We start from the raw sequence: 56,383 nt of genomic DNA, 5'->3' as shown, positions 1-56,383 counted from the left end.
GCACGCCAGCTCAGCATGGAACAGCTGCACAAGCTGGCCGAGGTCATCGGTGAGGTCATCGAACAGAAGAAGGACGAGGAAGTCCAGCGCCAGGAAGAGGAAGCCGAGAAGGCCAGGAAGCTCGCCGAGATTCGCGAACAGATCAACGAAGCCGGCCTTTCCCTGGATGACCTGGTGACCGAACAGCCTACCCGCAAGCGCGGTCGGCCGCCGAAGAACGGCAGCAAGTCATGAGCCGATTTCTGCCGCGCCTTTTTCTCGAGGCGCGGTGTTGATGCAGGAAATTTTGTGGGAGCCGTCGGTTCGATGCCTCGACTTGCACGGCGATGCGGCTCTTCAGCTTTTTCGCGGTGCCAGCACCGCTCCCACAAGAAAAGTGCTTCCGCGATAGCCCATCGCCGCCAGAGTTCCTGTGGGAGTCGTCGGTTCGACGCCTCGACTTGCAGGTCGATGATGTGTCATCTGCACTTTGCGGTGCCAGCAACTCTTCCACCATCCGCTGACGTTACCCTCCCCGCGTCTCCGCTTCCACGGCGAGGATCTGCAGGTGGACTTCGGGGACGCGGTGAAGATGATCGGCCAGCCAGCCAAGCAGCCGGGGCTGCAGCGCCAGACGCAATTCCGCCAGGGAATCCACCTCGATCTCATCCAGGCAGTCGTCGAGCCAGTCGGCGAAATCGGTCTCGTCCATGGGGCTCGCCTGGCTTGAGTCAAGCATCAGTCGGCCGATCCGCGTCCAGCCCAAGTCGGTGGCAGCCACCGAGAGGGCGAGATACAGGCTGCCATGGCGAGAGCGATGCCCTCCGTCGCCGCCGCCGAGACCCGGCAGGGCGGCGACCGCATCCTGGCTGACGATATGCGGTTGTTGGGGGTGGCGCGCCGTGAGGGAGAGCCCGTCGGCATCCAGGCGAATCAGGTCGCCGTTGGTCGGCATCACCGGGGCCTGAATGCCGAGCGAGGCCGCCAGTGATTGGTGGGCCTGTTGGTGGCGGGCCTCGCCGTGCACTGGCAGCAGGTGGCGCGGCTTCACCCAGCCGTAGAAGGTGGCGAGTTCCTCTTGAGCCGGGTGGCCCGAGGCGTGCAGTTCGGGATGATTGTCCTCATCGAAGAGGCTGACGCCGAAGCGACGGAGCCCGGCCTTCAGTCGCTCGATCAGCCGCTCGTTGCCGGGAATCGCCTTGGCCGAGAAGATCACCGTGTCGCCGGTCATCAGCTCGAAGTGGGGATGGCGACCCCGGGAGAGGCGCGACAGCGCTGCCCGGGGCTCGCCCTGACTGCCCGTGGCGATCACCAGTACCTCCTCGGGGGGCAGGTAGCCGAGATCGGCGACCGGAACCAGCGGCGGCAGGTCATCCATGTAGCCCAGCTGACGTGCCACGCCCACCATGCGCTCCATGGAGCGCCCCATCAGGCTGACACGACGCCCGCAGCGCCGGGCCGCGCGGCCGATGGCCAGCACGCGGGCCAGGTTGCTGGCGAAGCAGCTGACCACCACGCGGCCCTCGCATTGGGCGATGGTGCGGGTCAGGGCCTCGGCGACCTCGCCTTCGCTGCGCGAATGGCCGGGCAGCGGGGCGTTGGTGGAGTCGCCCACCACCAGGTCCACCGGGGCGATGGCGCGGAAGGTGGTGGCCGAGATCGGCGGGCCGATCAGCGGCTCGGGGTCGAGCTTCCAGTCACCGGTGTGCAGCACCCGGTGCTCGCCCGCAGCGATCAGCAGCGCGCAGCTCTCGGGAATCGAGTGGGTCAGCGGCAGGAAGCGCAGGGTGAAGGGGCCGGTCTCCAGCGCCTCGCCGGGCTCGATGACCCGGATGGCATCGGTGGCGAGCCCGCGTTCGACGAACTTGGCCCGCAGCAGTCCCGCCGCCAGCGGCGTGGCGTGGATCGGACAGCCCCATTTCGGCCATAGCCAGGCGGCGGCGCCGATATGGTCCTCGTGACCGTGGGTGATGATCAGCGCCCGCGGCCGGATCGACAATCTGTCGAGGGTGGAGAGGTCGGGGACCTGGAGAGGATTGTCCGGCAGGTCCTGGCGGATCATCATGCCGCAGTCCACGGCGATCCAGTCGTCCTGGCCGTCCCTCTCGCCGAAGCCATAGAGGCTGAGGTTCATGCCGATCTCGCCACAGCCCCCCAGCGGCAGGAAATGCAGAGGCGGGCGGCGGCGAGGACGGATCTGAACGCGGGGCTGTGGCATCGAGGAAGCGTGGGCCTGAAAACGTGTACGAACACTATACGGGATGGCCGCCGCGCCTCACAACGCGACCATCCGGCGCAGGCGTGTCCTAGCGGCCGGCGAGGGCTACCGGAAAATGCCTACTTGGGGACGTCCAGGGCGACTTGGGTGGCCAGCACCTGGCGCAGGAAGTCCCGCGTGCGGGGATCCTGGGGTGAGCGGAAGAGCTGGTCGGGCGGGCCCTGCTCGACGATGCGCCCGCCCTCCATGAAGATCACCCGGTCTGCCACGTCCCGGGCGAAGCTCATCTCGTGGGTCACCACCAGCATGGTCTGGCGCTCGGCGGCGAGCTTCTTCATCAGGCCGAGCACCTCCTCGACCCACTCCGGGTCCAGCGACGAGGTCGGCTCGTCGAAGAGGATCACCTCGGCCTGGGCCGCCATGGCGCGGCCGATGCCGACCCGCTGCTGCTGGCCGCCGGAGAGCGAGGCGGGGTAGGCGTCGGCCTTGTCGGCGAGGCCAATGCGCTCGAGGATCTCCCGGGCCCGCGCATGGGCGCGCTCCTTGGGCCAGCGGTTGACGACGATCAGCCCCTCGGCGATGTTCTGAAGCGCCGTCTTGTTGGCGAACAGCGCATAGTTCTGGAAGACGAAGGCGGTGCGCCGCCTCGCCGTCAGGATATCGGCGCGGGTCGCGCGCGTGACGTCCACCTCCAGATCGCCGATGGTCAGCCGGCCGGCATCCGGGCGCTCGAGGAAGTTCAGGCAGCGCAGCAGGGTCGACTTGCCGGTCCCCGAGGGACCGATGATGACGACGATCTCGCCCTGCTCGATGGCGAGATCGATGCCGTCGAGCACCGCCTGGCCGCCGAAACGCTTGATGAGTCCCTCTACCTTGATCATCGGCGATATGCCTCGTTGAGCCGGGTTTCCAGGCGCCGCTGGACCCAGGCCAGCAGCTCGACGATCACCCAGTAGAAGATCGCCACGGTGATGAAGGCCTCGAAGTAGAGGAAGCTGCCGGCCGCCTCCTTCTGGGTCGCGCCCATCAGCTCGGTGACCCCGAGAGTGAAGGCCAGCGAGGTCGCCTTGATCATGTCGATGAAGTAGTTCATCAGCGTGGGCACCGCGACCCGGGTGGCCTGGGGCAGCACGATGCGGCGCATCAGCTGGCCGTTGGTCATGCCGATGGAGAGTGCCGCCTCCGTCTGGCTGCGATCGACCCCGACGATGGCGGCGCGGATGGACTCCGCCATGTAGGCCGAGAAGTGCAGGGTCAGGCCCATGATGGTCGCGGTCACGCCGTTGATCTGGGTCAGGAACGCCAGCAGCTGGGGCAGGCCGTAGTAGAACAGGAACAGCTGCACCAGCAGCGGCGTGCCGCGAAAGAAGGAGATGAACAGCAGGGTGGCGGCGTTCAGGCCCGGGATGCGCAGCACGCGAATCACCGCCAGGCCGCAGGCCAGGATCAGGGCCAGCGCCATGCCCACGGCGGCCATCTGCAGCGTCAGCGGCAGGTAGCGCAGCAGGACGGGCACCAGCCCCAGCATGTAGTCGAGATCGAGCACGGACATGGCGGCGGCTCAGCCCCTCACGGGGTGGTGATGTCGGTGCCGAACCACTGCTCCGAGATCGCGCGCAGCTCGCCGGACTCGCGCAGAGTGGCGAGCGCGGCATCGACCCGATCGCGCAGTTCGCGATCCGTTTCCGTGTCGCGGAACGGCAGGGCGTTGCGAATCTCTGAGAAGGGCTGGCCGGCGAGTGCCAGGGGCAGCGGCTTCTCCTTGATGACCTGGCTGGCGCTGACGCGATCCATGACGAAGGCATCGACGCGCCCCAGGGCGGTGTCCTGCTCGATGTTGCTCTCGTAGGTGCGGATCTCGATCTCGTCGGCGTAGGGCAGCTCGTTGAGCAGCTGCTCGTAGTTGGAGCCCAGGTTGACGGCGACCGTCTTGCCCTTCAGGTCCTCGACGCCTTCGATCGTCTCGTTGCCGGCCTTCACCACCACCTGGGCGCCGTCATAGACGTAGGGCTCGGTGAAGGCGTACTTGGCCTCCCGCTCCTCGGTGATGGTGATCTGGTTGGCGATGGTGTCGATGCGACCCGACTCGAGCATGCCGAACAGGCCCGAGAAGTTCGCCGTGACGAACTCGACCTCCACGCCCATCTCCTCGGCCACGGCCGTGAGCACGTCCACCTCGAAGCCCTGGAGCTTGTCCTGCTCGACGAAGGTGAAGGGGAAGTAGCCGCCGGACATGCCGACCTTGATGGCGTGATCGTCGGCCTGAGCCAGGCCGGCGGCGCCGATCAGGCCGGCAGTCAGGACTGCCAGGGTGGGGCGGGCAACGCGCTTAAACATGTGAGGGCTCCTGAACATTCGCTGAAGGAGAAGGTCCGTCACGGGGTCGTGACGTTGATGGGCGCTCACACTAAAGAATAAGAAAGCGTTTTTCCAATAGCCTGTGGTTATGAATACTCGACGCGGCTTACCATTGGCGCTGCCAGCGGCTCTCGATGGTGTCGAGCTCCGCCGGCCCGTAGAGGGCCCGCGGCTGGCCGCTGTAATGGGCCCACAGCTGGTCGCCGGCATCGAAGTGCCACCACTCGCTCGGCAGGTTGGTGAAGCCCTGCTCGCGCATGATCCCCACCAGGCGGCGGCGGTTGTCCCGCGCCCGGCGCTGGCGGGCATCGGGGCGATCGAGTGTCTCCAGCGCGGCGGTGTGCGAGGCCGGCACGGCCTCATCGAACAGGGTGCCCATGTCCAGCACCAGGCCGTCGGCATCGCACAGCGTCACATCCACAGCGCCGCCGGTGAGGTGCGGGCTCGGCGCGCTCGCCTCGCGACTGGGCACGGAGACGAACTCCCGGGTGCGCGCCAGCAGGGCCTCTTCGTCAAGCATGGGATGATGGGAGCGGATCGCCTCCTGCAGGGTGTCGAACAGGTACTGCTGCACCCGCCAGGGACGCCAGCCGTCGAGCACCACCAGCCCGAGGCCTGCGGGCAGCGAGCGGGCCACGGCGAGCAGTCGGCGGTAGACCCCCTCGCGGACGTAGCATTCGTTGATCGCGCCGGGCACGTCCTGCCTGGCATAGATCGGGAAGGTCTTGATGCGCGATGGCGCCAGGCTCAGGGGCACCAGCGGTTCGTCGCTGCCGACGATGGGGATACGACTGACCACGGACCAGTCGGGCTCGGCCTGAAGGGCGATGGGGGATGAGAACGAACGGTTCAAGAGAGCCTCCATGGCGTGATCGACCCTTTCCAGACAGGGTAGGGGGAGAAGAGTAGCGGGGCACGCGTGGTGCCGTCGCTGTCTCTTTAGCAGCGGCGCTTGTCGAGGCCTCTCATCGTCCTCAGATATCGTCCCATCGAAACGCCCGGGCGTGCCCGAACCCCCTGTTTTGGCTACACTGTTGCATCCAGTCACAGCCGCAACGCGGGATCATTCGATGTCACACTATTACCGCCTGGTGGTTTCCTGTCCTGACCGTCTGGGCATCGTCGCCAGGGTCTCCAACTTCATCGCCGGGCATGGCGGTTCGATCACCGAGGCGAGCCAGCACTCCGACCTGGAGGGCGGTCGCTTCTTCATGCGCTACGAGATCCTGGCCGACTCGGTGGGCATGCCGCCGGAGGCGCTGCGCGAGGCGTTCGCGCCGATCGCCGAGGAGTTCGACATGACCTGGGCGCTCACCGATACCCGCCAGCGGCGACGTGTGGTGCTGATGGTGTCGCGGGAGACCCACTGCCTGGTGGACCTGCTCTACCGCTGGACGGCGGGCGAGCTCGACTGCGACATCGCCGGCGTGATCTCCAATCACGAGGATATGCGCGGCCTCGTCGAGTGGCACGGCATTCCCTACCACCATGTGCCGGTCAAGGCCGACGACAAGCCGTCAGCCTTCGCCGAGGTCGAGCGGCTGGTCGAGGAGGCGCGGGCCGACTGCGTGGTGCTGGCCCGCTACATGCAGATCATGCCGCCGGCGCTCTGCGAAAGCTTCCAGGGTCGCATGATCAACATCCACCACAGCTTCCTGCCGTCGTTCGCCGGCGCACGGCCTTACCATCAGGCGCATCAGCGCGGCGTGAAGCTGATCGGCGCCACCTGCCACTACGTTACCGAGGAGCTCGATGCCGGTCCGATCATCGAGCAGGACATCCACCGGGTCAGCCACTGCCATACGCCCGCTGACCTGGTGCGCTTCGGCCGCGACGTGGAGAAGGCGGTGCTGGCCCGCGGCCTGCGCTGGCATCTGGAGGATCGTGTGCTCATTCACGGCAACAAGACCGTGGTCTTCGCGTGACGGCAAGGCTGAATATCGCGAGGTGAACGGCGTGAACCAAAGGGAGTCGAGATGACGATTGCCGAACCGGTGCTCGCCCCCTGGCTATTGTGGTTATGTGGGGCCATCGCCCTGGCCGTGGTCGGCCTGGCGCTCGGTCGGCGGCCCTGGGTGGCGCTGATCGAGGATAGCGCCCTGCAGCACCGCTGGCTGGCCGCGACCGTCATGGTGATGCTGCTCTGGCAGCTTCGCGCCCAGGCCGTGGATTGGCTGACCCTGCACCTGATGTTCACCGCGCTGCTGACCCTGATCTTCAAGGCGCCGCTGGCGCTTCTGTCGATCACCGCCATCAACGTCGCCATGGTGCTGCTGGGGCGCATCGACTGGCCGCTGCTCGGCGTCAACGTGCTGATCACCGGGGTGGTGCCGGCGCTGGTGATGGGCATCGTCTGGCGGCTGGTCGACCGTCGCCTGCCCGATAACCTGATGGTCTTCCTGTTCGTCTGCGCCTTCTTCGGCTCCGCGCTCGCGACCTTGGCCGCCGGCCTTACTGCCGTGGGTCTGATGGCCGTGGGAGCCTCCGATGCCGAGGCACTGCGCCAGGCGCTGGAGTACGCCCGTTTCCTGCCGCTGCTGATGCCCTCCGAGGCCTTCATCACCGGCATGCTGATGAGCATCCTGCTGGTCTACCACCCCGGCTGGGTCGCCACCTTCAACGACCACCGCTATATCGATACGAAATAGTCGCGGCCATTAGCTCATGCAGAGCTAGCCACTTCGACGCGCCTTGATTGGCGCCATGTCAAGGGCTGCATCTTGTCATTCTGACCGCCCAACCGCTGTACGGATAATCTCGTCGGTTGTCTCACGTGACGTGATGGGCTTCCGATCGAGGGAAATGCCCGGGAAGAAGTCGTTGCCTCCATCGCGGCTAGCGCTGGCAATCTGTTTCAGCTCGAGGATATAGGGGTAACATTCCTGGAGGCTACGTCCATGCACACACCCCAGCATGTGATAACTTTCATGAACTGCTACGTCTGATGGACTCTGAAACAACTGATTGAAGGTGACCGCTTTTCCCACCACGTAGCCTCGAGTGTGGGTGTTGGTCTCGACGGCACCGAGGATTTCAGGTGCAAACCAGGAGACGAGGAAGTCACCGACGTTGCGTCCCACCACGGCCATCAGCCGGTCACAAGGGGGTTCAAGAGGCCGAAGCGCGACATCTTCAATGATGCCGTTCATCAAGAACGCTGGTCGCTCCCACTGTCTCACCCAGGGGATTTCCACTTCCAGATCGAAGATGGAGAGTTCATCGCTCATCTCCTTGAACAGGTCTCTGGCGCTCTTTTCGGTTATTCCCTCGTCGACGAGCAAGCACACTCTTAGTGTTTCTTCCGGTCCGAAGTCCAGGGCCTGCAGGGCATCCGTATCATGCTTTCCTACCGTCACGCAGGCTGAGGTGAACATTGCCAGCAGGAGGGGGAGGAGTCTTGCCATCTTGATGCGCTTCATGCCGACACCTCACCAGCTGGAGGGGTAGGGTGATGGCCGGCGGGGTCGTATCGATCCACCAAGCGTCCGCACTTGCCATGCCACTCCTTCAATAAAGCCGGTAACTCAATGTTAAACAAGCGCGGTCTATCGAGGTCTAGAGCGGCAGCGAGAGCTGCTGTCTCGCATCTTCCGGCAGCAGGCGCACGCCGACGCCGAGCAGGCGCACCGGGCGGCTGGCGCGGGCCCAGGCCTGTTCCAGCAATCGGGCGTAACTATCGGGCGCTGGTGATAGCCCGCGGCTCTCCAGGGTGGTCAGGCTGAAGTCGTCGAAGCGCACCTTGACGAAGAGCCCGGCCAGGGGAGGGTGGCCGTGACGCTCCAGGCGGCCCTTGAGCCGCTCGCAGAGCGGCACGAGGGCGTCTCGGGCGCTGGCCAGGTCCGGTAGGTCGCGGTCGAAGGTGGTCTCCACGCTCACCGACTTGCGTTCGCGCTCGACCCGCACAGGTCGCTCGTCGATGCCTCGGGCGAGCTCGAAGAGCCGGCGGCCGAACTTGCCGAACTCGTCGAGCAGCCGCTCGATGGGCAGCTCGCGGAGCTGCGCACAGGTGGTGATTCCCATGGCATCGAGCCTGGCGCCGGTGGCCGGCCCCACGCCGTGAAGCTTCTTGACGGGGAGCTCACGGACGAAGGCGTCGACTCGCTCCGGCGGGATCACCGTTAGCCCGTCGGGCTTCTCCCAGTCGCTGGCGATCTTGGCCAGGAACTTGGAGGAGGCCGCGCCGACCGAGACGGTGATGCCGGTGCGCCGGCAGCACTCCTCCTTGATCCAGCGGGCCATCCAGGTGGCGCTGCCGCGAAAACCCTCAACTGCGGTGACGTCGAGGAAGGCCTCGTCCAGCGACAGCGGCTCGACCAGCGGAGTGAGCTCGCGGAAGACCGCCTGGATCTGCGCCGAGACCTCGCGATACTTCTCGAAGTGGCCGGGCAGCAGGGTGAGGTGGGGGCAGAGGCGCAGCGCACGGGCGGTGGGCATCGCCGAGTGGATGCCGTATTCCCGGGCGGGGTAGTTGCAGGTGGCGATCACCCCGCGCCGCTCCCGCGAGCCGCCGATGGCCAGCGGAATGTCTCGCAGGCTCGGGTCGTCGCGCATCTCCACCGCCGCGAAGAAGCAGTCACAGTCGACGTGGAGGATCTTGCGCAGTTCGCTCATGGGATCAAGACGGCATGTTCTGAAGCGAGGCGAGCGAAGGCCAGACAAGGCAAAAATCAGCGAAAAAGCGGAGTCTACAAATCAGTAAATGAGCATTTTAAGCTGATTTTTAACGCAGTATGGCGAGCGCAGCCCGCTTCAGGGTCAGCCGAGCGCCTGGCCGTTACCGCCACGGATGACGCCGACGCCCACGCCTTCGATCTCGAGCGGGTCGTGACGCAGGTCCACCTCGATGGGGGCGAAGTCGGGGTTCTCGGCTGCCAGGGTGACCACGTGCCCCTGGCGGTGGAAGCGCTTGACGGTCACCTCGTCCTCGAGACGTGCCACCACGATCTGACCGTCGCGGATGCGCTCGGTGCGATGCACCGCCAGCAGGTCGCCCTCGAGGATGCCGACGTCCTTCATGGAGAGGCCGCGCACCCGCAGCAGGTAGTCGGCACGGGGGGTGAAGTACTCCGGGGGGAGCGGGCAGTAGCGATCGATGTGCTCGGCGGCCAGTATCGGGCTGCCGGCGGCGACCTCACCGATGATCGGCAGGCCCTGGGCGGGCTCTTCGGGGGGCTGCTCGCCGAGCGCCTCGGGCTCCTGAGCCGGCAGGCGAATGCCCCGGGAGGTGCCGCGAATCACCCGGATCGCGCCCTTGCGTTCCAGGGCGCGCAGATGCTCCTCGGCGGCGTTGGCCGACTTGAAGCCTAGTGCCCGAGAGATCTCCGCACGAGTCGGCGGGTAACCCAGCTCGTTCATGGTCTTGACGATGAAATCGAGCACGTTCTGTTGCCGAGCGGTAAGGGAGCGGCTCATGGGGCCTCCGGGGTCTGTAACCGTGGGGACGATGCCATCGTCACGTGTCTGGTCAAGTATACAGCATGTCTTTCCATCCAGTAAAAGCATGTCAGGCGGACTTTCTTCCAATGACGATACACCCCGCCTACCACGAAGAGGCACCACGTTAGCAGTGGCGTTTCAAACGCCTCGACCTTGGCGGCATTGAGCCATCTCATTGGCTGTCATACACTCGCGTTACATTCAAACAATCGTTTCCAATCACGTGGAGCCGCCCATGGCCCAGCAGCCCGACACCGTCACGCGTATCCTCGACACCGCCGAGGTGCTGTTCGCCGAGCGTGGCTTCGCCGAGACCTCGCTGCGCAACATCACCAGCAAGGCCAAGGTCAATCTCGCCGCGGTGAACTATCACTTCGGTTCCAAGAAGTCGCTGATCCAGGCGGTGTTCGCCCGCTATCTTGACCCCTTTACCGAGCGCTTCCACACCGCCCTCGACGAGCTCGAGGCGCGCCACGCGGGCGGCGTCATTCCGCTGGAGGAACTGCTCGAGACCATGGCGCGCTGCGTGCTGGAGGTGCCGGCGGAGCGCAACAGCCTGAAGGTGTTCATGCGCCTGCTGGGACTCGCCTACAGCCAGGCGCAGGGGCATCTGCGGCGCTATATCCAGGAGGAGTACGGCAGCGCCTTTACGCGCTTCACCGAGCTGGTACGCCTGGCGACGCCGGAGCTGCCCGACGCCGAGCGCTTCTGGCGGCTGCACTTCATGCTCGGCACGGTGATCTTCACGCTCTCGGGGCTCGATGCCCTGCGCGACATCGCCGAGCAGGACTACGGCGAGCACGTCGGCGTGCGCGACCTGGTGCGTCGCCTGCGCCCGGTGGTGGTGGCGGCGATGAACGCGCCGCTGCCCGAGTCTTTCCCGCCTCAGCGAGAGGCCGGCTGATGCGGACCCCGCTGCTCACCGAACTGCCGCCGGAAGCCGGCGTGTGGCTGGAGATCGATACCGCGGCCCAGCGCCTGGTCGTATGGCGAGGGCGCGAGCGGCAGTGGGCGTGCGAGGTGTCCACCGGAGCCAACGGCACCGGGGAGGAGGAGGGCAGCGGCGCGACACCGCTGGGCTGGCACACCATTCGCTCGGCCATCGGCGCGGGCCAGCCGCCGGGCACCGTCTACCGCGGGCGTCGGCCCACCGGCGAGATCTACACCGAGGCGCTGGCGGCCGCGCATCCGGGGCGCGATTGGATCCTCACCCGCATCCTCTGGCTCGGCGGGCTGGAGCCCGGGCGCAACCGCGGCGGAAACGTCGACTCCCAGCGGCGCTACATCTACCTGCACGGCACGCCGCCGAGTGAGCCGATGGGCGTGGCCCGCTCCCACGGCTGTGTTCGTGTACGCGACGATGATCTGCTGGCGCTCTTCGAGATTGCCGTGCCGGGCACGCCGGTCTGGCTTCACGATTGAGAGTCAGGCTGCAAGCAATCAAGCAGCCAAGCAAAACCTCCAGCAGGCTACCCTGCTGGAGGTTTTGCTTTGTTTCCATCGTGGTGTGCGAATACCACTCCACTCGGCGCTTAGATCACGCTGCCCAGCTCGAAGATCGGCAGGTACATCGAGATCACCAGACCGCCGACCAGCACGCCGAGGATGACGATGATGAAGGGTTCGAGCAGCGAGGTCAGGGTGTCGACCTTGTTGTCGACCTCTTCCTCGTAGTAGTCCGCCACCCGGTTAAGCATGGCGTCAAGCGACCCCGCCTCCTCGCCGATGCCCACCATCTGCACCGCCAGCGGCGGGAACTGCTCGGTGAGGCGCATGGCGAAGTGCAGCTGCTGGCCGGTGGCTACGTCCTCGCGGATCTGGGCGATGGCGCGCTCGTAGACCATGTTGCCCGCCGCGCCTTCGGCGGTTTCCAGCGCCTCCACCAGCGGCACGCCGGCGCCGAAGGTGGTGGCCAGGGTGCGCGAGTAGCGAGCTACCGCGGACTTGTCGAGGATGTCGCCGATCACCGGGATGCGCAGCGATAGCTTGTGCATGCGGAAGCGAAACGCCTCGGACCGCTTCATGCCGCCGCGCAGCAGGAAGATGAAGGCCGCGAATCCGAACACGCCCCACCACCAGTACTGCTGGGCGAACTCCGACATCGCGATGGTCATGCGCGTCATGGCGGGCAGTTCGGCGCCGAAGCCGCTGAAGAGGCTCTCGAACTGCGGCACCACCTTGATCAGCAGCAGCGCGGTGACGGCGATGGCGACCACGATGACCGCGGCCGGATACCATAGCGCCTTCTTGACGCGCCCCTTGAGCGACTCGACCTTCTCCTTGTAGGTCGCCACCCGTTCCAGCATGTGATCCAGCGAGCCCGACTGCTCACCCGCCTCCACCATGTTGGCGAACAGCCGATCGAAGTGTTCGGGATGGCGCCTGAGCGCCTCGGAGAAACTTGCCCCGGCCGATACCTCGTTCATCAGCTCCTGGACGAGCGCGCTCATCGCCGGCTTCTTGAGGCTCTCCGCCACCACCTGGAAGGCCTGCAGCACCGGCACGCCGGCGCGTATCATGGTGGCCATCTGACGGGCGAAGAGCATGATGTCTCGCGGCTTGATCTTGCCCATGCCGCCGCCGAAGCCGCTCTTGCGACGGACCTGCTTGACGATGATGTTCTGCCCTGCGAGGACTCGTTCCACCTCGGCCCGCTTGGGGGCGATGATCTCGCCGGCCACCTTGCGGCCGCTGGGTCCCTTGCCCGTCCACCGCCAGCGATAAAGCTTGACCTTCTGACCCTTGCGCATGGGTTGTGTCGCCATGTTCATCGTGTCGTCCCTGCGTCGCGTTATCGTTATGTCAGTCTTTCGTCACCCGGTTTACCTCGGCGAGGCTAGTCAGCCCCTGCATCACCTTGAGGATGCCGCTGCGGCGCAGGTCAGGATAGCCCTCCTGGCGCGCCTGGGCATCGAAGTCCCGCGAGTTGCCCTGGGTCATGATCAGGTGACTCATGGCGTCACTGATCGGCACCACCTCGTAGATGCCGACCCGGCCCTTGAAGCCCTGGGTGCAGTGCTGGCAGCCCACCGGCTCGTAGATGGTGGCGCTGGCCACCTCGTCTTCGGTGAAGCCCTGGCTGAGCAGCGCCTCGCGGGGAATCTCCGCCGGTTGCTTGCAGCGCTGGCAGAGTCGGCGCGCCAGGCGCTGGGCGATGATCAGGCTCACGGAGCTCGCGATATTGAACGGCGCCACGCCCATGTTGGCGAGGCGGGTCAGCGTCTCCGCCGCCGAGTTGGTGTGCACGGTGGAGAGCACCAGGTGGCCGGTCTGGGAGGCCTTGACGGCGATTTCGGCGGTTTCCAGGTCGCGGATCTCGCCCACCATCACCACGTCCGGGTCCTGGCGCAGGAAGGCGCGCAGGGCGCTGGCGAAGGTCAGGCCGATCTTGGGTAGCACGTTGACCTGATTGACGCCCGGCACCTTGATCTCCACGGGGTCCTCGGCGGTGCAGATGTTGCGCTCCACCTGGTTGAGGATGTTGATGCCGGTGTAGAGCGAGACCGTCTTGCCGCTGCCGGTGGGGCCGGTGACGAGTATCATGCCCTGGGGCGCGTCGAGCACGCTCTCGTACATGGCGCGCTGCTCGGGGGTGAAGCCGAGCTGCTCGATGCCCAGCTGGGCCGAGCCGGGGTCGAGGATGCGCAGCACCACCTTCTCGCCGTAGACCGTGGGCAGGGAGTTGACGCGAAAGTCGATGGAACGGGTGGTGGAGAGCTTGAGTTTGATGGCGCCGTCCTGGGGCAGACGCCGCTCCGAGATATCCAGCCGCGACATCACCTTGAGGCGCGCCGAGATGCGAGAGCGCATGGCGAAGGGCGGATGGGCCACGTCGTGAAGGATGCCGTCGATGCGAAAGCGCACCCGGTAGCTGGTCTCGTAGGGCTCGAAGTGGATGTCCGAGGCGCCGCGGTTGATGGCATCCAGCAGGATCTTGTTGACGAACTTGACGATGGGTGCGTCGTCGCCGGCGGCGGCCACCGCGGCCTGCTCGTCCGAGGCGTCGACCACGCCTTCGTCATAGGCGAGCTCGCCCACGGCGTCGTCGACGTTGGCGAGATCATCGAGCATGCTCCGTTCACTGCTCGCCAGGTAGCTTTCCAGCACCGGGCGAAGCTGATCCACCGGTGCCAGCACGCCCTCCAGCGTGAGGCCGGTGGCGAACTGCAGCTCGTCGAGCAGGGCGAGGGTGGAAGGGTAGGGCACCGCGACCGTGAGGCGATGACCGTGGCGCACCAGTGGCAGCACCCCCAATCGGCGCAGGATCTTGTCCGGGTAGTCCTTGGCCGGTGGCAGGCTCTCCAGGCGCAGGGCGTCGAGGTCGATGATCGGCAGCCCATACTCCCAGGCGGCAGTCAGCGTGGCCTTGCGCGCCGGCACCATGCCCGCCTCGATCAGGTGCTCGAGCAGCGACAGCTCTGCCTCGCGGGCCTCTGCCTCAGCGCGCACCGCCGCCGCCTCGCCCAGCAGGCCATCGGCGACCAGCCGGCGCGCGAGACCGCGGAGCCCGCTGCGCTGGGTGGCTCCATGCAGCGGCGAAGGGGCGGCTTCCGGCGGGCTTGATGGGCGTTCGGGGGATGGGGGGCGGTAGTCGTTCATGGCGCCTCATGGTGTCACTGGAAAGGGCATCAGGAGTTCGTTGGTTGAGATGATTCTAGCCCCTGTGGCCACCCCCCGCCCAGCGCCACATCATGCCTCCTCCGCTTTTCGCTCATCTTTTGGCTCATGCGTAGGACTGAATTTTCTGATGTTCACTCACCGCTGGGATACACTGCCGCTTGCAGGGTTGCGGTGCGTAAATTAATGTAACTCTTAGCAGGCAGCATGACGCCTGATGATACCGGTGGCTAGTAGCAAGGCTAAGACGCCTTGGCTAGACACCTCACGTGAAACCCGCACGGGCCGGATCGCTTCCAGGCGCAGGCCACGGCGGAAAGGAGCAAGGGGAAGGGTCATGAAACGACAGGGCATGCAGAAGTATGTGAAGACCGGGCAGGGCGGCTTTACCCTGATCGAATTGATGATCGTGGTGGCGATCATCGGGATCCTGGCGGCGATTGCAATTCCGAGGTATCAGGATTATGTGACCAGATCTCATGTTTCAGAAGGGCTTAACCTTGCATCGTCAGCAAAAATTGCTGTAGCTGAATTTTACGATTCAAATGGTGGGACATTTCCTGCTGGAGCAGACGATGCCGCTAGGAATGCTGCAGCAGGATTAGCAGCACCTACTGAGATTACCGGTAATGCTGTCACTTCTGTAGGCATTTCGTCTGATGCCGGTGTGATCACAATTTTGTATGAAACTCCGGGTCCTAATGGCCAAAATATCACAATGGTTCCAACAGATGAAAATGGCTCCTTGTCATGGGATTGCACGGGAGGCGATGTGCCAGACACTGCACGCCCCTCGAACTGCAGGTAGCTATCGAGGCTAATCGGGGACAGACCCCCATTTCCAACCTAGCCTGAACCAACCAGGGTTAATCGGGGACAGACCCCCATTTCCCTCCTAGCCTGAATCAACCAGCGGCCGGCAGAGATGCCGGCCGCTGGCGTTGTTATTTTCCCCTCCTTTACTCCACATCTTCTGGCGGTCGCCGGGGCTTTCGCCCCGGGGTACCGCGCACGGTGCGTCGGCCAAGCAGCTCGGCAACCTGCTGCTGAAAGCGGGGCGTGCCCAGTACCAGGCCGCTATTCGTGACTTGGCGGACCTCATCGATTAGATTCTCTGCCAGTTGCCGACGAAAATGCTCAGGGTAGTGATCTTACCCAGCCATCGAGGACGCCCATGACACTGGATCGCGACACCATCGAACGGCTGATCGCCGGTGTGGAAGCCGCAGGGCAAGAGGTGATCGCGATCTACCGCCGGGGCTTCGCCGTCGAGCACAAGGCCGACCAGAGCCCGCTGACTGAGGCGGACATGACCGCCCATCACACCTTGTTAGCGCTGCTGGAGCGCGAGGCGCCGGGTATTCCCGTGCTCTCCGAAGAATCCGGCGAGATCCCCTGGGCGATCCGCCGGGCATGGTCGCGTTACTGGCTGGTCGATCCGCTGGACGGTACGCGTGAGTTCATCGCCGGCAACGGCGAGTTCACCCTCAATGTGGCGCTGATCGAAGAAGGCGTGCCGGTGTTCGGGATGGTGCATGCCCCGGCGCTGCCCGAGGGGGCGGTGACTTGGTGGGGTCAGGCCGGGCAGGGCGCGTTCCGGCGCGAGGCGTCGGGCCCAGAGGAGAGGCCCATCCGAGTGCGTGAGCTGCCCGATCCCGTGCGTGAGCCCTGGCGGTTGGTGGGGAGCCGCCGTGAGGGCAAGGGCGCCTTTGCGGCCTTCTGCCAGGGGCTGCCGGCCCACGCCACTCAGTCGATCGGCAGCTCGTTGAAGTTCTGCCTGATCGCCGAGGGCAAGGCCGATCTCTATCCGCGGCTGGCGCCTACCCATGAGTGGGACACCGCCGCGGCCCAGGCCATTGTTACCGCCGCCGGCGGCCAGGTGCTGGAGGCGAAGACGCTCGCGCCTTTGCGCTGCAACCAGCACGATAGCCTGCTCAATCCCGACTTCATCGCCTGCGGTCACCGCGATCCGCGCTGGGAGCGGGCGCTGATCGTGGCGCTCAGTAGCGATTCCGAGCGCCGCGAATGAGCAGGGGAAGCAGGGGAGGGTGAGATGGCTCTCGCTTACATCGTCTGGCCTACACTGGGGCATGAGAGAGTCGGCAAGGAGGCCACTTCGAATGCAGTCATCATTAACCTACTCGCCACGGGTTGTTCATCACGGCGCTGCAGAGGGCGTGACCGGCAGCTGCCACCGTTTGCAGATCAGCGACGATCGCGCCCTGCTGGTCGACTGCGGTCTCTTCCAGGGCCAGGACGCCGACCATCTCGATAGCCTCGAGCAGCACCGGGTACGCTTCCCGGTCGACGATGTCCTGGCGCTGGTGGTCACTCATGTTCACATCGACCATATCGGCCGGCTGCCCTATCTGCTGGCCGCGGGGTACGAGGGGCCGCTCCTCTGCTCGGTGCCCTCCGCGCGGCTGCTGCCGCTGGTGATCGAGGATGCCCTGAAGATCGGCTTCACTCGAGACCGGGCGTTGATCGAGGGCTTCCTGGCCGAGGTGGAGAAGCGCCTGCTGCCGCTGGACTACCGGCAGTGGCACACCGTCATCGACGACGACCGCCACCGGGTGCGCGTCAAGCTCCAGCGCGCCGGGCATATCCTCGGCTCGGCCTATGTGGAGGTCGATACGCGTGACCATTCGACCGGCGAGAGCCACCGCACCGTGTTCTCCGGCGACCTGGGCGCGCCCTATGCGCCGCTGCTGCCGGCGCCGAGCTCGCCGTATCGCGCCGACACTCTGGTGATCGAGAGCACCTACGGCGATCGTCGCCACGAGGGGCGGCAGGCTCGTCGGGAGCGGCTGAAGGCTGCTATCGACCGGGCCCTCGAGAACGCCGGCAGCGTGGTGATTCCCGCCTTCAGCATCGGCCGCACCCAGGAGCTGCTCTACGAGCTCGAGGGGCTGATCCACGGTGCTCGCGATGCGCGCTGGAAAGAACTCGAGATCATCGTCGACTCGCCCCTGGCTGCGCGCTTCACCGAGGTCTATCGCCAACTCAGGCCCTGGTGGGACGCCGAGGCGCACCGGCGACTGCGCGGCGGCCGTCATCCATTGAGCTTCGAGAATCTCTATACCGTGCAGAGCCATGCCGAGCACGAGCAGACGGTGGACTACCTGGTGCGCAGCCATCGCCCGGCGGTGGTGATTGCCGCCAGCGGCATGGTCACCGGCGGGCGGGTGGTCAACTACCTGAAGCGCATGCTGGATGATCCGCGCCACGCCGTGGTGTTCATCGGCTATCAGGGCGCCGGTACCCCAGGGCGCGACATTCAGCGCTACGGGCCGCGCGGCGGCTGGGTGACCCTCGACGGCAAACGCATCGATATTCGCGCCCATATCGAGACCGTGGGAGGCTACTCCGCCCACGCCGATCAGCAGAACCTGCTCGATTTCATCCGCCGCATGCGCCACCCGCCGCGCCATGTGCGTCTCGTGCACGGCGAACGCGACGCTCAGCTCGCCTTCAAGGCGAGTATTGAGCAGTGGGCGAGGGAGAGTGGTCGGCAGGTCGAGGTGAGCCTGGGGGCTGATCATCAAGTGGACTGAGGGGAGGTCGGGACCGAGGCGGCTAAGCCGGGTGTGCCGCTCGCAGTGGGCGCAGGTGACCATGGCCATGTCGTGGTCGAGGGCTTCGATCGTGAATTCCTGCCAGTGGTTGGTCCGGGCGATCTCGATGGTGCCGCAGGCGCAGGACAGGATGCGCCGGCCCTGGGGGTCGACGTCGAGCGTGATGGGTCGCATGGGTAATCCCTTCCTGGAATTACCCCATGGTACGCCGAGGCGGCGTGTTGGCTCGTGCGAGAACGCAGCCGCGTGAGGTAAGCGATAACGTCGGTTGTGCTAAGGCGGACCTAGTCCCAGCTGTTTTCGTAGTCCTCCCAGTAGCTTCCGAGGTCGCGCTCCTCGGTGAGGTCGTAGAGCTGGTAGCGACGATTGAGGCGCGCGCCACCGTCGCGGGTGAGGGGCTGCCAGGCGATGCTGGCGCGGTTGCGGCTGGAGCGGACGAAGAAGGCGTCCATGGGAATGGAGAGGTAGAGCGCCTTGTCGAAACTGCCCTCGCCGAAGTCGTCGCCGGCATCGGTGAAGGTGGCCCAGGCGCCGACGCGCACGCCGTTGTCGAACTCGCGTGACAGATCCAGGGTGGTGCCGAGGTCGCCGGCGAGGTAGCGCCCCACGCTGACCTTGGCCAGCACGTCCTCGATGCCGGTCTCCAGATAGGCGCTGAGGTGACCGGTCCAGGTGTCGTAGTCGCGTAGGCCGAACTGCTGGTCGAACTCGCGTTGGCGCACCCAGTTGAGGTCCGCCCCCAAGGCCAGCGGGCTGTTGAAGGGGCGGTAGAGCAGCTCGCCTCCCGCGCCGGCATACATCATCTCCAGCAGGCCGCCGTAGCCCATGGCGTACCAGTCATCGCCGAGCTGGGCGGTCCGGGTGTACTGCAGGTTGCTGATGCCTGCGTCGGCCTCGGCCAGGTAGTCGCCGATCAAGGTGCGCACCCGCGGCAGGTCGGAATCGGCGATGTAGTCGTACTCGTCAAGGTTGTCGGCGAGAGTGGCGGTCAGGCTGCCTGAGAACCAGCCATTGGGGTCGGTCGCATATTCCGCTGATGCATAGGCCGAGAGGCGGTAGAGGTAGCCGTCCGGGCCACCGAAGTTCTGCTCGATGGCGGGGCCAACCGACCAGCTGAAGCGCTGTGGCTCGGCCTGGTAGAGCAGCTCCCCGCCGGGCTCATGTAGGTTGGCGTGGGCATAGAGGCCGTAGCGATGGTCATGTGATTGCTCGCTGGAGGCAGTCGCGGCGGTGAAGGTCGACCGGTCGTGCACATCCTCGCGCAGGGCGAGCCCGCGGTTCTGCCAGCGGTAGCGGAAGGTCGCTACTGACTCGTCGGCATTGGCGGCGAGGATGCGACCGGCGCGTGCCTCGCTCTTGGCCAGGTTGCGAAAGGTAGTAGGTTCGCCGGTCACGGTCAGGTCATCACCCTGTTGGCGAATCTCGCGTACGCGGATGCCGGCGTTGCCTCGCAGGGCGGCGGCCACCGCCTGCCAGTCCTGTTCCGTCGGGGCATTCAGCGGCCGAGGCGGGGGATCGCGCTTTACCTGGGCGAGCCCCGCCAGATTGGTCGAGAAGCTCACCCCGGCCATGGCGGTATTACCGCGCTGCCAACCGGTACGCAGCTCGATTTTGTCGGTGAGCCGGTAGCGGGCCCCGAGATTGACACGCGAATCCTGGTCCTGGACGTTCTCCTGGGGCTCATTGGCGTAATCGTTGCCCTCGACTTCCAGCTGGAGCACCAGCGGCTCCCAGGGAGTCTGGTACTCCACGCCGCCAAAGACCGCCATGGGGCCGCGGAACAGCTGGTCCAGGGCGAATTCACCACCTTGATCGCCGCCGGCATCGTCCGGACGGTCGTCGAAACGCTCGTCGAGCCAGCCCAGTGGTGAGCCCACGTCGCCGGCGTTGCCCAGGTAGCCCCAGCCCAGTCCCAGGGTGACATCGAAGTCGTTCCAGCGTTTGCTGGCCACCAGGTACTCCGCCCCGAACTGACTGGTGCCGCCTGCATCCCGCAACCCGACAGCCAGCTCGGGCCAATAGCGGCTCTCTTCGTGCAGGCGCAGCTTGGCGTCGATGCCCTTGTCGAGGTAGTCACGCTCCCCGGCGATGTTCGGCCCGTAGCGGCGGTTCTCGACCGAGACATAGCGAAAGCCCGCCTCCAGCCAGTCGGTGGGCTGCACGAACACCGAATAGCGACGATAGGGGGCGGTGCGGCTCCAGTTCGCCGCGAAGTGGCCCGGCTCGCCCATGCGCGCGGTGGGCGTCTGCATCAGGCCGACGCCACCGAAGTCGCTCTGGCCGGTGCCGAGGCCAGAGCCGAGCGCGGGCGCTGCCGCGACGGTAAGAGGAAGAAAAGTAGAAAGGAGAAAGTAGAAAGTGGGCTGCCGCATCGTGCTTCCTTGTGTGCCTTTTCCCTTGCTCAACATCTAAAGCCCCTTTGTACTTTCATCGTTCTTGCTTTCTACTTTCCTCTTTCTACTCATTCCCTTGCCCCCAAAGCACGCAATCATCACCCGGCAGGCGGGTGCCGAGCCAGGCGGCGAGTTCGCGGTTGATCACCTCGCCCTCGCGGGTTCCACCGAGTCCACGTTCGGGTAGCTGGACGACGACACGGGCGCCGGGGGGGAGGGGTGCATCTTGATGGTTCCAGGCGGCGATGCCGAGCTCGTGCTGCTCGCCCAGGGGCGTGATCATCACGGCGGTATCGATATCGCGGACGGCACCATCGGGCAGGGCGGCGAAGGCATCATCCAGCGTCATTCCGGGCTGCCACGCCAGCCGCTTGACGCCATCCCGTGTCCAGGCTTCGATCCAAGGCGGCGGCGCACAGGTGCCCAGCAGGGTGATGGCCGCCATCGCGGGATTTTGTCGCAGGTCGCTGGCCAGTTCTGGTAGCCCCAGCGCTTCTGGCGAACGGGCGGGGAGTGCGTCTTGCGCTTCCAGCGCCTGCGCCCAGCCCGCCAGGCCACTGGCGCTTTGACGGTCCCCGTGGGCGGTCACTACTGCCGCCAGGCCTTCCAGTTCGGCCACTAGACGAGTCTGGCGAGCTTCAAGTCTGGCGCCATCGCTGGCGCGCAGCGCATAGCTATAGGCCCAGTCGAAGGGCGGCTGGCCATTGGCTTGACGCTCTTCTTGCCATGCCAGCCAGGCCTCCACCAGGGTGGGCGGCTCCGTGGCGGGCTGGGCCTGAGCAACAAGAGGCAGGCTGGCCAGCAGGGCAGCCAGTAACGCGAATCTGTGCATGAAAGAGGGTGCCTTGCGTATTACCACCAGTGACGAGCGACCTGCCACTGCATTGTCGGAGCGCCGGGCCAGGGCGTTTCTCTCACCGCCCAGAGACGGCGAGTGGCCGGGTCGCGCCAGAAGGTCGAGGTCGTCGTCTCGCCGCTGGCCCAGTCAAGAGACGCCTCGCAGCGCTCCAGTGCCCGGCTGCCCAGGGGAAGCTCGACCGTTTCGATACCTGCGCAGTGCATCTCGCCCTTGGCCTCGCCGCGATGTACTTGCTTCTCGCGATCCTGCCAGTGGCGCACCAGCGTGTAGGCGTAGGGGGTTTCCTGGCGCCAGGGATAGGATTCACCGTGCCGGGGCTGATCATGCAGGGGCGTGCCATAGCGTGTGCCCAGCAGGTCCTCCGCCAGGCCAGCGGTGGCGTGCAGGCCGCCATCGTCAAGCTCGAGCACGCCGCCTTCGCGCGAGGGCCAGTAGCTGACACTCCCCGCCCGGGCGCCCATCACCAGCAGGCCCTGCACATCGCCCAGGCGTGCCGAAAGCGAGGCATAGGGGATCGAGGCGGCCCGTGCGCCGGCTTTCTCGCTCGTGGGGATCAGGGCCTGCAGCGAATCTCCCAGTGGGGTGGTACCTGAACTGGAGCAGCCGACCAGTAGCGCCGGCCACAAGCACAACAAGACCGCCCGCAGGCGGCCTCGAGGATGACCTGTGCGTAGACGTTCTCGCATGATCAGTTGGTGCCGGTAGTCCCCGTGGTGCCGGAGCTGCCACCATCATCACCGCCGCCGACGGCGCTGACGCCGACGCCCACGGCCACGGCGCCGGCGACGGCCAGGCCGGTGAGGGCCGCGGTGGAAAGGCCGGTGGCGGCGGCCAGTCCGGCCAGGCCGCCGGAGGTGGCGGCACCACCCGCAGCTACTCCGGTTGCGGAGGCCGCGCCAGTACCGGCCCCGGCACTCGCCCCGGCGCCCGTGGCGGTTTCCGCCTGGGCCAGTGCCAACGGGGACGCCAGCATGCCCATGATGGCGATCGATGCAGCAGTCTTGTTGAACATCCTGTCTCTCCTTTCGCTCAGCGAGCCTTACGTCATGGTTTTCAAATCTGACGAGTCAGTGGGCCACATAGTAGGACCTGAAGACGAGGATGTCTTGGCAGAAGATTAAAAAATTCGCATGTCTTCAACCAATCGTAAGCGACTGCCCGTATGGTCTGTAAGAGATATCGTACAAATGGTTTGGGCCGGGCACCCTCCGGTAGATATTTATCGCCGGGGCCTGTAATGTCCTCTCGCGTTTTCAGCCGTGTTTTTCAACATCGACAGTCAGTTGCGCGTTGTCACGCAACGCCGGGCCTCGGGGATGCGCCATGACACCTCGGGGCGGTAGCGTGCTCAAACGCCATGGTCACCTCCTTTACAGGCTCTTCCCCATGCGCGATTCCAGACCCATCAAGCTGCTGCTGGCTTTGAGCGGTGCCATCCTGATGTCCGGTTGCGCCTTCGCTCCGGGCAGCCATTTTCAAGCTCACACCGAGAGCGCACCTATCGACGACCTCGTCGATATCGAGCCCATCACCTTGGGGTTGATCAACGCCCAGCGCCCGGCGCCGGATGCCGACAGCGTACGCGAGGCCAGCGAAGCGCAGCGTAGAGCGATCCGGGGCTACGATTACCGTATTGGCAAGGGCGACGTGCTGAGCGTCATCGTCTACGACCACCCCGAGCTGACGATCCCCTCCGGGGGCGAGCGTAGTGCCGAGGAAGCCGGCAATACCGTCCATCAGGACGGCACCATCTTCTACCCCTTTATTGGCCGCATCGAGGTGGAGGGCAGGACCGTGATGGAAGTCCGCGACGAGATCGCGCAGCGTCTCGACCCCTTCATCGCCGAGCCCCAGGTCGAGGTGAAGATCGCCGCCTTCAATTCTCAGCGCGTCGTCGTCTCTGGCGAGGTCGGCGAGCCGGGGCGGCTCCCGATCACGAATGTCCCCATGACCGTGCTGGATGCGCTCAGCCTCACCGGAGGCCTGACACAGCAGGCCAACTGGCATGGCGTGCAGCTCACGCGGGATGGCAAGACGCGTACGCTATCGCTCTACGCCATGCTCAACGAGGGCGAGCTCAGCCAGGACCTGCTGCTGCGAGATGGCGATGTGCTGCACGTGCCGGACCTGGGCAGCCAGAAGGTCTTCGTGATGGGAGAGGTGGGCGAGCCCCAGGCCCTGCCCATGGGTCGCTCTCGCATGAGCCTGACCGAGGCGCTCAGCCGCGCCGGTAGTTTCAATGAGGCCCAGGCCGACGCCAGCGGCATCTTCGTGTTCCGCCGCGAGCCGCAACGCAGCGACAAGCTGGCGACCGTCTACCAACTGGATGCCCGCAACGCCGCCGCCATGGTGCTTGGCACCGAGTTCCAGCTCGAGCCCACCGACGTCGTCTACGTCACCACCACGCCGCTGGGCCGCTGGAATCGTGTGATCGGCCAACTGCTGCCCACGGTGACTGCCGTCTATCAGGTCACCCGTGCGGCGAATGATGCCAACGACCTGCGGAATGATATCTGATGTTCCAACGTATTCTGGTGGTCTGCACCGGTAATATCTGCCGCAGCCCAGTCGCCGCCGCCATGCTGGCCGCGGCCCTTCCCGGCAGGCACGTCGAATCCGCCGGCCTGGGCGCCCTCGTCGGCCATGGCGTGGAGCCTACCGCCGGGCAGCTCGCCGAAACCGATGGCCTGTCTACTGACGACCACCAGGCTCGCCAGCTCACTGAAGAGATGCTCCAAGCCGCCGATCTTATCCTTGTGATGAGTGAAGGACAGCGCCACGCCGTTGCCGATCTCGCCCCGGAGGCGCTGGGCAAGACCATGCTGATCGGCAAATGGCTGGACGGCGGCAAGGGACAAGAGATCCCCGACCCCTATCGCAAGAGCCGGGAAGTGTTTGAGCATGTGCATGAGCTGCTGAAGGAAGCGACGGGGGAGTGGGTGAAGCGGCTTTAGCGGCTCGAAGGAGCAAGGGATCAAGGAGGCAAGGGGTCAAGGGGTCAAGGGGTGCCCCGGTCCTGGTTTCCTTGCCCTTTTATATCTTGCTCCCTTGCTCCTTTCATCAAGGCATACAGCATGCGAGACAGCTCGCGGGTCTCCTCGGCCCATTGCTTGCCTTGCTCTTTTCCGATGTAGCCAATCTCCATGCCGATATAGATCTGCGTCCGAAGCTCACCGCATGAACCCTTGGCATAGCTCAGGAAACGTGACTTTTCCTTCATGCTGTCACGCTCGTAGCCCTCAGCGATGTTGCTGGCTATCGAAAGTGATGAGCGTGTGATCTGGTCTCGAAATCCAAAATCACGAGATCCCTGGAATGAACGATAAATATCAGCACAGAGCCTGGCAGCGCGCTTCCAGGCGTTTAAGTCTTCAAATTTCATCTTGAACACCGGTCAGTCCCTGAGCTTTCAAAGTAGCAGTATGCTCGCTGTCTTGACCCCTTGCGCCCTTGCCCCCTTGACCTCTCTCGAAGTGCACCCATGACTGAACACACTCAGAACCCTTCCCGCACCACCGCGCCAGCGGATGATGAGATAGACCTCGGTCGCCTCTTTGGCCTGCTGCTCGACCACAAGTGGCTGATCATCGGCATCACAGCGCTCTTTTCGGTGATCGGCGTCGCTTATGCCCTGCAGGCCACGCCAATCTACCGAGCCGACGCGCTGGTGCAGGTCGAGGATAACGCGGGGATGAGCAATCCCCTGGAAGACGTGAGAGCCATGCTGGGCGAGCAGCCGAGCACTGATGCGCAGCTGGGTATCCTGCGCTCGCGCATGGTGCTCGGTCGCGCGGTGGATCAGGAGCGGCTCGACGTGGTGCTCGCGCCGAACCGTTTCCCGATCATCGGTGATTTCCTGGTGCGCCGGGGCGTCGAGCGCCCCGGCTTCTCCGAGAGCAGCGTCTGGGCGGGTGAGGCGATCAATATCGGTGACTTCCAGGTCGATGCCCCGCTGGTAGGCGAGGTATTCACGCTGACGACTGGTGCCGGGGGGCAGTACCGCCTCAGCCTGGAGGGCGAAACGTTGGGAAAGGGCGAGATCGGTCAGGACAGCTCCTTCCTGAACGGCCAGGTCACTCTTCGGGTGGCCGAGATCATGGCGGCTCCGGGCGCCGAGTTTACCCTGGTCAAGCGTTCTCGCCTGGCCGCCATCAATGACCTGCGTTCCCGGTTCAGCGTCAGCCAGCAGGGTAGCGACAGCGGCCTGCTCGATCTGGCGCTGACCGATCCCGATGCTCGCCGGGCGGTACGTACCCTGGATGCCATCAGCGAGATCTATCTGACCCAGAACATCCAGCGCCAGAGCGCCGAGGCCGAGCAGAGCCTGGACTTCCTGGAGGCGCAGGAGCCGGAGATTCGCGAACAGCTTCGGGGGGCGGAGGAGGCCCTGAACGCCTACCGCACCGAGCGGGACAGCGTGGACCTCTCCCTGGAGACCCAGTCGATCCTGGAGCGGCTGGTCAATCTCGAGGCCAAGCTCAACGAGCTGGAGTTCACCGAGGCCGAGATCTCCCGGCGCTTCTCCCCTGAGCACCCGACCTATTCGGCCCTGCTGGACAAGAAGCAGCAACTGGTCAAGGAGCGCGAGCGCCTGAACCAGCGGATCGAGAGCCTGCCGGAGACCCAGCAGCAGGTGCTGCGCCGTACCCGCGACGTGGAGCTCAACCAGGAGATCTACCTCCAGCTGCGCAACAAGATCCAGGAGATGAAAATCGCCAAGGCCAGCACCGTGGGCAACGTGCGCATTCTCGACGAGGCCGTGGTGCAGCCTGAACCGGTGGCGCCGAAGAAGCCGCTCATCGTGGTGTTGGCGACCCTGCTGGGTTGCATGGTCTCGGTGGGCCTGGTGCTGGTGCATGGCCTGATGCGCCGCGGCGTGGAGTCACCCGAGCAGATTGAGGAAATCGGCCTTCCCGTCTATGCCAGCGTGCCGCTCTCTGATGAGCAGCAGAAGCTGATCAAGCGCGTGAAGCACCGCCGCGAGCGACAGGGTCATGATGTCGTGAGCGGCATCCTGGCCGCGAGGGCACCGGCCGACACCTCCATCGAGGCACTGCGTGGCCTGCGCACTAGCCTGCATTTCGCCATGCTGGAAGCTGGCGACAACCGCCTGATGATTACCGGGCCGAGCCCCGGCATCGGCAAGAGCTTTGTATCAGCCAACCTGGCCACCATATGTGCTCAGGGCGGCCAGCGGGTGCTCGTGGTGGACGCCGACATGCGCAAGGGCCATCTGCACCATGCTTTCCAGGGTCGCAGCGAAAGCGGTCTCTCCGAGCTGCTCTCCGGCAAGGCGGATTGGGAAGGGGTGGTACGCGCCAGCGGTATCGAGAATCTCAGCTATGTGGCGCGCGGCACGGCTCCGCCCAACCCCGCCGAGCTGTTGATGAATGCGGACTTCACGGCCTTCCTTGAACGGGCCAGCCGAGAGTTCGACCTTGTGATCGTTGACACCCCGCCGGTGCTGGCGGTGACCGATGCCGCCCTGGTCGGCAAGCAGTGTGGTACCAGCCTGATGGTCGCCCGTTTCCAGCTGAACCCGGCCAAGGAGCTGCAGGTCGCCACTCGGCGCCTCGAGACTGCCGGCGTCACGCTCAAGGGGGCCATCCTCAACGCCATGGAGCGCAAGGCCGCCACGCGCTACGGCTATGGGTACTACAACTACGCTTACCGCTAGCCCTCAAGACCCGATCAACCGGGGCATTGCTGCATGAGTATCGTCACCTACCGGAGACAGGCCACCCTGCTGGCGCCTACGCTTCCTGCTTCCTCCTTCCCATGGCGCTAGAGTCGCGTTTCGCGCTGGCGTACAATCCTTCCCCCGTAAACGATACTTTACCGCGCGCGTCGGACGGTCTCTCTCGGCGGGACGCGCACTGCATGCAGGGTTCGAGGACATGCCCGGGATAACCTCCGGGCGGTAGCGTGCCCGCTACATGGCTGAAGGAAGCTCCGAGAATGAACAACTCACCAGACGGGCCGGCATCCCGTTACGCCAGCGATGATGAAATCTCCCTGGTGGATCTCGCCAAGATCCTGATCAAGCGCTGGAAGCTGATGGCGGTGACCTTTCTGGTCATCGTGCTGGGTGCCTTGGCCTACGCGCTGATGATGGAACGTACCTATGAGTATGTCTCCCTCTATCAGGTGGCCGAGCAGGCACCTACTGATAACCTGGAAAATGGCGCCCTCGAACCGCCCGCCACGATCGTGGCCAAGACCAGCAATCTCTACCTGGGTGCCGTAACACGCCAGATCCTGGATCAGGAAGAAATGGAATCCTTGCCATTCGAGACCTCCGTCAGTAATCCGGAAGACACCCTGCTGGTGAAGCTGGCATCGCAAGCGGCCGAAGCCAATGCTCCTGTGGTCGAATCCCTGCATGGCCAGGTGCTGGAGCATATCAAGACAGACCAGCAGGCCCTAATCGAGCGCCGACGCGAGGCCATGCAGCGCCAACTCGAAAGCGCGAATCGCTCGCTGGAGCTTGCCAAGGAATCCACGAGCCCCTCTGCGGCGGAGCTCGTGGCAAGTTACTCCCAGCGCGTTTCGGATATCCACGATCGCTTGGCGCAGTTGCAAGAAGGGGAGGTCGTGCAGACTGCCGTGAAGAGTCTCAAGCCATCGGGAACCAGCCGAAGCCTGGTGATGGCGCTGGCTATTGTGCTCGGTGCCATGCTGGCCGTGATGGTCGCGTTCTTTATGCAGTTCGCCATCGCGGTACGGGACAGCTTTATAGAAGAGGGGTAAGTGTGACCTTGAGCAATTCTGGGTCCACTTCTTCGCGCTGATACGTGATGTTATGATAACCGCCTGCTTATCGGTTCTGGTCAATAGAATCAGTAGGTTATGGATTGCGCCTCACAGATATGTGGGGCTTTTTTGTAAAAATGTGGCTATGTTTTCGAAATGCTAAAGTCCACAAAAATGTGGTTTTTCTCGGTTTATCTTGCCCAGCAACAGTGGACATCCCGTTAAGGCAGTACACTGAACGAGGTGTCCCATGGCAAAGCGAGCTATTCCGGTGAAGATGCAGCGCGCCCGTTACTCCGATGCCTACCGCGAGGAGGCTCGCTGACCGCGCAGGTGCCGCTGCCCGTGGATTAGGTCTACAGCCCAGCCAGCTCTACCAATAGCGGAGCAAGGCTCTGCAGCAAGAAAGCACCTCAATTTGCGAACAAGACTTGGCCGACGAGAATGCCCGGCTCAAAAGACAGTTAGCCGAGAAGTCGGAAGAGCTTAAAATGAAACCAACAAGCATTTTGTTCTTCACCGATCTTAACGGAAGAGCATCATTATAGACCTATAGCTAGTCCTTCAGGTGGGAGTTGAGTTCTTCCAGAGTGGCGTAATGGAAGCGGCGAATCGTAACTTCCTTAATCGTTCGCTCCATGCTCGAGACCTGCCCACTGGCCCAATGATGGGATGGCTGACTGAGGTGTTGCTCAATACTGTGTCGATGATATAACAAGTCGAACCGATGCGGTTTATGGACTTCTGTTACTGGACGCTTTGCTAATTGTGCAGTGTTATCTGTCAGTGCGGCATGAACCTGATATTGCAGTTGTCTAAGTGCATCATTAATGATGCAGATCCCTGGCAAAGTCACCAAGCCTTTTGGCACCAGTCAAGTTTGTATACTCCGTGACCTAAAAAAGTCGACCATTCAATTTTTAGGATACACGATTCGTTTGTACTGAAAGATGAGATAAGCGCCAGTTTAAGCCGTTAAAAATTAATAGGAGCTTCATGGTATGAAAAATTTTCATCTTACGATGATAGCGCCTAAGGTTGAAAGAGTGTTTGCTAAAGCATCTAGTGGCGCAGTTGGTAATGTTTTTAAAGGAATGGCCACCCTTGCAATTGGAAGTAGTGTTGCCAAGTTAATTGGTATAGCTTCCATCCCTATTCTGACAAGAATATATAGTCCCGAGGATTTTGGGGTTTTATCTGTTTTTACTGCTTTGGTAATGATGTTATATCCTGTGGTGACGATGCGGTATGTGCTAGCTATTCCTCTGCCACGATATAATGGCATAGCATTTAATATTCTTTTTCTTTCAGTAGTTATAATGGTCGGGAATACTGCGATAATTAGCTTGCTGCTGTGGATGTTTGGCGATCAAGTTCTACCTTTTTTCTCAATGGCTACTCTTTCCTCTTGGTGGTGGTTGATCTCACTAGGTATACTGGCAGCAGCAACATTTGAGATATTAACTTTGTGGGCTACTCGTGAACGCGATTACCGAATTATTGCAAAGACTAATATTTGGCAAAGTGTAGTAAGTACTGCGGCAAAGATATCGCTTGGCTTGGTTTTAATTAACTCAGGAGGGCTGTTGATTGGCCAAGTTGCTTCCTATGGAGTGGGGGTAGGCTCTATTTTTAGGAGATTTCAAGGAAGTTTTAATAATAATTGGCGACAGTTAAGTTTTTCTCGAATACAGAAAGTGGCGTGGAGGTATCTCGAATTTCCAATTTTTCGTGTTCCTTCTCAGTTTTTAATGGTCTTTGCTACACAGTCCCCACTCCTTTTCATGGCAGCACTGTATGATGCAAGTGCTACTGGACAGTTAAGTTTAGCATTGACAGCCATAGGTATACCAATTCAACTTTTTGGCCATACTGTAGCCAAATCGTTCTACGCTGAAGCTGCAAGTTTAGGAAATAAGAAGCCCCATGAAATCCGAAAAATGGCTAATTCAGTGGTGGTAAGGCTGGCTTTCTTCTCAATCCCTCCCGCTTTGTTTTTGTTTTTTTCTGCTCCATATTTGTTTGAATTGTTTTTTGGAGAAAAGTGGGAGTTGGCTGGCGAATATACTTCAATTCTCGCCATTTATTTAGTTTTCCAGTTTGTTCAGGCGCCTGCAGCTTATATATTTTATATTTTTGATGGACAGAAGCAGTTACTATACTTGAGCGCGCAGCGAGCCCTTCTTCTTATGGCATGCTTTGGGTTTTCATATGTCATGGGACTGGCTGCAGAGGAAACTATATGGATGTATTCATTAGTTTTATCAGCACATTATATTCTAAGTATTTATTACTCACTTCGGTTTATACCGAATTAAATTGATGCCAGAGGTTCTGATGCTAAAAATTGAAGGGTCGCAAAAGCTTGAAGGAAGCGTTTCAATATCTGGAGCGAAAAATTCGTCTTTGAAGTTGTTGGCGGCTAGCCTGTTAACAGAGGAGAGAGTTACTTTATTTAATTATCCAGCGAAGCTTTTGGATGCGAAAATCCATGTAGAGATGCTTGAAGTTCTAGGAAAGAGCGTATCCCATGTCTCAGAGAGTTCGATTAATATTGTTGAGAAAGATGGAAAGCCCATTACTTCTCTAGAATGGCAAGAAAGATCAATTCGCAATACGCTGCTTGTGTTGGGTGCGCTTACAACTCGTTGGGGTGAAGGGCGTGTTCCATTACCTGGCGGCTGCAAGTTAGGCGAACGCAAGCATGATATCCACGTGATGTTGCTTGAAAAAATGGGAGCCACGATTTGGGAAGAAGACGGGTATCTTTGTGCGTTAGCTCCAAGAGATGGGTTGAAAGGTAATGACATTCATCTTCCTATGCGGTCTACTGGTGCAACAGAAAACGCCATTATATGTGGAACTCTAGCAAAAGGGGTTACTAGAGTTTGGAATCCACATATACGGCCGGAGATATTAGATTTAATCGATCTCTTAAAAAAAATGGGCGCAAAAATTCAAGTTTTTGGTCAAGAGCATATTGAAATTACGGGAGTCGAAGGTCTTGCTGGTGCGGAACATTCCGTAATTGCGGACAATATGGAAGCTATTACTTGGTTAATAGGCGCGGTCGTTACTAACGGTGATGTCGAAATATTGGATTTTCCTTACCGAGACTTAGATGTAGTCCTGGCGCACCTGAAATCAGCTGGGGCAAAGATTTATTACGGTGAGAAATCGCTTATAGTACGCGGTAGTAATTGCTATCCGATTGAGATAAGTACTGGCCCTCATCCCGGTATTAACTCAGATGTACAGCCTATCCTTGCATCATGGGCAGCAAAAGCAAGGGGTGAATCCCGCATAGTGGATTTGCGTTTCCCTGGCCGGTATGGATATGCTCAGGAGATGGCGAAGATGGGGCTAAAACAAAAAGTGTGTGGCGACATGCTTTTAATAGATGGTCAAGGTGGTAGGCTTCAAGGGGCTGAAGTTAAAGCATTGGACCTCCGAGCTGGTGCCGCTCTCGCTTTATGCGGTCTTATGGCTGAAGGAGAAACATTCATTGATGATGCTTGGCAAATTTCCAGAGGCTACGTTGATTTCGTCGAAAAGCTAAGAGCCCTTGGAGCTACTGCCGAGTGGATCAAATGATGGGTTACAATATATCGCAGTTAGAAAGTTTGTGTCCAAGTGGCTTTGAGCGTAATACGTCTCTTGCAGCCATTAGCAAATGGCGGATAGGAGGAGATGCTGATATTTTGCTGCGTCCTCAATCAGTAGAGGAGTTAGCGAAGCTTCGGTCTTGGTTTCATCAAAATTCCATTCCCCACCTTATAATTGGGTCTACGAGTAACTTACTCTTCGATGATGAAGGTCTTCGTGTGCCTTGCATTCAGATAGGTGAAAGGATGTCAGGCATACATATAGCTGCTGATAAAGTCTATGCCCAAGCAGGAGCATGGGTTCCGAAATTTTCAAGGAGGTTGATGAATTCCGGTTTGACGGGGGGAGAACATGTTTGTGGTATACCAGGAACTATCGGTGGTCTTGTCTACATGAATGGAGGTAGTCAGCGAAGAAGTATTGGGAGTAATATTGTTTCCGTTGAAAGCGTAGACTCAAAAGGCGATATTATAACTCGTGAAGTTGACGAATGCGAGTTCAGCTATCGTAATTCAGTTTATCAAAGAACTGAAGAAGTAATCACCTCGGCATTATTTGATTTTAATATTGGTGAACGTCATAGCATACGAAAAAATATGCTTTCAATACTAGCTGAACGGAAGAGAAAATTCCCTCGTGGTCAGCCTAACTGTGGTTCTGTTTTCAAAAGCGATCCAGATATGTACGCTGATATTGGCCCGCCGGGTAAAGTAATTGAACTTTTTGGCTTAAAAGGCAAGCGGGTCGGTAAAGCTTGTGTCTCTTCTCAGCATGCTAACTTCATAGTAAACGAAGGAGGGGCGAAGTCTGCCGATGTTTTGAATTTAATAAAAGAAATTTCTAATTGTGTTGTCAGAGAGAGTGGTTATCGCCTTGAGTCGGAAGTTTTGTATGTTGATCCGGTTGGGAAATTAATGCCTGCTAGCTCCTTCTTCATATAATAACATTCTGTCGCTTTAATTTATGTTTTCCGGTAAAAAAATAAGAGCAGGTTCAATTGTTCTTGTCTGTAATGCAAGTTAAGTTATAATTTTTTTACCTGCATTAATCCTGATGATAAGATAACTATAGAAGTCACGCTATGCTGATAGGTAGAAATTCTCCGATTTATCTTTCATACTTTTGATGGTTCTTTATCGCCAATCCCCAACGGCCAAAATGTTGAAAATTCAGACATAAAAACTCTTAAAATGGTTTTTGAATGATTTTATTTATAATAGGTAGTTTTTCGGGAATAAATAGTGGTGCCGGGGGGCATTATTACTCGCTAATGCATGTTGCGAGAGAGTTAACTGTCCCTTATAAAATCGTAGTAGTTGGTGACTTTTTTCCACCGGCCTATTATGGGGAAGAAGATGTCTCCTTCTTTGAGGTGAGATTGGGAGAGGGGGTGGGAACAAGGTTTGAGACTGTTGTGGATACTTCGAAAATTGATGTTGTTCATGCATATGACCATATTTCAGCAGTATATGCGAGTAAAGTTGCGGTAAGTTTAAAGGTTCCATTGCTAGTTACAAAGGCCGGCGGTCCACCTTTGCCCGCATTATTTTCTCTCCATAAGAACATCGTAGTCTTCCACGAAGAAGATTTTCAGTTTTTCCAAAAGAAGAAGTTCTGTAGACCCAAAAGCTTGTCGCTGATACCTCAGCGTGTTTCACATCCAGGTGATGTTTCTGCTAATAGGAAAGATCCTTTTTCACGATTCGATGATTGCCGAGTTAAAGTCATTAGAATTGCAAGGCTGGATCAGTTTTATGAAGAGAGTATTGTCCAGGCTATAAGCTTGGTTGAAAGGCTGGAGTCTGTATTTGGTGAAGATTTAGTTTGTCTTGCCATCGTAGGGAAAGTGAATGATCATAAAGTTTTTCAAAGGTTAAAAGATTGTGCTTCTCACCATGATAACGTTGGTTTTTTTACAGACGATGAATTTGTAACAAGGGCTTCTGAGTTGATACCTTTTGCGAATGTTGTTGTCGGCACGGGAAGAAGTTTCATGGAAGGGCTTTCGTATTGTAAGTTTGTTTTCTTTCCTGTCGGTGGATCTAGCATCCCATGTTTTGCAACAAACACAACATATGCAAAGGCAAGTTATAAAAACTTTTCTCCCAGAGTTTCTGTTAAAGATGGCATAGATCCAGAAGATGCTTTTAATTTTTACTTGAAATTGGCTTCTAGTGATGATGGTGTTGAGATGCAGAAGAAGTGGGCAAGTGAGACTTTTAAATTAAATCACTCGGCGAGAAAAGGCGCTGAAGAATTGGTTTCTTTATATAAAACCTTAAAAAATAGAGAAAGGTGTTACAATTATTTTTTTAAGCTTTTGGTTTTTAAGTTCTACGCCTTTTGCAAAAAAACTAAGTCCGCGATAAATAAGATGCCCTTGTCGTAATATTCCTTTTGCTTCTTAATCGGCTCCATCGAATGTTTATATTTTCTGAATTTGTAGAATAACTGCAGTTCTATGGAACACAAGCTAGAGGCATGAGGGCCAGCGCGGGTACCCTTCTCAACTCACCAATGAGACGGAGTCCGCCCCACCAACCTCGGCGCTATTACGCGATGCTGACAGGTGTGATCTTACCCAACAGCAGTTAACACCTCGGTAAGATAGTGCCTTGGGACGATGTGATCCATGGCAAGAAAAGCAACTGCGGTGAAGAAGACCCTTACCCGCTGCTCTCAGTATGATATTACCCAGCAATCGTGGACATTGATAAGACAGTACTTCCCAAGGGAGAGAACTTCAGAAAGGTCATCAATGTCGAGCTAGGCAAGCTGGTCAACAAGTTGGATAGGCGCCCACGAAAAGACCTCGGTTATTCAGCACCGAAAAAGGTGTTTTTGGTAGAATGCTCAGTAGCCATGGATATCAAAGGCGCTGCGGTTTTAGATTGTAATTTTGGCTATTAAGCAAATCTGGATCTACCAAATTTAGCTGTTATGAAATACGATATTTTCTACTTAAAAGTTCGTATAGACTTTCCGCAAGAGATGGCTACATGGTTTGTATCAAAATTTAAAGGTCAATAGTATTAGGCTTGAATGAGATAATTTCTTATGATGTTTTAATCTTTGGTCGTTATATTTTAATTTATGGTGTTTTAATTGATAAATTTAGCCTTTTTCGTCTTTTCTTTCAGGGTTCTCACGATTGGTTTGCCTTTGGGAGTGGTTGGCTATGCTTCTATACCAATAATTTTATTTTCTAGCTTAATGTTTTTTCTTCATGCGGCGAAAGATAAAATTGAGTTTGGCCTTTTTGCTTTAATCACATCCCAATACTTACTAGTTGCCATATTGGTTGTTTCTTTTATGGTTTCTTTGTTAAATGGGTTTCCGGTGAGTGTGTCATTAGAGAATATTTTAAAGTTTTTGCTTTTCATTGCTGTTGTGCATTTAGGATACAGGTGTGGAGGTGATGTAAGAGCAATAAAATATTTTAAGATTGTTTTCTGGATACTGGTGGCGCATGTCTTCTGCGGAGTATTGTTCTCAATTTTAGGGTATGGTGTAAATGTACATGGCTCATCTAGAGCCGCTGGAATAGCAGGGGGGGTTCAGATATATGCAAATATTGTCATGTTGCTTTTTGTTCTCTCTTGCTCTTTAATCTACTTTCGTTCAAATTTATTTAGTAAGAGGTTGTTGTATCTTTCCGTTTTTCTTTGTATCTTAGCCTTTTTTTATTCATCCACATTGAAGAATATGCTGGTTGGAGTTTTTGTCTTGGCCTTGATTTCATTGTTATCAGTAAAAAGAGCAATATGGTTCTTAGCTTTTTGCGCATTTGTTTTTGTTATCACGAAATTTTTCTTAGCTGGTGTTGTCGAGGATTTGACTATATTTAAGAGGCTTCAGGATATAATGGATGGGGGTTTTGATACTAGTTTAAGTCCCGGGGAGGAACTTGACTCATCGCTAGTTTGGAGGATTATGCACTGGAAGCTTCTTTTATCTGATTGGGTTGAAAATCATTTTCTTTTTGGTGCTGGTTTAGGTCAGAGTGTAAATCTGGATGGTTTGAAAATGCCTTCTGGGGATGGGTATGAAGCGCACTCTGATATTGTCGCTTTTTTGGTAGAGTTTGGTGTGGTACTTTCCCCTTTATTCTTTTTATTTGTTTTAATCCCTTTTTTTGTTGTTCTCCACTGTTCGATTAAAGAAAAGAACCCTATCTTTTCTTCAGTGTTTATGTCTTCACTATCAGTTCTTTTGTCTTCTTTTGGTGGGAATGTTTTTTATTCATTGGCAGCACTTTATTTCATGTGGTTCTTCATTGGATGGGTGATCGGTAATATGGATAAGAGAAGGAGCGATAGCAAAGTTAAGAAAGGAGCGATGACATAGATATTATCACTATATGATGAATTGGATAATGCACTAACGTAATGATCCGCTCCACAGTTGTGCAGGCTATAATGTAATTAACAGGAAGATGCGGGCTGGTCTTCAGCAGCAGGCACTGTTCGGACACGGTGAAAGCCGATGGCCTCATTCAAGACTTCCCTACGTCCTGAATACCGGAGCAGAATGGTCTAGTCGAACTTTTCTTCCAGTCTTTGAAAAGAGATTGCATTTAGCCCCATTTCTCTTTGAGCCGCGGAGCTAAGCCAAGACAGTGGTCGACCATCGGATTCGATATTACGAAGAAAAGCGCCCACATCAGTCTGATTTTGCCCAGCAGAAGTGGACACCCCGTCAAGGCAGTACACTGAACGAGGTGTCCTATGGCCAGGCAATCGACTCCGATGAAGAAGAAACTCATCCATTACTCCGACGCCTACCGCGAGGAAGCTCTCACGCTTGCTGATCGCGTAGTCGTTATCGCTGTGACTCGTGAGTTGGGTATACAGCCCAGCCAGCTTTACCAGTGGCACGTTAAGGTTCAGCAGAAATAGAGTTCGTCTGACTGTCAGCTATCACTGGCGGATGAAAGCGCCCAGCGGAAGAGACAACTAGCTGAAATGCCAGAGGAAATGGCTATCATAACAAGTGGCGGTGTATTTCGCGGAAACCTGAAGTGAAGTACACCTTCATATACGGCCATCGTCAGGCGTTCCACATCCAAGACACTTGGCGTCGCGCCCAGTGTGGAGCAGGAAAAAAGCATGAAAAACCGCTCTACCACAGACTTCGTGGCAATTAATCAGTGGTTGCTAATGTTTTCATCTACTAGCTTACCCTCATGGAAAACTCAATGCTGACACCATTTCTTATACACCACTTATCGATCGTTCCCGACTTTCGCTAGGCTTGGAAAGTGCAGCATCAGCTGTCGGATATACGGTTTTTAACCGTCTGCGCGGTGATATGCGACGCGGAGTGATGAGATTGAGGATTTTGGCAACGCGAGGCTCGACTTCCCACTAGTACGGCGATTTTGAGGCCGGCGCCCCCAGCCATGACACTTTGGCCAGGAGATGGCGCTGGTCAATACAGATCAGCTCCAAAGCGCCTTTGCCGAGTGGATGATGGCTTGCCACGACGTAACAGAAGGCGCGGTGGTGGCCATCGACGGGTCGGCAAGAGACGCGCTATCACATCGCGAGAGATCTCTTAGCTACGAGTGACCAGGCTTGAAAGTGGTGGGTGTCGTCATGAGCTTCCGTTAGGAAGGTGACGACGCACCAGAGGCACCGATGATCCGCTACTACATCAGCTCCGCTGAACTTAGCGCCAAAAAGCTGGTGAAGCGGCCCAGTAGCATCGGCATGTCGAGAATAAACTTTACTGGTCCTTGGACGTGGCGCTTCGTGAAGATGTCTGCAAAATTCATCGCGGACAGGCGGCCGAAATCCTCGCCAGGGTCCGGTATATCGTGCTGAATTACCTGAAAGGGGAGAAGACATTCAAGGACGGAATTCGGCGAAAACAGAAGAAAGCGCCACTGGATGATACGTACCTTGCAGATATTCTAGGGATGTGAAATTTTCCATGCGCTTTCCCTGCGGCATGGCCCCCACTGTCACGCTAGTTGGAGTATCGGTGGCTGTTAGACTCTGAACCATATGGGGCGTAATGAGGTTCCGATGAAGTACTCCGACGAACGCCGAGAAGCCATCCTCAAGAAGCTGCTCCCGCCGCATAACCGCACGGTGGCGGAGGTAGCCCAGGAAGAAGGCATCTCCGCGGCGACGCTGTACAACTGGCGCAAGAAGGCTCGACAAGCGGGTCGCCTCCTGCCTGACCAGAGCGATGACCCCGAAGGCTGGAGCTCGCAGGACAAGTTCCACGCCGTCCTGGAGACGGCGGCCCTCAGTGAAGCCGAGCGCGCCGAGTACTGTCGGCAGCGCGGCCTCTACCCCGAGCAGATCCAGCGCTGGCGGGCGAGCTGCGAAGGTGCCAACAACCGTAGCGATGCCGCCTCGAAGCAGGTAAGCGAAGCCCGCAAGGCGGAGCGCCAGGAGAACAAGGAGCTCAAACGTGAGCTCCGCCGCAAGGAGGCGGCTCTCGCGGAAACCGCTGCGCTGCTGGCGTTGAGAAAAAAAGCCCGAGCGATCTGGGGGGACGAGGACGAATGATCAGCACTTCAGATCGCCAGGACGCCGTAAAGCTGATCGATGAGGCCCGCGCCGAAGGGGCCCGCCTGCAGACCGCCTGCGCAGAGCTCGGCATTGGTACCAACACCTACCGTCGTTGATCAGGACCGACGGCCTGAGGCCATGCGGCCTGTCCCGCGCCACGCGCTGTCGCCGGAGGAGCGTCTGCAGGTGCTGGAAATCTGCCATCGTCCCGAGTTTGCCAGCCTGCCGCCCGGGCAGATTGTACCGCGGCTTCTGGACGAGGAAGGCCGCTACGTGGCGTCAGAATCCAGCTATTACCGCATCCTCCGGGAGCATGGCGAGCAGCACCATCGTGGCCGCACTCGTGCCCCACGCCCCAAGGGCGATCCGCAGCGGCACCGTGTGACACGTTCCAATACCTGTTGGAGCTGGGATGTGACGTACTTACCGACCCAGGTGCGTGGGCAGTTCTATTACCTCTACATGATCGTCGACATCTACAGCCGCAAGATCGTCGATGCCGAGGTCTTTGACCAGGAGTCCATGGCCAACAGCAGCGAGGTCATCCAGCGCGCCGTGCTGCGCGAGGGCTGCATCAACCAACCGTTGGTGTTGCATGCTGATAATGGCTCCGCCATGAAGGGATCGACGCTCCAGGCGACACTGCAGCGGCTGAACATCACCCCGTCGTAGAGCCGCCCCCGAGTCTCCAATGACTGTCAGTCTTTGATTGCCGGGTTCATGATGAATCCGGAAGACCTGGTTCGAGTGGCTCACAGCGGCGCAGCAGTGGGTGACGCGCTTCGTGCACTGGTACAACCACGAACATCGTCACAGCGCCATTCGGTTCGTCACCCCGGGTGAGCGGCATGCTGGCCGTGATGATGAGGTGCTGGCAAGGCGTGCCATCTATGCCGAGGCGAAACGGCAACATCCCGGTCGGTGGAGCGGCTCCACTCGCAACTGGACACCGCGCCGGACGGTCTGGCTGAATCCGGACCAGGAAGCCCCGCTGGTTCAACGCGATCAGCGATTAGAAGCCGCCTGATTCCAGGTTCCAACAAGCTTGACAGGCATCGATGGTTGAACGGTTCAATTGCCGCATCAGCGACGTGCTTGCGACTCGGCGCTATACCTCAGGCGAGGATCTGGAGCAGACGATGAAACGCTATATGTAGCTGTACAATCACCACATCCCGCAGAAGGCGCTGTACCATCAATCACCGATTGCAGTGATCAGGGAATGGCAGGCTAGGCGTCCTGAGTTAATTGCCAAGCCGGTGGTCAATCACACGGGACCCGACGGATATGGAATATTACATGAAGGATTAAAAAAATGTCGAACCAATGTTTTCTAAACTGTAATTAGGTACTGATTGGATTTTTAGCTTGATTGTTTGATTTTAGATGGTTGAGTCATTCCACTCCTTTGGCGGTTATTTTAAACATATTAGTTCCTAGATATCCAGAGGAAAATTTAAATTGTCTTATTTCCGCTTTGTTACCCACGAGCTATATTATTTATCGGATGCGCCATGAAGGTTTTACAGCTAGTCAATGCATATCCAACAAAAGACAATGTTGTAAAAGGTGTTTTTATTAGAGATCAAATTGAACTTTTGCGTGAAAGTTTCCCTGATCTTGATGTGGATGTTTTAGTGGTCGATAAAGAAAAAAAAGGCATCGCTTCATATGCTTCTGCTTTAGTCTATCTACTAAGAAAGGGAGGTAGTTATGATGTGGTGCATGCACATCATGTTTTTTGTGGGGTTGTCGCTATTCTCGGTGGTGTAAGGAAAAAGTTAGTGACGTCTTTTTTGTCAGACTCATATAACGAGGTTATGCTGGGTCCTGTCTTCTTTAGAAAGTTTGTTTACTGTGTTGCTAGTCACTTCAGTAAGTGCAAAATATTTAAAGTATACCGTAATGAAGTTGACGGAGTAAGGTCTTTCTATTTGCCTAACCCGGTTAATACGGAGTTCTTTTATTCTATAGATAGAGATAGAGCGCGTGAGCTTCTGGGTCTAGAAAAAGGATCATTGTATGCACTTTTCGTAAGTGGGCAAAGTTTATTGAGGCCAGAAAAGCGATACAATCTTTTTTGCGACATAATCGATCTTTATAACAAGGAGAGTAGTAGAGATATAATTCCGATCCCTATAGCAAATGCTACAAGGGAAGAAATGTTTCTTTATTATAATGCTTGTAATTTCTATCTTTTGACTTCTGATTTTGAAGGTTCGCCCAATGCTGTTAAAGAGTGTCTGGCTTGCGGTACTAGTGTGATCGCTAGAGATGTTGGTTCTGTAAGGCAGTTGTTAGAAAATTTAGAAGGGTCAAGTGTTGTAGGTAGTGATGTACCAGAGGATTATATTGATTCTATAAATAAAGCGATAAACATCGAAAACCCTTCAGGTTGTACTGCTAGGCTACAAGATTTGAGTTTGGATCCTCTGTCATCTTCTCAAAAATTATTCAATATTTACAAAGGGGTAGTAAGTGCCTAACTTTCGTTTGACCTTTTTTGAAAGATTAAGTTTTCTCACTTCTAGTGTTGTGCTGATTGATGGAGGACGTGAAAAGGAAAAAGTAATTCATGACATGCTTTCAGCAAAGAGATGTATTGTCGTTAGTTTTCTAAATTACCATGCAGTTAACTTAGCTATTTTTGATGCTAGTATGATGGAGTGCCTCATAAGGTCAAACTATTTGTTTAGAGATGGTGTTGGTGTTGAGAAGTTCTTGGAAGCGAACTCTTTCTCCCCTGGAATCAATATGAACGGAACAGATTTAATTCCTTTGATTCTTGAGAAGAATGAGTCAGGAAGTTCTAGGCCTGTGATTATTTTAGGAGGTGATGAGGAAAGGTGTAAGTTAGCAAGTAAAAATTTAAAAGAATCTGGCGTCAATGTGATTGACTGCCATCATGGATACAACGACAATGGCTTCTATTTGAATTTATTGAGTAAATATTCAACCTGTGACCCTATCATTGTTCTTGGTATGGGAATGCCCAGACAGGAAAAGTTGGCGATTGAAATTTCTAATAAATTTGCTGATAGGAACTTCCTGATTGTATCAGGTGGAGCTATAGTGGATAGATTATCTGGTGATGTAAAAAGGGCAAGTGATTTTTTCGTAAAAAACAAGCTTGAATGGCTTTATAGGTTTTGTAAAGAACCTGCTAGATTGTTTAAGAGAATTTGTCTTGGTGGACCTTTTTTTGTTTTTTATTCTATAGTGTATACTATAAAAAATAGGATTTGTTTTTTTTCCGAAAGATGAGCCTTTGCTTTTTAATTAGTTTGGGTGGTCTGGTTATGAGCGAACTTTGAATCAGCTTAGGTTTTGCAGTGTGTTTTAGTGTTATTTTAAATCGCGAGAAATTATGTATGAGGTGGTCTTGTGACAATGATTGGTCAAGTTGATAAAGGTGATGCTGTGAAAATAGAAGATGTTCGCTTGGGAGTGATTGGATTAGGTTATGTAGGATTGCCCTTAGCAGTTGAGTTCGCAAAAACTATTCCGACTGTAGGGTTTGATATTAACTCCAGTCGAATCGAAGAACTCCGTGATGGTATGGACTCTACCCTAGAGGTAGAGTCGGAGTTACTTTTGCAAGCGAAATATTTAAGTCTTGAAAGTGATTTTGAGGTTTTGAAAGAGTGCAATGTTTTTATTGTTACCGTGCCTACCCCGATTGATGACTCTCGAAGGCCGGACCTGATCCCTTTAATCAAGGCAAGCGAAACGCTAGGTAAGGTAGTTAAACGTGGCGATGTGGTTATCTATGAAAGCACCGTTTATCCCGGGGCTACAGAAGAGGACTGCATGCCAGTAATTGAACGAGTTTCAGGATTGATATATAACCAAGATTTTTTCGGTGGATATAGCCCAGAAAGGATTAATCCAGGTGATAAACAGCATAGGCTAACTACAATTAAGAAAGTAACTTCTGGGTCCACTCCAGAGGTGGCTGATTTTGTTGATTCACTTTACCGTCGTGTGATCACTGCTGGTACTCATAAAGCCAGCTCAATTGCGGTTGCTGAAGCTGCCAAAGTTATAGAAAATACCCAGCGGGACATCAATATCGCGCTGATCAATGAGTTGGCAGTGATCTTTAAGCGCTTGGGAATAGATACCGAAGAAGTTCTAGAGGCCGCTGGCACTAAGTGGAACTTCCTGCCGTTCCGCCCTGGCTTAGTGGGAGGGCACTGCATAGGTGTTGATCCCTACTATCTTACCCACAAGGCTGAGCAGGTCGGGTACCATCCAGAGATTATACTCGCAGGTCGGCGTATCAACGACAATATGGGTGCCTATGTGGTCAGCCAACTTGTTAAGCACATGATCAAACAGCGGATTCACGTTGAAGGCGCTCGGGTGCTGGTCATGGGGCTCACATTTAAGGAAAATTGCCCAGACCTGCGGAACACTCGCGTTGTGGACATCCTGCGCGAACTGGCTGATTATAACGTGGCGGTAGATGTCTACGACCCACAGGTTAATAAAGATGAGGCAGAGTATGAGTATGGGATCCGTCCTGTAGTGCGCCCCGATACTGGCGCCTATGATGCTATGATCCTCGCCGTGGCCCATCGCGAGTTCAACGACCTGGGCGTCGAGGTTATACGCAGTTGGGGCAAGTCAGAGCACGTACTTTATGACCTGAAATATCTGCTGCCTAAGGATTCTGTAGACCTTCGGCTTTAACTTTGAAAAGGGATTGTATGAACTACTATAATCAGCTTTTAGAAAAATTGAAGAATAGTCCGCGGACATGGTTGGTGTCTGGTTGTGCTGGATTTATAGGCAGTAACTTGGTAGAAGCACTACTCAAGCTTGATCAGCGAGTGGTGGGGCTGGATAATTTTGCCACCGGCTTCCAAGCGAATATTGACGAGGTCTCTGAATTAGTCTCTAAAGAACAGTGGGCGCGCTTCCGCTTTATAGAAGGTGATATTTGTGATCTGATAACCTGCCAAAAAGCTATGTATTTTGAAGGTAAGCCGGTCGATCACGTGTTGCATCAAGCTGCACTAGGCTCAGTTCCACGCTCCATTGCAGACCCTATCGCTACCAATGCTGCCAATATCTCTGGGCAACTTACTATGATGGTGGCTGCGAAAGATGCAGGCGTTAAGAGTTTTGTCTATGCCGCTTCTAGTTCTACCTACGGTGACCATCCAGCACTACCCAAGTTAGAAGATCGTACAGGTAAGCCGCTTTCTCCTTATGCGGTAACCAAGGTGGTCAACGAAATGTATGCCGATGTTTTTTCTAGTACATATGGCTTTAAAGCGACAGGATTGCGCTACTTTAATGTTTTTGGTAAGCGTCAAAATCCCAATGGTGCTTATGCTGCTGTCATCCCTAAATGGGCCGGAGCAATGATGACCGGTGATGATTTATATATCAATGGTGATGGAAAAACTAGTCGCGATTTTTGCTATATTGAGAATGCAGTGCAAGCTAACCTTTTGGCAGCTACTGCTATAAAGGAAGTTCAAGGTGAAGTTTTTAATGTGGCTGTAGGTGATTGTACTACCTTGAGCCAGCTATTCAAATATTTGGGAGAGGCACTGTCTTCACATTATATTAGTTATGTTAAGCCACCGGTTTATAGGGATTTCCGACCCGGTGATGTACGCCACTCACAGGCGGATATCGGCAAAGCGCAACGGCTTCTTGGTTATGCTCCGACTCACACCATATCCGATGGAATAGCTGAAGCTATGCCGTGGTATATATCTTACTACCAGCAGTAGTTAAATAGTTCTTATGCGGTTGCTTGCTGTCTTGATTTTCCACAGTGTGCGTGGTTCATGGTATTTACATAAGTGGTTTTACAAGCAGTCAGCCTGACATGAAGTGAGGATGGGTATCCGACAGCGTTTGCAGCGCCTTCTCGATACAGCGGGCCTGCCGGGGACGGAGTGCCGGGCAGTCGAGGGAGGACAACAAGCGATTGGTATGGCGGATGTTCATGATGCTGCCTCCTCACCAAGCTGCTTGTGCAGGGTGACGACGGCATCCAGGGCGCCTTTGTCTTCGCTGCCGGGCTGGCAGGCCGCTTCATGCAACGGCTGGATCAATGTCTGCTGTTCAGGATGCCGAGACAGAATGTGGGCGTAGTAGCTGGCCTCGCCCACCGCCGCTTGCATGTCGAGCTTCAGGCGGTGGCATTCATGAGCCAGAAACTCGGCAAAGTCCCGAGAGGTCTCCATCGCGCTCGAGGCGGGTAGACGCGCGACTTCTGTTGCACTCGTCGCCGTCGCATTGTGGTGTTGCGATAAGCGGTAGAAGGCTCAGGAGAAGGTGTGATCTTGCCCAGCAACATTGGACATCTCGTTAAGGCAGTACACTCAACGAGGTGTCCCGTGGCAAGGCAAGCTACTCCGATGAAGAAGCAACACGCCCGTTACTCCGATGCCTACCGCAAGGAGGCGCTCGCCCTCGCTGACCGCGTAGGGGTCGCTGCCGCTGCCCGTGAATTAGGTCTACAGCCCAGCCAGCTCTACCAGTGGCGCGCGTAAGCGGTCCACCAACCCCATCTTCTGCAGCTGAATAGTGTCCATAGACTGGTGTCATCCGATAGCAAGGTGGGCACCATGACTGGCCTCGACACAGGCCTTCTGGCTGAGCCATCTGTTTCATGCCTCTCAGGGAAAACACATGGAAAACTGCTCTACAACGGGCTTCGTGGCGATTTATCAGTAGTAGCTAATGCTGTCATCTAATAGCTTTTTCTCATTGATGACCCGATGCTGACACCATCTCTTATGCACCACTTATCGATCGTTCCCGACTTCCGCTAGGCTTGGAAAGTGCGGCTTCAGCTGTCGGATATACGGTTTTTATCCGTCTGTGCGGTGACATGTGACGCGGAGGAATGGGATGAGATTGATGATTTTGGCGACGCGAAGCTCGACTTCCCCGCAGTACGGCGATTTTGAGGCCGGCGCCCCCAGCCATGACACTTTTGCCAGGGTGATGGCGCTGGTCAATACAGATCAGCTCCAAAGCGCCTTTGCCGAGTGGGTGATGGCTTGCCACGACTTAACAGAAGGCGCGGTGGTGACCATCGACGGCAAGACCTTGCGTCGGTCGTACTGCCGCGGGCAGGGGCAAGGAAGGGGGCGATCCATATGGTAAGTGCTTTCAGCGCGGCGAATGGGGTGGTGCTGTGTCAGGTCAAGACAGCGGAGAAATCCAACGAGATTACGGCGATTCCCGATCTGCTCAAGCTTCTCAATCTACAATGTGGCGGTGTCACAAGGAGCGATCCGTATGGTTGTACCGCTCAAGCCAGGTATATGTGTCTGTTCCCGTGTGATTGACCATCCGCCCGGGAAATCACTCAAGTTGCTTGGTCTGCCATTCTTCCATCACCTCAATAGGTAATTGATACTTCAGCGCCTTCTGCGGGATGTGATGATTGTAGAACCACGTGCAACGTTTCAGCGTTTGCTCTAACGCAGATCATAGCACTGCGTCGCCAGCACGTCGCTGAGACGGGCCTTGGAGCGCTCTAGGGGAAACGCAGGCGCCCCGGCCATTGGGCGGGGCGCGTGGGTGGGAAGCTAGGGTGTTAGCCCGCGCTGCGCTCGAGCTCGTGCAGGGCCGCACGGGCCAGGAAGCCGGAGCGGCTCTTGAACTCGCTATGGCGTGCGACGGCGCTGTCGATGCGCTTGATGAGTAAGTCCGGCAGGGTGACGTTGACCTTGTGGCTTTTACCCAGATAGGGGGTCATGTCGATCTCGACCGCAGCCCATACCCAGCCAGCATAGTCGGGATTTGCGAGGTGCTGCTCGATGGCGCTGGCTGAAGGGATGGGGTCGCCGTGATCGGCCAGGCTCTCGAGGTGGCCCTCGATGGCTTCACGAGCGTTGTCGACCGCCTCGTCGAAAGAGTCGCCCGCCGAGAAACAGCCCGGCAGGTCGGGGACAGCCACGCTATAGGCGTGATGTTCATCACCCACTTCAATAGCGATAGGATAGTGCATGTCATGTCTCCTGTGACGGACCGATGATGGCCGGGCTCACTTGAGGCCGGCTTGCTTCCTGATCCCCTGTATCAAGCCCTTTTTCATATCCTTCTTCGGGTGAGGCACCGTGATAGTGCCGGGCTTGGTGGGGTGCCGGAAGTGGTGATGGCTGCCTTTGATGCGATCCAGCCTCCAGCCATCCGCTTCCAGTTCCTTGATCAGTTCACCGCTCTTCACCCTCGGCTCCCTGCCATCTTATATTGGGGTTATCGTAACCCCTGTCTATCCTCGAGAGCAAGGTTTCAATAACCCCGATAACTCTGTCAGCCGTAGATCGCCATCCTCGCCGAGCTGGTGAGCACGCGTTCGCGCATATCGTGGCTGATCTCGGTGATCAGCCAGGCGGTGGCGTCGATCTCGAGTTTCCAGCCCCTGAGGAGCACCTGTGTCTTAGGGTAGAGCTCGGGGCGACGGCGAGGGTGGGGTGACTATCCTGGGGTCAGTCGTGACCCTGGCAGTATCCAGTATCGCCGCTCATGGCACGGCCGGGGAGGTGGCTGCTGGCCATCGCGTAGGGCTTGCGAGTTCTAGCGCTGCCGAACTGCTTGCACAGGGCAATCAGGCGCTTTTCGACGGCCACGTCGTCTCTGCTGATTTCTTCGGCTGCTAACGGCTTATGCCGCTGCTCACCAAGATGGTGGCCAACGACGCCGCCGCAGCACAGGCCTTTACCGTGGCATGAATCACCGCCCAGGCTTTCGGCGCCGATCCATTGGCCTTCACATGGCGGTGGCCTTAGGCGCCAGCGCCAGCCTCCTTCTCCCCTATGGATATCAGGCCCATCTGATGGTCTCCCATCCCGGGCGCTACAGCATGGTGGGATTTCTTCGTGTGGACATGCAGGTCAGTCTGGCCTATTCGGCGTACTTGCTGCTACTTACGCCACAAGCCGTCCCATTCTGATGTGAAATGGCCAAGCTCGCTGATACCATCCGCCCAAGTTGGAGGAGTTCCTTCATTATCGATACCTCGGACAGCAGAACATGCAGCGTGCAGGGCACGGTTTGAGCCACATGGCGCAATCCGTGCGCGGCAAGGGCCGACAAGGACGAGGGGCTGATGTAAGATGCAACCGGACGCGGAGAGTTGATGGAAGGCATGGATGTGACATACCCGTATGAACGTCGCCACTCTAGGTGGTATGAGCAATTTCTGCTGGGACTGCCCTTTCAGCTGCTGGTAGGGCTATCGCTGGTGATTGCTCTTCCGTCGCTTGAGCGGTGGGGCTGGGGCTTCTGGCAGGTGCTGCCGGATCACCGCGTCAATACTATCTTGGCTATCGGCGTGGCTTTCGTGACTATCGTACTGTGTCTACGCCGCTTCACGCGCTTTCCCGGTGTTCAGGTTGCGGCCTACATAGCGCCTACCGTTAGTCTGGCCTTTCTCGTGGTGGTTGCCATTCTCTTCTTCACGAGGGAAGAGTATACGCGCCAGGTGCTGTTTACGGGCTATCTGGCCTCGCTGATCTGGTTTTTTGCTGGCTACTTCATCGGAAGGCGCTATCGGCGATTGAAGATTGCGGTGGTGCCGGCAGGTCAGGCGTTGAAGTTACAACCCTCGCCGCACGTCGAGCTACGTCATCTAAGTTCCCCAGAACCGGATGGCACGCGTTACGATGCCATCGTGGCCGATCTGCGGAGTGAAAGCCTGGGTGCAGAGTGGGAAAAGTTTTTGGCAGAGTGCACCCTGTGTCGTATTCCCGTATATCACGTTCGCCAGATGCAGGAGTCGATCAGCGGCCGCGTGCGAATCGATCATCTATCGGAGAATGAGTTCGGCTCGTTGTTGCCGTCGGCCATATACGCAAGCTTCAAGCGAGTTTTTGACATCATAGGGGCATTGCTGTTGCTTCCCGCTCTTACCCCAATCATGTTGGTCACAGCCTTCGCAATCAGGCGGGATAGCCCGGGACCCGCGCTGTTTTTGCAGCAGCGCATGGGGTATCGCGGCGTGCCCTTCAAAGTATTCAAGTTTCGCAGCATGTACATTGATCAGCGCGGCAAGGGCTTTACCGATGGAGATGATGACCCACGTATTACGCGTGTCGGTAAGGTGATTCGCAAGTATCGCCTAGATGAGCTTCCCCAGTTGCTCAATGTGCTGAAAGGTGAGATGAGTTTCATCGGGCCCCGTCCAGAGTCGATGGAGTTGTCGGAATGGTACGAGCGCGATGTCCCTTTTTTCAGATATCGCCATGTGGTCAGACCGGGTATTTCCGGCTGGGCTCAGGTCGAGCAGGGGTATGCGGCTGAAGTGGATGGCATGATCACCAAGCTGCAGTATGATTTTTTCTATATCAAACACTTCTCGCTGTGGTTGGATATCCTTATCGCTTTCAAGACATTAAGGACGATCTTTACCGGTTATGGTTCCCGGTGATGATTTCAGTTGGTTAATGGCGCTTGCAAATGCCATCTTTCAGGGCTTGGAAAGAGGCTGTCAGGAGATTCCCTACAGCAGTATCGGTAATCGATTCTTCACCTGGCGGGCATCGGTCGGCTGGATCGTGGAGGAGCCACGGTTGAGTGGGGAATAAAGGCGTAACCTGGTGACGGCCGAGACGCAGCGGTTGTGGTGTTTTGATAAGAGCCTGCCTATCGTAAAAGTGACGTAAAATCAGGGTGATATGGCCATCGGTGTGACCAAAAGACTCGGCCAAGTGCCGGGTCTTTTGGGTTGCGGCTGAAGTGACCCACTCCAGAACTGCACAGGTTATAGTGCAGCCATCAGCCGGGCTGGGTGCGCGACGAAAACTCCATAAAAAACGATGGACCATGAAAAGCTAGATCGCCGTCGCAATGGACATCTTCAAGATCCAGTCCACTGCTGGTGGGCAAGATCAACGTCTTTTGTACTCAATTCTGGTAGCATGCGCCTCCATCTGAATTCTCGTTATAGGCGCTGGCGTGAGACACCCCATTTCCATTCTCGACTCTTCTCTGGCTCCCGCTTGGAGGGCCCCCACATCGCTGTGGTGGGCTGGCCTGGCGGGAGTCATGCTTTTTGCTGCTCTTAGGCTGGTGCTGCCCGAGGCCGGAGAAACGGCCGGAACGCTGATGGCGTTGGCGGGACTAATAGCGGCTCTTGCCTGGGGGAAGGGAGTTCGCTCGTCGGCGCCTTTCTGGCTGCTGCTGGGCGCCATCATGGTTCAGCTGATCAGTTGGGTGGCGGGCTATTTTCACCATCCTGAGTGGATGACGGACAATCCCCAGCTCGATCGACTAGCCAAGTGGTTCCTCTTCATCGGCGTGGCCTGGTGGCTTGGTGGCAGCACACGGTTGACCTTGTGGACCTGGGCGTTTGGCGTGGCGGGCTTTCTGGCCGCCGTGTGGTTGGCCGATGAAAGCCTCGCCGCTTGGATGCGAGGGCTGGCCGGGGGGCGTGTCGACTTCGGCATCCGTAATGCGCAGCATACGGCGTTGTTCTTCGGCGCGGCACTGATCGGCCTGCTGTGTTTCTCGCAGCGGTGCCTCACGGGCGGAAAGCTAGCTTGGCTACGTCGCATAAGCTGGCTGCTTGCGACGGCCATGTGCCTCATCGGGGTAGGCATTACCCAGACGCGGGCCGTATGGTTGGCCATGCTGGTCGTGTTGCTGGTTTTAGTCGCGGTATTCGGTCTGCATCATTTCGCTGGCAGATCGACGACGGGCTTTAAAAAATCTGCCTGGATTGTCGTTGCCGCGGTATGCCTGGTTGTGGTGTCGGCGGGGTGGGCGTTCAAGGGCACCGTTGAAAAGCGGCTGGAACGCGAAAACGCCATCATTGTTCAGGCCATGGAGGGAGATTGGAAGGAGATTCCCTACAGCAGCATCGGCAATCGACTGCTCTCCTGGCGGGCATCGTTTGACTGGATCGCGGAGCGACCCATGGTCGGGTGGGGGGAAGAGGGGCGTAGCCTGGTGACGACCGAGACGGCGTGGTTGCCTCCCCAGACCCGAAACAATTATGGCCACCTGCACAATACCCTGCTGGAGCTCTTGGTCAGCTATGGGGCGCTGGGCTTGCTCGTGATGGTCTCTCTCGTTGCCTGGATCGGGATGGGCACGTGGAAAGCCTGGCGATCGGGCGTGATGCCGGGGGATATGGCATGTTTCGGTTTGCTGTTCTTCGTCTTCTACCTGGTGGTGAGCCAGTTCGAGTCCTACAGCTTCTTCTGGACCGGGACCTACCTCCAGGCGCTGGTGTTAGGGGGGCTGGTGACTCACATCTGGCGCTGGCAGGTGGAAAGCGGCCAGCGTGTCTTCTGCTGGCCTGGCCGCTCAGTATTTGCCTGATACACCAATACCCTTTATAAAATCTTCGCCGGAGACCACGGCAAAGGTTTCATGCGCCTTGATGTGCGTCTGGTAGTAATCGTGGTGACCATAGTCCTTCCAGGCGGCCTTCTCCAGGCCGCTTGAGCGTCGCTTCAGCCAGCGTTTGATACGCTTTTCCATACCCAGCTGCGCCCTCAGGTCGTGCATGCTGTCGAGGGCGACGGCCTTCTCTCGCTGTGCCTCCCTATTCAGCTCCTCGCTGTAGATGCCCCAGGGCCCTAGCTTGGACTCGGTGATAGAGAGCGGCCAGACGCCTGCGGCGGCGTGGGCGGGTCCGCGGGGAAAGCCGCGGATGCCTCCCAGGTGGTTGGCATAGAGCAGTAAGCTTTCGGGCAGGTGGTTGGCCCCCTGCAGGGCGAGCGCGGTGGCTTTGGCGGCCGCTACATGATCCGGGTGAGGGTCGATCTCCGGGTGGGTCACGACCACAGTATCGGGTTGAATCTTGGCCAGAAGCTCGCAAAGGTCTTCAAGCAAGTGTTCACCGCGGTTGGCCGGTGCAGGGTCTGAGCCCAGTCGGTAGTGATTCCACTGTCGAAACTCGCCCGGGTTGAGAGTAGGGTCGCCCCGCGAGGGCACATCGAGACTGGGTGCCTCCAGCAGCTGCGGTAGGGTGTCGTTAAAATAGCCAAGCATGATCAACCGCTCGGCGGGCACGCCTGCCAACAGCGGGGTGGTGGCGCTGTTCCAGGCGCGGATGCGCCCCTTGCGTCGGCTCGCGCTTTGGGTGTCATCGTCAAGACTGGGCAGGTACTGACGATCGAGGCGTTTCTGCCGTTCGCCTGCGGTCAACGTGACGATCCAGACGTTGTCATGCCGTTGGCGATAGAGGCCATAGGCGGCGAGCTCTGCATCGTCGGGATGCGGGGCGATGATCAGGATCGGCCCCTTGTCCAGGTGGGGCTTTCGAAAGCCGAGCAGCCTGGCGGTGGGGGCCAGTCGGCAGCGCTCGCTGACAAGCGATAGCGTATCGAGTGACGTGATGCCGGCCAGGTTCAGCAGGCGTTGCCCCGTCTGGCCTGGCTCCAGAAATTGGGTGAACAGCCGTGCCTCGCCTTGGCGTGTGGTCACGGCGGGCAGGCGCCAGCGGCTCGAGGCGCGATACTCCACCTCGAGCAGCCAGCTGTAGTCTTTCGGCAGTTGGGGGGGCTCGCCATCATTGACGCTCAGCCGACCACCAGTATCGAGGCGCGACGGTATCGTCAGGTCCGGTGCCAGGGGGAGGTGATGGTCGTGTCGCTGCATGCTGACTAAGGCTCCCGAGGAACAGGAATGAGATCGATGAAGGCGTCGACAATGCGCGCCTCGGAGAAGTGTTCCGCCCAAGCGGGATTGATCTCGACTGGAGCCTCTACGGCTTCGCATATCTTGGCGCCTAGGCTGTCAGCATCGTAAGTCGCGAGCAGGCGGCGCTGTTCGCCCACCAGCACTTCACGAATGCCTCCCGGGACGTCGGTGGCTACGCACTGGGTGCCTAGCGCCAGCGCCTCGATCAGCACCAGGCCAAGCCCCTCGAAGCGAGAGCTGAGGACAAAGGCCGTGGCATCTGCGACCCATGGATAGGGGTTTTCCAGCGTGCCGAGAAAATGCACGACATTGTTTACCTCAAGGCGCTTCGCGTGGGCTTCCAGGGCATGCCGCTCTGAGCCGTCACCGATGATCACCAGAGGTAGTGACAGGCCAAGTTGACGGGCCTTCGCATAGGCATCGAGCAGCAGAGCCTGCTGCTTGACGGGGACTAGTCGCGCGACATGCACGAGGTACGGGGCCTGAATCTCCGGGTCGCGAGGTTCCCCTGCCAGTTGCGCGAGGCGCCTCAATGGCACGGCGTTGTGAATCACGCGGCTGTCGGCAACCTGGGCATCGTTCTGTTTGAGATACTGCTCCAGCGCCTGCTGTACGCCGTGAGAGACGCAGACGACCTGATGCTTCTGGTAGAGGCATCGCGCCAGCCAGCGAGCCAGCCAGCCGCTGAATCTGCCGGTCACTGCCTCGACGATGCGCCAGGCGCGCGGATCGCGATACTGCCACAGCAGTTCGAAGGCGCCCTGGCCACGGATCAGGATGAGATCGAAGCGTCCGTATCGCGATTCGATTTCGGCCACGAACGCCTCGAACGCCCGACTGCAGCGTAGGCCCTGCCAGACGAATCCTGAACCGGGCAGCAGCGGCTTCAACGCCAGCCGGCTGAGCAGGTGCCAGGTCATGCCCATGACACCACGGCGCTGCTCCCGGTCGAGATCGCGGCAGTGGACGGTGACGTGGTGATCCGGCAGCCGCTCAGGCTGGCCCTTGAGCACCAGCAGGTGCACGTCATGGCCTTGGGACGCCATGGCATTGGCCAGGGTCAGGGTGGCCTGCTCAATGCCTCCCGTGCCAAGGCGGCGTAGGGTGATCAGGATGCGTTGCGGTCGTGCGCTTTTATAGGGCAATACGATGTAACCGGGTGCGGAATATCCGAAGCGAATATACCATGCACCGTTAACCTGCGTAATGCTGCAAGATCCTGACCTGTTGGGAAAAGGGCAAGCTGAAGGAGAGTTTTTATTAACCTGCAACATTTCAAGGCATTGATTCAGGAAGAGGCCTTCAAGGCAGGACAAGGCTGGTCGTGGTGGCGTCTCTTACGTCATGTGTGCGCAGGCAAGCCAGCCGTTCGGGCCGTGGCTCGGATACGGCTGGCACAGTGGCTGCAACATTCGGGTGCCAGAGGTCTGGCGCGATGGATGTTCCAGGGTCTTGCCATGCGATTTGGTGTCTATGTTGGGCCAAGGAGCGTAATGGGGGCGGGGCTGCACTTTTCGCATCCGACGTCGGTGGTGATCGGTGACCGGTTGGTGCTGGGAGAGCGCTGTCGGCTCTATCAGCAGGTGACGTTGGCTGGCGCCCCCGGCGGGGAGGAAGCGTTTCCGCGCTTGGGAAACGACGTCGTCGTTTATCCCGGTGCCAAGGTGATTGGCGAGGGGCGAGTGGGCAACAACGTGATCATTGGTGCCAACGCCGTCGTGAATCGTTCCTTCGGCGACAATGTGGTGCTGGCCGGGGTGCCTGCACGGATCGTCAAGCGGCTCGAGCCTGTCGACGAGTCATCTTTGTCATAGACTATGGCTACTTCTCATCAGAGTGGCTCATCGCCACAGATCTCGGAGCAGCGTTTCGGCCTGCCGACGATATACCTCCCCCCTTAGCTTGTTCACCGTCAACGAACGCTTCAGCGCCGGCCACTGGTCGGCGCTTTTCGTTGGCAACCGGCGCACATGGGCATCGATCCAGAGAACCTCGTCTTGCTCGTCAATCAGCAGGTTGTTGTAGTGCAGGTCGCGGTGCACGTAGCCGGCGTGGGCGAGCCGGGCCACCTCCCGGCAGAAGCGCTCCAGGAAGGCGAGACGCCCCGGTTCGTCCCGCTCGTCGAAGACCTCGCCGCCCGGCCTCGCGTTCTGCACGTGCTCCATCAACAGCAGCGAGCCGTTACGGTTGCCGGGGTTGAGCGACACCCCCCAGCCGTGACAACGGGGCGTGGCGAGGCCGGCACGATGCAGGACCTGCAGGCTGAGATACTCCTTGCGGGCGTCGGACTGGCCCAGCCAGCGCTTCTCGAGGTAGTCCCTCAGCAGCCACTTGAACGGGGCCTCGCGCCGGGGAAATTTGTCCGGCACCACCTTGGCGAGGATCTGCTGGTCGGCGGATACGTAGAAACGGCTGCTGCCCACGGCCTCGAAGGCCTGGGTGGTGGTGGTGCTTTGGAGCGCCAGCCGATCCGGCAGGCCGTCCGGATGGACGACCAGGTAGCGGCGGCGCCGATCATTGAAGGGGATATCCAGCAGTTTCACGTCATGTCCCGATGATGGAGTCTGTAATCACAGCGCCTCGAACTGGGGCAGCACGCTTTCCTTGAGGAATTGCCGATAGTGGCGCTCCTCGATCTCGACCGGGGCCTGGTCCATGCGCGCGATCGCATCGGCCAGGCCCTTTTCGTTATCGGGCGCGACCAGAAACTCAGCGAGTTCCTGTGTGAGGATCTCTCTTGGGCCACTGGGGCAGTCCACGCTGATCACCGGGGTGTGCAGCAGCAGGGCCTCGAGGAGCACCCGGGGCAGACCCTCGGCATCGGAGGCGAGAATCATCGCCCTGGCCCGGGCGATCCAGGGGTAGGGGTTGTGATGATAGCCGGTGAGGGTCACGCGATCGCTCAGGCCGAGCTCGAGGATCTGCTCGCGGATCGCGGCTTCGTGCTCCGGCTTGCCCTTGCCCATGATCACGAGTGGCGTGACGACCCCGCTCTCGGCATAGGCGCGCAGCAGGCGGTCGTGTCGCTTGCGGGGCTCCAGGGCCGCCACGCAGAGGAAATATTCGCCCTCGGGCAACTCGGCGGGCTCTTCCGCCATCGCGACGAAGGGCTCGCGCTCGTAGGGGTTGTAGATGGGGATGATCCGCTCGGCCTCGAGGCCCACCACGCGTTCCAGGTTCTCCTTCACGCCTTGTGAGACGGCGATGACCTGCCGGCCGCCGTAGAAGCGGCGTACCTTTTCGAAGGCGCGCTCGCGCTGTCGTGGATCGCTGAACTTGGCCGATACGTCGGACTTCACCCAGAAGTAGAGGTTGTGGTGTCTCAGGTGGCGGGTGATCTTGTCGCAGGAGCAGGAGATCACCACGTCGGGGCGCCAGGCCTCCAGGGCGCGGGCGATGCGTGAGGCCTGCCACTTCTCGGTGAGCACCGTGGTGGTGGCCTTGGTGAAGGCGGTGACCACCTCGAGGTTCTCGATCTCTAGCCCTTCCGGCAGGCGGTGCTCGATGCGCTCGCGCAGGGTGAAGACGATGACATCGTGACCGCGCTGGCGCAGCTGATCCGCCGTGTAGAGCAGCGATTTCTGGGCGCCGCCGCCATAGAGGTCCTCGATGACGAAAGCGAAGCGTTTTTGGGCCATGGGGATCTCGCGGCTTAAAAAATCTGCGTAAGGCTATCACAGTGAGCCGGGCACGTGGCGGGGACGCGACCATGGGGCGATTGCGTTACAATTTTGTCCGTCACCACGCTAGGAATTACCATGAAGCTCTTAATTACCGGCATGGCCGGTTTCATCGGCCATGCCGTGGCCAAACGGCTGGCCGGGAAAGGTCATGAGATCGTCGGCATCGACAACCTCAACGACTACTACGATGTCTCGCTCAAGCAGGCGCGCCTCGACGACCTGGCCGACTGCAAGGACGTGCAGTTCATCAGGCTCGACCTGGCCGACCGAGAGGGCATGGCGGCGCTGTTCGCCGAGCATTGCTTCGATCGGGTGATCCACCTGGCGGCCCAGGCCGGCGTGCGCTACTCCCTGGAGAACCCTCACGTTTATGCCGACAGCAACCTGGTCGGGCATCTGAACGTGCTCGAGGGCTGCCGCCACGGCAAGGTGGAGCATCTGGTCTATGCCTCCTCGAGTTCGGTGTACGGCATGAATGAGCATGTGCCCTTCGCCACCGGGGGCGTTGTGGACCATCCGATCAGCCTCTATGCGGCCACCAAGAAGGCCAACGAGCTGATGGCGCACACCTATTCCCACCTCTATGGCCTGCCGACCACCGGGCTGCGCTTCTTCACGGTCTACGGGCCCTGGGGGCGGCCCGACATGGCGATGTTCAAGTTCACCCGCGCGATCCTGGCTGGTGAGCCGATCCAGGTCTTTAACCACGGCGACATGCAGCGCGACTTCACCTACGTCGACGATATCGTCGAG

At 58.2% G+C, this 56,383-nt stretch carries 50 protein-coding genes and 5 pseudogenes (2 of these 55 only partly in view); 31 read left to right on the top strand and 24 right to left on the bottom strand.

Features of this window, described 5'->3' with window-relative positions:
• Positions 1–234, top strand: the 3' portion of a protein-coding gene (locus ABE957_RS06305) for an H-NS family histone-like protein (protein ID WP_089850534.1). 57 nt of this gene lie to the left of the window's left edge; 234 of the gene's 291 nt are visible here — the last part of the coding sequence; its start codon lies off the left edge, out of view; it ends in the stop codon at positions 232–234.
• Positions 235–505: 271 nt separating this feature from the next.
• Here ABE957_RS06305 and ABE957_RS06300 read toward each other — a convergent pair whose 3' ends face one another.
• The 5 genes from ABE957_RS06300 to ABE957_RS06280 form a co-directional block, all read right to left on the bottom strand.
• The gene (locus ABE957_RS06300; RefSeq protein WP_349757825.1) at positions 506–2,113 is read right to left on the bottom strand and encodes a ribonuclease J; all 1,608 of its coding nucleotides are present in this window, start codon (positions 2,111–2,113) and stop codon (positions 506–508) included.
• Between the two features lie 203 nt (positions 2,114–2,316).
• Entirely contained in the window at positions 2,317–3,078 is a 762-nt protein-coding gene (locus ABE957_RS06295) for an amino acid ABC transporter ATP-binding protein (protein WP_349757824.1), read from the bottom strand.
• A complete protein-coding gene (locus ABE957_RS06290) occupies positions 3,075–3,749 on the bottom strand; it encodes an amino acid ABC transporter permease (RefSeq protein WP_349757823.1) in 675 nt (224 codons plus the stop codon). Before ABE957_RS06290 ends, ABE957_RS06295 begins: the two co-directional genes overlap by 4 nt.
• A 17-nt stretch (positions 3,750–3,766) precedes the next feature.
• Positions 3,767–4,534: an amino acid ABC transporter substrate-binding protein gene (locus ABE957_RS06285; protein WP_349757822.1), complete on the bottom strand. Its 768-nt coding sequence runs from the start codon at positions 4,532–4,534 to the stop codon at positions 3,767–3,769.
• 127 nt (positions 4,535–4,661) lie between these two features.
• Positions 4,662–5,408, bottom strand: a complete 747-nt coding sequence (locus tag ABE957_RS06280; protein WP_349757821.1) for a M15 family metallopeptidase — start codon at positions 5,406–5,408, stop codon at positions 4,662–4,664.
• 217 nt (positions 5,409–5,625) lie between these two features.
• Here ABE957_RS06280 and purU point away from each other — a divergent pair, with 217 nt between their 5' ends.
• Together purU and ABE957_RS06270 are read left to right on the top strand one after the other, a co-directional pair.
• Complete coding sequence (gene purU / locus ABE957_RS06275) at positions 5,626–6,480, top strand: formyltetrahydrofolate deformylase (protein ID WP_349757820.1); 855 nt, start codon at positions 5,626–5,628, stop codon at positions 6,478–6,480.
• A 51-nt stretch (positions 6,481–6,531) separates the two neighbouring features.
• Positions 6,532–7,203 (top strand): energy-coupling factor ABC transporter permease, encoded by a 672-nt coding sequence (locus tag ABE957_RS06270; RefSeq protein ID WP_349757819.1) that lies wholly within the window; start codon positions 6,532–6,534, stop codon positions 7,201–7,203.
• 75 nt (positions 7,204–7,278) lie between these two features.
• On the opposite strand, the gene ABE957_RS06265 is transcribed toward ABE957_RS06270, so the two are convergent.
• The 3 genes from ABE957_RS06265 to lexA form a co-directional block, all read right to left on the bottom strand.
• On the bottom strand, positions 7,279–7,974 hold the full coding sequence (locus ABE957_RS06265) for a hypothetical protein (RefSeq protein ID WP_349757818.1): 696 nt from the start codon (positions 7,972–7,974) through the stop codon (positions 7,279–7,281).
• Positions 7,975–8,110: 136 nt separating this feature from the next.
• Positions 8,111–9,157: a DNA polymerase IV gene (dinB, locus tag ABE957_RS06260; RefSeq protein ID WP_349757869.1), complete on the bottom strand. Its 1,047-nt coding sequence runs from the start codon at positions 9,155–9,157 to the stop codon at positions 8,111–8,113.
• Positions 9,158–9,310: 153 nt separating this feature from the next.
• On the bottom strand, positions 9,311–9,967 hold the full coding sequence (gene lexA / locus ABE957_RS06255) for a transcriptional repressor LexA (protein WP_349757817.1): 657 nt from the start codon (positions 9,965–9,967) through the stop codon (positions 9,311–9,313).
• A 259-nt stretch (positions 9,968–10,226) separates the two neighbouring features.
• Between lexA and ABE957_RS06250 the strand changes: the two genes are divergently transcribed.
• Positions 10,227–10,895, top strand: coding sequence for a TetR/AcrR family transcriptional regulator (locus ABE957_RS06250; RefSeq protein WP_349757816.1), 669 nt, complete (start codon positions 10,227–10,229; stop codon positions 10,893–10,895).
• Positions 10,895–11,413, top strand: coding sequence for a L,D-transpeptidase family protein (locus tag ABE957_RS06245; RefSeq protein ID WP_349757815.1), 519 nt, complete (start codon positions 10,895–10,897; stop codon positions 11,411–11,413). The genes ABE957_RS06250 and ABE957_RS06245 overlap by 1 nt, the downstream gene beginning before the upstream one ends.
• A 110-nt stretch (positions 11,414–11,523) precedes the next feature.
• Here the strand turns inward: ABE957_RS06245 and ABE957_RS06240 are convergent, their stop codons facing one another.
• Positions 11,524–12,756: a type II secretion system F family protein gene (locus ABE957_RS06240; protein ID WP_349757814.1), complete on the bottom strand. Its 1,233-nt coding sequence runs from the start codon at positions 12,754–12,756 to the stop codon at positions 11,524–11,526.
• Between the two features lie 37 nt (positions 12,757–12,793).
• The gene (gene pilB, locus ABE957_RS06235) at positions 12,794–14,590 is read right to left on the bottom strand and encodes a type IV-A pilus assembly ATPase PilB (protein WP_349757813.1); all 1,797 of its coding nucleotides are present in this window, start codon (positions 14,588–14,590) and stop codon (positions 12,794–12,796) included.
• A 355-nt stretch (positions 14,591–14,945) separates the two neighbouring features.
• Here pilB and ABE957_RS06230 point away from each other — a divergent pair, with 355 nt between their 5' ends.
• The 3 genes from ABE957_RS06230 (at position 14,946) to ABE957_RS06220 (ending at position 18,162) form a co-directional block, all read left to right on the top strand.
• Positions 14,946–15,416 (top strand): pilin, encoded by a 471-nt coding sequence (locus ABE957_RS06230; RefSeq protein ID WP_349757812.1) that lies wholly within the window; start codon positions 14,946–14,948, stop codon positions 15,414–15,416.
• Positions 15,417–15,782: 366 nt separating this feature from the next.
• On the top strand, positions 15,783–16,637 hold the full coding sequence (gene cysQ / locus ABE957_RS06225; RefSeq protein ID WP_349757811.1) for a 3'(2'),5'-bisphosphate nucleotidase CysQ: 855 nt from the start codon (positions 15,783–15,785) through the stop codon (positions 16,635–16,637).
• A gap of 91 nt (positions 16,638–16,728) precedes the next feature.
• Complete coding sequence (locus ABE957_RS06220) at positions 16,729–18,162, top strand: MBL fold metallo-hydrolase RNA specificity domain-containing protein (protein ID WP_349757810.1); 1,434 nt, start codon at positions 16,729–16,731, stop codon at positions 18,160–18,162.
• A gap of 305 nt (positions 18,163–18,467) precedes the next feature.
• Here ABE957_RS06220 and ABE957_RS06215 read toward each other — a convergent pair whose 3' ends face one another.
• From ABE957_RS06215 to ABE957_RS06200, 4 genes are all read right to left on the bottom strand, one after another.
• Complete coding sequence (locus ABE957_RS06215; RefSeq protein WP_349757809.1) at positions 18,468–20,555, bottom strand: YjbH domain-containing protein; 2,088 nt, start codon at positions 20,553–20,555, stop codon at positions 18,468–18,470.
• Between the two features lie 85 nt (positions 20,556–20,640).
• Positions 20,641–21,408 (bottom strand): capsule biosynthesis GfcC family protein, encoded by a 768-nt coding sequence (locus ABE957_RS06210; protein ID WP_349757808.1) that lies wholly within the window; start codon positions 21,406–21,408, stop codon positions 20,641–20,643.
• Between the two features lie 20 nt (positions 21,409–21,428).
• Entirely contained in the window at positions 21,429–22,067 is a 639-nt protein-coding gene (locus tag ABE957_RS06205; protein WP_349757807.1) for a YjbF family lipoprotein, read from the bottom strand.
• Positions 22,068–22,123: 56 nt separating this feature from the next.
• Complete coding sequence (locus tag ABE957_RS06200) at positions 22,124–22,447, bottom strand: hypothetical protein (RefSeq protein ID WP_349757806.1); 324 nt, start codon at positions 22,445–22,447, stop codon at positions 22,124–22,126.
• A gap of 374 nt (positions 22,448–22,821) precedes the next feature.
• Between ABE957_RS06200 and ABE957_RS06195 the strand changes: the two genes are divergently transcribed.
• Positions 22,822–23,952, top strand: a complete 1,131-nt coding sequence (locus ABE957_RS06195) for a polysaccharide export protein (protein ID WP_349757805.1) — start codon at positions 22,822–22,824, stop codon at positions 23,950–23,952.
• Positions 23,952–24,389, top strand: a complete 438-nt coding sequence (locus ABE957_RS06190) for an arsenate reductase/protein-tyrosine-phosphatase family protein (RefSeq protein ID WP_349757804.1) — start codon at positions 23,952–23,954, stop codon at positions 24,387–24,389. The genes ABE957_RS06195 and ABE957_RS06190 overlap by 1 nt, the downstream gene beginning before the upstream one ends.
• Positions 24,390–24,433: 44 nt before the next feature.
• Here ABE957_RS06190 and ABE957_RS06185 read toward each other — a convergent pair whose 3' ends face one another.
• A complete protein-coding gene (locus ABE957_RS06185) occupies positions 24,434–24,817 on the bottom strand; it encodes a four helix bundle protein (protein WP_349757803.1) in 384 nt (127 codons plus the stop codon).
• Positions 24,818–24,916: 99 nt separating this feature from the next.
• Here ABE957_RS06185 and ABE957_RS06180 point away from each other — a divergent pair, with 99 nt between their 5' ends.
• The 15 genes and pseudogenes from ABE957_RS06180 to ABE957_RS06115 all read left to right on the top strand — a co-directional run bounded on the left by ABE957_RS06180 (position 24,917) and on the right by ABE957_RS06115 (position 44,068).
• Positions 24,917–27,112, top strand: coding sequence for a polysaccharide biosynthesis tyrosine autokinase (locus ABE957_RS06180; RefSeq protein WP_349757802.1), 2,196 nt, complete (start codon positions 24,917–24,919; stop codon positions 27,110–27,112).
• Between the two features lie 281 nt (positions 27,113–27,393).
• The gene (locus tag ABE957_RS06175) at positions 27,394–28,185 is read left to right on the top strand and encodes a Wzz/FepE/Etk N-terminal domain-containing protein (protein WP_349757801.1); all 792 of its coding nucleotides are present in this window, start codon (positions 27,394–27,396) and stop codon (positions 28,183–28,185) included.
• A gap of 311 nt (positions 28,186–28,496) precedes the next feature.
• A pseudogene (locus tag ABE957_RS06170) lies at positions 28,497–28,676 on the top strand (transposase); the annotation flags it as partial.
• 513 nt (positions 28,677–29,189) lie between these two features.
• Positions 29,190–30,506, top strand: coding sequence for a lipopolysaccharide biosynthesis protein (locus ABE957_RS06165; RefSeq protein WP_349757800.1), 1,317 nt, complete (start codon positions 29,190–29,192; stop codon positions 30,504–30,506).
• 4 nt (positions 30,507–30,510) lie between these two features.
• Positions 30,511–31,782, top strand: a complete 1,272-nt coding sequence (locus ABE957_RS06160; protein ID WP_349757799.1) for a UDP-N-acetylglucosamine 1-carboxyvinyltransferase — start codon at positions 30,511–30,513, stop codon at positions 31,780–31,782.
• A complete protein-coding gene (gene murB, locus ABE957_RS06155) occupies positions 31,779–32,735 on the top strand; it encodes a UDP-N-acetylmuramate dehydrogenase (protein ID WP_349757868.1) in 957 nt (318 codons plus the stop codon). Before ABE957_RS06160 ends, murB begins: the two co-directional genes overlap by 4 nt.
• A 260-nt stretch (positions 32,736–32,995) precedes the next feature.
• Positions 32,996–34,183, top strand: coding sequence for a glycosyltransferase family protein (locus ABE957_RS06150; protein WP_349757798.1), 1,188 nt, complete (start codon positions 32,996–32,998; stop codon positions 34,181–34,183).
• Positions 34,184–34,899: 716 nt separating this feature from the next.
• On the top strand, positions 34,900–36,141 hold the full coding sequence (locus ABE957_RS06145) for an O-antigen ligase family protein (RefSeq protein WP_349757797.1): 1,242 nt from the start codon (positions 34,900–34,902) through the stop codon (positions 36,139–36,141).
• Positions 36,142–36,521: 380 nt separating this feature from the next.
• Positions 36,522–36,692: a transposase gene (locus ABE957_RS18155; protein WP_432765404.1), complete on the top strand. Its 171-nt coding sequence runs from the start codon at positions 36,522–36,524 to the stop codon at positions 36,690–36,692.
• A 1,131-nt stretch (positions 36,693–37,823) separates the two neighbouring features.
• A pseudogene (locus tag ABE957_RS06140) lies at positions 37,824–39,345 on the top strand (IS3 family transposase).
• Positions 39,346–39,376: 31 nt separating this feature from the next.
• Positions 39,377–39,655, top strand: a pseudogene (locus ABE957_RS06135) (hypothetical protein); the annotation flags it as partial.
• A gap of 177 nt (positions 39,656–39,832) precedes the next feature.
• Entirely contained in the window at positions 39,833–40,804 is a 972-nt protein-coding gene (locus ABE957_RS06130) for a glycosyltransferase (protein WP_349757796.1), read from the top strand.
• Positions 40,797–41,582: a WecB/TagA/CpsF family glycosyltransferase gene (locus ABE957_RS06125; protein ID WP_349757795.1), complete on the top strand. Its 786-nt coding sequence runs from the start codon at positions 40,797–40,799 to the stop codon at positions 41,580–41,582. The genes ABE957_RS06130 and ABE957_RS06125 overlap by 8 nt, the downstream gene beginning before the upstream one ends.
• A 126-nt stretch (positions 41,583–41,708) precedes the next feature.
• Positions 41,709–43,013 (top strand): Vi polysaccharide biosynthesis UDP-N-acetylglucosamine C-6 dehydrogenase TviB, encoded by a 1,305-nt coding sequence (gene tviB / locus ABE957_RS06120; protein WP_349757867.1) that lies wholly within the window; start codon positions 41,709–41,711, stop codon positions 43,011–43,013.
• A gap of 17 nt (positions 43,014–43,030) precedes the next feature.
• Complete coding sequence (locus ABE957_RS06115; protein WP_349757794.1) at positions 43,031–44,068, top strand: SDR family oxidoreductase; 1,038 nt, start codon at positions 43,031–43,033, stop codon at positions 44,066–44,068.
• An 88-nt stretch (positions 44,069–44,156) separates the two neighbouring features.
• On the opposite strand, the gene ABE957_RS06110 is transcribed toward ABE957_RS06115, so the two are convergent.
• Positions 44,157–44,288, bottom strand: coding sequence for a hypothetical protein (locus ABE957_RS06110; protein ID WP_349757793.1), 132 nt, complete (start codon positions 44,286–44,288; stop codon positions 44,157–44,159).
• Positions 44,285–44,527, bottom strand: coding sequence for a VspR family transcription factor (locus tag ABE957_RS06105; protein ID WP_349757792.1), 243 nt, complete (start codon positions 44,525–44,527; stop codon positions 44,285–44,287). The genes ABE957_RS06110 and ABE957_RS06105 overlap by 4 nt, the downstream gene beginning before the upstream one ends.
• Before the next feature lie 174 nt (positions 44,528–44,701).
• Between ABE957_RS06105 and ABE957_RS06100 the strand changes: the two are divergent.
• Positions 44,702–44,833: pseudogene (locus tag ABE957_RS06100) on the top strand (transposase); the annotation flags it as partial.
• A 364-nt stretch (positions 44,834–45,197) separates the two neighbouring features.
• The gene (locus tag ABE957_RS06095; protein ID WP_349757791.1) at positions 45,198–45,455 is read left to right on the top strand and encodes a transposase family protein; all 258 of its coding nucleotides are present in this window, start codon (positions 45,198–45,200) and stop codon (positions 45,453–45,455) included.
• A 201-nt stretch (positions 45,456–45,656) separates the two neighbouring features.
• On the opposite strand, the pseudogene ABE957_RS18150 reads toward ABE957_RS06095, so the two are convergent.
• The 3 genes and pseudogenes from ABE957_RS18150 to ABE957_RS06085 all read right to left on the bottom strand — a co-directional run.
• A pseudogene (locus ABE957_RS18150) lies at positions 45,657–45,835 on the bottom strand (IS481 family transposase); the annotation flags it as partial.
• Positions 45,836–45,891: 56 nt separating this feature from the next.
• Positions 45,892–46,305, bottom strand: coding sequence for a type II toxin-antitoxin system HicB family antitoxin (locus tag ABE957_RS06090; protein ID WP_349757790.1), 414 nt, complete (start codon positions 46,303–46,305; stop codon positions 45,892–45,894).
• A 36-nt stretch (positions 46,306–46,341) separates the two neighbouring features.
• Positions 46,342–46,524, bottom strand: a complete 183-nt coding sequence (locus tag ABE957_RS06085; RefSeq protein WP_349757789.1) for a type II toxin-antitoxin system HicA family toxin — start codon at positions 46,522–46,524, stop codon at positions 46,342–46,344.
• Between the two features lie 912 nt (positions 46,525–47,436).
• On the opposite strand from ABE957_RS06085, the gene ABE957_RS06080 reads away from it, so the two are divergent.
• On the top strand, positions 47,437–48,726 hold the full coding sequence (locus ABE957_RS06080) for an exopolysaccharide biosynthesis polyprenyl glycosylphosphotransferase (protein WP_349757788.1): 1,290 nt from the start codon (positions 47,437–47,439) through the stop codon (positions 48,724–48,726).
• Between the two features lie 617 nt (positions 48,727–49,343).
• Positions 49,344–50,621, top strand: coding sequence for an O-antigen ligase family protein (locus ABE957_RS06075; protein WP_349757787.1), 1,278 nt, complete (start codon positions 49,344–49,346; stop codon positions 50,619–50,621).
• Here the strand turns inward: ABE957_RS06075 and ABE957_RS06070 are convergent.
• Both ABE957_RS06070 and ABE957_RS06065 read right to left on the bottom strand, forming a co-directional pair.
• Positions 50,607–51,905 (bottom strand): PIG-L family deacetylase, encoded by a 1,299-nt coding sequence (locus ABE957_RS06070; RefSeq protein ID WP_349757786.1) that lies wholly within the window; start codon positions 51,903–51,905, stop codon positions 50,607–50,609. The two genes, ABE957_RS06075 and ABE957_RS06070, sit on opposite strands and share 15 nt — an antisense overlap.
• A 5-nt stretch (positions 51,906–51,910) precedes the next feature.
• Positions 51,911–53,263: a glycosyltransferase gene (locus ABE957_RS06065; protein WP_349757784.1), complete on the bottom strand. Its 1,353-nt coding sequence runs from the start codon at positions 53,261–53,263 to the stop codon at positions 51,911–51,913.
• A 123-nt stretch (positions 53,264–53,386) separates the two neighbouring features.
• On the opposite strand from ABE957_RS06065, the gene ABE957_RS06060 reads away from it, so the two are divergent.
• Positions 53,387–53,761 (top strand): serine O-acetyltransferase, encoded by a 375-nt coding sequence (locus ABE957_RS06060; RefSeq protein WP_349757783.1) that lies wholly within the window; start codon positions 53,387–53,389, stop codon positions 53,759–53,761.
• Positions 53,762–53,788: 27 nt separating this feature from the next.
• Here ABE957_RS06060 and ABE957_RS06055 read toward each other — a convergent pair whose 3' ends face one another.
• Positions 53,789–54,490 (bottom strand): lipopolysaccharide kinase InaA family protein, encoded by a 702-nt coding sequence (locus ABE957_RS06055; RefSeq protein ID WP_349757782.1) that lies wholly within the window; start codon positions 54,488–54,490, stop codon positions 53,789–53,791.
• 27 nt (positions 54,491–54,517) lie between these two features.
• Positions 54,518–55,585, bottom strand: a complete 1,068-nt coding sequence (locus tag ABE957_RS06050; protein WP_349757781.1) for a glycosyltransferase — start codon at positions 55,583–55,585, stop codon at positions 54,518–54,520.
• Positions 55,586–55,705: 120 nt separating this feature from the next.
• On the opposite strand from ABE957_RS06050, the gene ABE957_RS06045 reads away from it, so the two are divergent.
• Positions 55,706–56,383, top strand: the 5' portion of a protein-coding gene (locus tag ABE957_RS06045) for an NAD-dependent epimerase (protein ID WP_349757780.1). The gene runs 330 nt beyond the window's last position; 678 of the gene's 1,008 nt are visible here — the first part of the coding sequence; it begins with the start codon at positions 55,706–55,708; its stop codon lies off the right edge, out of view.

The sequence above is a fragment of the Halomonas pelophila genome (genome assembly GCF_040196315.1).
Taxonomy (GTDB): domain Bacteria; phylum Pseudomonadota; class Gammaproteobacteria; order Pseudomonadales; family Halomonadaceae; genus Halomonas; species Halomonas pelophila.
Note: the sequence above shows the minus strand (reverse complement) of the source record. Positions and strands in the feature narration are given on the sequence as shown.

What these genes read in the sequence shown, in the direction of transcription:
- ABE957_RS06300 (WP_349757825.1), bottom strand. Translation starts at nt 2,113, where the DNA reads ATGAACCTCAGCCTCTATGGCTTCGGCGAGAGGGACGGCCAGGACGAC.
- ABE957_RS06295 (WP_349757824.1), bottom strand. Translation starts at nt 3,078, where the DNA reads ATGATCAAGGTAGAGGGACTCATCAAGCGTTTCGGCGGCCAGGCGGTG.
- ABE957_RS06290 (WP_349757823.1), bottom strand. Translation starts at nt 3,749, where the DNA reads ATGTCCGTGCTCGATCTCGACTACATGCTGGGGCTGGTGCCCGTCCTG.
- ABE957_RS06285 (WP_349757822.1), bottom strand. Translation starts at nt 4,534, where the DNA reads ATGTTTAAGCGCGTTGCCCGCCCCACCCTGGCAGTCCTGACTGCCGGC.
- purU (WP_349757820.1), top strand. Translation starts at nt 5,626, where the DNA reads ATGTCACACTATTACCGCCTGGTGGTTTCCTGTCCTGACCGTCTGGGC.
- ABE957_RS06270 (WP_349757819.1), top strand. Translation starts at nt 6,532, where the DNA reads ATGACGATTGCCGAACCGGTGCTCGCCCCCTGGCTATTGTGGTTATGT.
- ABE957_RS06265 (WP_349757818.1), bottom strand. Translation starts at nt 7,974, where the DNA reads ATGAAGCGCATCAAGATGGCAAGACTCCTCCCCCTCCTGCTGGCAATG.
- lexA (WP_349757817.1), bottom strand. Translation starts at nt 9,967, where the DNA reads ATGAGCCGCTCCCTTACCGCTCGGCAACAGAACGTGCTCGATTTCATC.
- ABE957_RS06250 (WP_349757816.1), top strand. Translation starts at nt 10,227, where the DNA reads ATGGCCCAGCAGCCCGACACCGTCACGCGTATCCTCGACACCGCCGAG.
- ABE957_RS06245 (WP_349757815.1), top strand. Translation starts at nt 10,895, where the DNA reads ATGCGGACCCCGCTGCTCACCGAACTGCCGCCGGAAGCCGGCGTGTGG.
- ABE957_RS06240 (WP_349757814.1), bottom strand. Translation starts at nt 12,756, where the DNA reads ATGGCGACACAACCCATGCGCAAGGGTCAGAAGGTCAAGCTTTATCGC.
- pilB (WP_349757813.1), bottom strand. Translation starts at nt 14,590, where the DNA reads ATGAACGACTACCGCCCCCCATCCCCCGAACGCCCATCAAGCCCGCCG.
- ABE957_RS06230 (WP_349757812.1), top strand. Translation starts at nt 14,946, where the DNA reads ATGAAACGACAGGGCATGCAGAAGTATGTGAAGACCGGGCAGGGCGGC.
- cysQ (WP_349757811.1), top strand. Translation starts at nt 15,783, where the DNA reads ATGACACTGGATCGCGACACCATCGAACGGCTGATCGCCGGTGTGGAA.
- ABE957_RS06220 (WP_349757810.1), top strand. Translation starts at nt 16,729, where the DNA reads ATGCAGTCATCATTAACCTACTCGCCACGGGTTGTTCATCACGGCGCT.
- ABE957_RS06215 (WP_349757809.1), bottom strand. Translation starts at nt 20,555, where the DNA reads ATGCGGCAGCCCACTTTCTACTTTCTCCTTTCTACTTTTCTTCCTCTT.
- ABE957_RS06210 (WP_349757808.1), bottom strand. Translation starts at nt 21,408, where the DNA reads ATGCACAGATTCGCGTTACTGGCTGCCCTGCTGGCCAGCCTGCCTCTT.
- ABE957_RS06200 (WP_349757806.1), bottom strand. Translation starts at nt 22,447, where the DNA reads ATGTTCAACAAGACTGCTGCATCGATCGCCATCATGGGCATGCTGGCG.
- ABE957_RS06195 (WP_349757805.1), top strand. Translation starts at nt 22,822, where the DNA reads ATGCGCGATTCCAGACCCATCAAGCTGCTGCTGGCTTTGAGCGGTGCC.
- ABE957_RS06190 (WP_349757804.1), top strand. Translation starts at nt 23,952, where the DNA reads ATGTTCCAACGTATTCTGGTGGTCTGCACCGGTAATATCTGCCGCAGC.
- ABE957_RS06185 (WP_349757803.1), bottom strand. Translation starts at nt 24,817, where the DNA reads ATGAAATTTGAAGACTTAAACGCCTGGAAGCGCGCTGCCAGGCTCTGT.
- ABE957_RS06180 (WP_349757802.1), top strand. Translation starts at nt 24,917, where the DNA reads ATGACTGAACACACTCAGAACCCTTCCCGCACCACCGCGCCAGCGGAT.
- ABE957_RS06175 (WP_349757801.1), top strand. Translation starts at nt 27,394, where the DNA reads ATGAACAACTCACCAGACGGGCCGGCATCCCGTTACGCCAGCGATGAT.
- ABE957_RS06165 (WP_349757800.1), top strand. Translation starts at nt 29,190, where the DNA reads ATGAAAAATTTTCATCTTACGATGATAGCGCCTAAGGTTGAAAGAGTG.
- ABE957_RS06160 (WP_349757799.1), top strand. Translation starts at nt 30,511, where the DNA reads ATGCCAGAGGTTCTGATGCTAAAAATTGAAGGGTCGCAAAAGCTTGAA.
- murB (WP_349757868.1), top strand. Translation starts at nt 31,779, where the DNA reads ATGATGGGTTACAATATATCGCAGTTAGAAAGTTTGTGTCCAAGTGGC.
- ABE957_RS06150 (WP_349757798.1), top strand. Translation starts at nt 32,996, where the DNA reads ATGATTTTATTTATAATAGGTAGTTTTTCGGGAATAAATAGTGGTGCC.
- ABE957_RS18155 (WP_432765404.1), top strand. Translation starts at nt 36,522, where the DNA reads ATGGCCAGGCAATCGACTCCGATGAAGAAGAAACTCATCCATTACTCC.
- ABE957_RS06130 (WP_349757796.1), top strand. Translation starts at nt 39,833, where the DNA reads ATGAAGGTTTTACAGCTAGTCAATGCATATCCAACAAAAGACAATGTT.
- tviB (WP_349757867.1), top strand. Translation starts at nt 41,709, where the DNA reads ATGATTGGTCAAGTTGATAAAGGTGATGCTGTGAAAATAGAAGATGTT.
- ABE957_RS06115 (WP_349757794.1), top strand. Translation starts at nt 43,031, where the DNA reads ATGAACTACTATAATCAGCTTTTAGAAAAATTGAAGAATAGTCCGCGG.
- ABE957_RS06110 (WP_349757793.1), bottom strand. Translation starts at nt 44,288, where the DNA reads ATGAACATCCGCCATACCAATCGCTTGTTGTCCTCCCTCGACTGCCCG.
- ABE957_RS06105 (WP_349757792.1), bottom strand. Translation starts at nt 44,527, where the DNA reads ATGGAGACCTCTCGGGACTTTGCCGAGTTTCTGGCTCATGAATGCCAC.
- ABE957_RS06095 (WP_349757791.1), top strand. Translation starts at nt 45,198, where the DNA reads ATGAGATTGATGATTTTGGCGACGCGAAGCTCGACTTCCCCGCAGTAC.
- ABE957_RS06090 (WP_349757790.1), bottom strand. Translation starts at nt 46,305, where the DNA reads ATGCACTATCCTATCGCTATTGAAGTGGGTGATGAACATCACGCCTAT.
- ABE957_RS06080 (WP_349757788.1), top strand. Translation starts at nt 47,437, where the DNA reads ATGGAAGGCATGGATGTGACATACCCGTATGAACGTCGCCACTCTAGG.
- ABE957_RS06075 (WP_349757787.1), top strand. Translation starts at nt 49,344, where the DNA reads ATGCTTTTTGCTGCTCTTAGGCTGGTGCTGCCCGAGGCCGGAGAAACG.
- ABE957_RS06070 (WP_349757786.1), bottom strand. Translation starts at nt 51,905, where the DNA reads ATGCAGCGACACGACCATCACCTCCCCCTGGCACCGGACCTGACGATA.
- ABE957_RS06060 (WP_349757783.1), top strand. Translation starts at nt 53,387, where the DNA reads ATGTTCCAGGGTCTTGCCATGCGATTTGGTGTCTATGTTGGGCCAAGG.
- ABE957_RS06050 (WP_349757781.1), bottom strand. Translation starts at nt 55,585, where the DNA reads ATGGCCCAAAAACGCTTCGCTTTCGTCATCGAGGACCTCTATGGCGGC.